51 protein-coding genes and 1 other annotated feature (2 of these 52 cut by a window edge) are annotated in these 57671 nt (G+C 32.9%); of the genes, 38 read left to right on the top strand and 13 right to left on the bottom strand.

The features are described 5' to 3' along the window. The 4 genes in view from ribD to ribH are tightly spaced (at most 19 nt apart) and all read left to right on the top strand, a layout consistent with a single transcriptional unit that may run on beyond the window. Positions 1–100 carry the end of a bifunctional diaminohydroxyphosphoribosylaminopyrimidine deaminase/5-amino-6-(5-phosphoribosylamino)uracil reductase RibD gene (gene ribD / locus E2558_RS05360; RefSeq protein ID WP_126566140.1) on the top strand. The gene continues 944 nt to the left of window position 1, outside the view, so the window shows 100 of its 1044 coding nt (coding positions 945–1044); its start codon lies off the left edge, out of view; it ends in the stop codon at positions 98–100. Between the two features lie 7 nt (positions 101–107). After that, positions 108–740 carry a riboflavin synthase gene (locus E2558_RS05355; RefSeq protein ID WP_126566138.1) on the top strand — a complete coding sequence of 211 codons (633 nt, stop codon included), beginning with the start codon at positions 108–110 and terminating at the stop codon, positions 738–740. A 19-nt stretch (positions 741–759) separates the two neighbouring features. Beyond that, entirely contained in the window at positions 760–1941 is a 1182-nt protein-coding gene (gene ribB / locus E2558_RS05350) for a 3,4-dihydroxy-2-butanone-4-phosphate synthase (RefSeq protein ID WP_126566136.1), read from the top strand. A 13-nt stretch (positions 1942–1954) separates the two neighbouring features. Beyond that, positions 1955–2413 carry a 6,7-dimethyl-8-ribityllumazine synthase gene (ribH, locus tag E2558_RS05345; RefSeq protein ID WP_103366468.1) on the top strand — a complete coding sequence of 153 codons (459 nt, stop codon included), beginning with the start codon at positions 1955–1957 and terminating at the stop codon, positions 2411–2413. 303 nt (positions 2414–2716) lie between these two features. On the opposite strand, the gene E2558_RS05340 is transcribed toward ribH, so the two are convergent. After that, positions 2717–3718, bottom strand: a complete 1002-nt coding sequence (locus E2558_RS05340) for a proline dehydrogenase family protein (RefSeq protein WP_126566134.1) — start codon at positions 3716–3718, stop codon at positions 2717–2719. A gap of 241 nt (positions 3719–3959) precedes the next feature. On the opposite strand from E2558_RS05340, the gene E2558_RS05335 reads away from it, so the two are divergent. Together E2558_RS05335 and E2558_RS05330 are read left to right on the top strand one after the other, a co-directional pair. Then, positions 3960–4787, top strand: a complete 828-nt coding sequence (locus E2558_RS05335; protein ID WP_126566132.1) for an alpha/beta fold hydrolase — start codon at positions 3960–3962, stop codon at positions 4785–4787. Positions 4788–5137: 350 nt separating this feature from the next. Further along, positions 5138–5539, top strand: coding sequence for a transcriptional regulator, SarA/Rot family (locus tag E2558_RS05330; RefSeq protein ID WP_229716351.1), 402 nt, complete (start codon positions 5138–5140; stop codon positions 5537–5539). Positions 5540–5609: 70 nt separating this feature from the next. Here E2558_RS05330 and mnmM read toward each other — a convergent pair whose 3' ends face one another. Both mnmM and mnmL read right to left on the bottom strand, forming a co-directional pair. After that, positions 5610–6170 carry a tRNA 5-(aminomethyl)-2-thiouridylate-methyltransferase MnmM gene (mnmM, locus tag E2558_RS05325; RefSeq protein WP_126566129.1) on the bottom strand — a complete coding sequence of 187 codons (561 nt, stop codon included), beginning with the start codon at positions 6168–6170 and terminating at the stop codon, positions 5610–5612. Continuing rightward, complete coding sequence (mnmL, locus tag E2558_RS05320; RefSeq protein WP_103366463.1) at positions 6167–7126, bottom strand: tRNA modification radical SAM protein MnmL/YtqA; 960 nt, start codon at positions 7124–7126, stop codon at positions 6167–6169. Before mnmL ends, mnmM begins: the two co-directional genes overlap by 4 nt. A 109-nt stretch (positions 7127–7235) precedes the next feature. Here mnmL and E2558_RS05315 point away from each other — a divergent pair, with 109 nt between their 5' ends. From E2558_RS05315 to E2558_RS05305, 3 genes are all read left to right on the top strand, one after another. Next, on the top strand, positions 7236–8426 hold the full coding sequence (locus tag E2558_RS05315; RefSeq protein WP_126566126.1) for an MDR family MFS transporter: 1191 nt from the start codon (positions 7236–7238) through the stop codon (positions 8424–8426). 65 nt (positions 8427–8491) lie between these two features. Further along, positions 8492–8679 (top strand) — a binding site (T-box leader). 48 nt (positions 8680–8727) lie between these two features. Beyond that, positions 8728–11142: a leucine--tRNA ligase gene (gene leuS, locus E2558_RS05310; RefSeq protein WP_126566123.1), complete on the top strand. Its 2415-nt coding sequence runs from the start codon at positions 8728–8730 to the stop codon at positions 11140–11142. Between the two features lie 20 nt (positions 11143–11162). Beyond that, positions 11163–11474: a rhodanese-like domain-containing protein gene (locus E2558_RS05305; RefSeq protein WP_126566120.1), complete on the top strand. Its 312-nt coding sequence runs from the start codon at positions 11163–11165 to the stop codon at positions 11472–11474. Positions 11475–11598: 124 nt separating this feature from the next. Here the strand turns inward: E2558_RS05305 and E2558_RS05300 are convergent, their stop codons facing one another. Beyond that, a complete protein-coding gene (locus E2558_RS05300; protein ID WP_126566118.1) occupies positions 11599–12867 on the bottom strand; it encodes a BaiN/RdsA family NAD(P)/FAD-dependent oxidoreductase in 1269 nt (422 codons plus the stop codon). A 310-nt stretch (positions 12868–13177) separates the two neighbouring features. Between E2558_RS05300 and E2558_RS05295 the strand changes: the two genes are divergently transcribed. The 8 genes from E2558_RS05295 to E2558_RS05260 all read left to right on the top strand — a co-directional run bounded on the left by E2558_RS05295 (position 13178) and on the right by E2558_RS05260 (position 21429). Then, the gene (locus E2558_RS05295) at positions 13178–14815 is read left to right on the top strand and encodes a putative polysaccharide biosynthesis protein (RefSeq protein WP_126566115.1); all 1638 of its coding nucleotides are present in this window, start codon (positions 13178–13180) and stop codon (positions 14813–14815) included. Then, the gene (locus tag E2558_RS05290; protein WP_126566113.1) at positions 14812–15504 is read left to right on the top strand and encodes a pseudouridine synthase; all 693 of its coding nucleotides are present in this window, start codon (positions 14812–14814) and stop codon (positions 15502–15504) included. Before E2558_RS05295 ends, E2558_RS05290 begins: the two co-directional genes overlap by 4 nt. A gap of 21 nt (positions 15505–15525) precedes the next feature. Next, positions 15526–15951: a YtxH domain-containing protein gene (locus E2558_RS05285; protein ID WP_126566110.1), complete on the top strand. Its 426-nt coding sequence runs from the start codon at positions 15526–15528 to the stop codon at positions 15949–15951. A gap of 173 nt (positions 15952–16124) precedes the next feature. Continuing rightward, the gene (locus E2558_RS05280) at positions 16125–17534 is read left to right on the top strand and encodes a Cys-Gly-3M3SH dipeptidase (RefSeq protein WP_126566108.1); all 1410 of its coding nucleotides are present in this window, start codon (positions 16125–16127) and stop codon (positions 17532–17534) included. A gap of 3 nt (positions 17535–17537) precedes the next feature. Continuing rightward, complete coding sequence (gene dat / locus E2558_RS05275) at positions 17538–18386, top strand: D-amino-acid transaminase (RefSeq protein ID WP_126566105.1); 849 nt, start codon at positions 17538–17540, stop codon at positions 18384–18386. A 604-nt stretch (positions 18387–18990) separates the two neighbouring features. Further along, on the top strand, positions 18991–19782 hold the full coding sequence (locus E2558_RS05270) for a phosphotransferase family protein (protein ID WP_126566103.1): 792 nt from the start codon (positions 18991–18993) through the stop codon (positions 19780–19782). 13 nt (positions 19783–19795) lie between these two features. Continuing rightward, complete coding sequence (trmB, locus tag E2558_RS05265) at positions 19796–20440, top strand: tRNA (guanosine(46)-N7)-methyltransferase TrmB (protein ID WP_126566100.1); 645 nt, start codon at positions 19796–19798, stop codon at positions 20438–20440. A 167-nt stretch (positions 20441–20607) separates the two neighbouring features. Beyond that, positions 20608–21429: a YtnP family quorum-quenching lactonase gene (locus tag E2558_RS05260; RefSeq protein ID WP_126566098.1), complete on the top strand. Its 822-nt coding sequence runs from the start codon at positions 20608–20610 to the stop codon at positions 21427–21429. Positions 21430–21559: 130 nt separating this feature from the next. Here the strand turns inward: E2558_RS05260 and E2558_RS05255 are convergent, their stop codons facing one another. Then, positions 21560–21877 carry a PepSY domain-containing protein gene (locus E2558_RS05255; protein WP_126566095.1) on the bottom strand — a complete coding sequence of 106 codons (318 nt, stop codon included), beginning with the start codon at positions 21875–21877 and terminating at the stop codon, positions 21560–21562. Between the two features lie 85 nt (positions 21878–21962). On the opposite strand from E2558_RS05255, the gene E2558_RS05250 reads away from it, so the two are divergent. From E2558_RS05250 to ccpA, 10 genes are all read left to right on the top strand, one after another. Continuing rightward, the gene (locus E2558_RS05250; protein ID WP_126566093.1) at positions 21963–23036 is read left to right on the top strand and encodes a M42 family metallopeptidase; all 1074 of its coding nucleotides are present in this window, start codon (positions 21963–21965) and stop codon (positions 23034–23036) included. Next, complete coding sequence (locus tag E2558_RS05245; RefSeq protein WP_371869264.1) at positions 22999–23364, top strand: thioredoxin family protein; 366 nt, start codon at positions 22999–23001, stop codon at positions 23362–23364. The genes E2558_RS05250 and E2558_RS05245 overlap by 38 nt, the downstream gene beginning before the upstream one ends. A gap of 135 nt (positions 23365–23499) precedes the next feature. Beyond that, positions 23500–24360: a DUF1444 domain-containing protein gene (locus E2558_RS05240; protein ID WP_126566090.1), complete on the top strand. Its 861-nt coding sequence runs from the start codon at positions 23500–23502 to the stop codon at positions 24358–24360. Positions 24361–24372: 12 nt separating this feature from the next. Then, positions 24373–24969 carry a YtpR family tRNA-binding protein gene (ytpR, locus tag E2558_RS05235; RefSeq protein WP_126566088.1) on the top strand — a complete coding sequence of 199 codons (597 nt, stop codon included), beginning with the start codon at positions 24373–24375 and terminating at the stop codon, positions 24967–24969. Positions 24970–24989: 20 nt separating this feature from the next. Next, positions 24990–28904, top strand: a complete 3915-nt coding sequence (locus tag E2558_RS05230) for a DNA translocase FtsK (protein ID WP_126566085.1) — start codon at positions 24990–24992, stop codon at positions 28902–28904. Between the two features lie 21 nt (positions 28905–28925). Continuing rightward, positions 28926–30239, top strand: coding sequence for a UDP-N-acetylmuramate--L-alanine ligase (murC, locus tag E2558_RS05225; protein ID WP_126566083.1), 1314 nt, complete (start codon positions 28926–28928; stop codon positions 30237–30239). Positions 30240–30314: 75 nt separating this feature from the next. Beyond that, positions 30315–30830 (top strand): DUF948 domain-containing protein, encoded by a 516-nt coding sequence (locus E2558_RS05220; RefSeq protein WP_126566080.1) that lies wholly within the window; start codon positions 30315–30317, stop codon positions 30828–30830. Positions 30831–30905: 75 nt separating this feature from the next. Beyond that, positions 30906–32318 (top strand): YtxH domain-containing protein, encoded by a 1413-nt coding sequence (locus E2558_RS05215; RefSeq protein ID WP_242490300.1) that lies wholly within the window; start codon positions 30906–30908, stop codon positions 32316–32318. 231 nt (positions 32319–32549) lie between these two features. Beyond that, complete coding sequence (locus tag E2558_RS05210) at positions 32550–33641, top strand: bifunctional 3-deoxy-7-phosphoheptulonate synthase/chorismate mutase (protein ID WP_126567124.1); 1092 nt, start codon at positions 32550–32552, stop codon at positions 33639–33641. A gap of 335 nt (positions 33642–33976) precedes the next feature. After that, positions 33977–34966, top strand: a complete 990-nt coding sequence (gene ccpA, locus E2558_RS05205) for a catabolite control protein A (RefSeq protein ID WP_126567123.1) — start codon at positions 33977–33979, stop codon at positions 34964–34966. Between the two features lie 53 nt (positions 34967–35019). Here ccpA and E2558_RS05200 read toward each other — a convergent pair whose 3' ends face one another. Beyond that, positions 35020–36174 carry an acetoin utilization protein AcuC gene (locus E2558_RS05200; RefSeq protein WP_126567122.1) on the bottom strand — a complete coding sequence of 385 codons (1155 nt, stop codon included), beginning with the start codon at positions 36172–36174 and terminating at the stop codon, positions 35020–35022. 28 nt (positions 36175–36202) lie between these two features. Then, positions 36203–36835, bottom strand: coding sequence for a GNAT family N-acetyltransferase (locus tag E2558_RS05195; RefSeq protein ID WP_126567131.1), 633 nt, complete (start codon positions 36833–36835; stop codon positions 36203–36205). A 163-nt stretch (positions 36836–36998) separates the two neighbouring features. Here E2558_RS05195 and acsA point away from each other — a divergent pair, with 163 nt between their 5' ends. Both acsA and E2558_RS05185 read left to right on the top strand, forming a co-directional pair. Further along, the gene (gene acsA, locus E2558_RS05190) at positions 36999–38708 is read left to right on the top strand and encodes an acetate--CoA ligase (RefSeq protein WP_126567121.1); all 1710 of its coding nucleotides are present in this window, start codon (positions 36999–37001) and stop codon (positions 38706–38708) included. Between the two features lie 285 nt (positions 38709–38993). Next, complete coding sequence (locus E2558_RS05185; RefSeq protein ID WP_126567120.1) at positions 38994–40661, top strand: formate--tetrahydrofolate ligase; 1668 nt, start codon at positions 38994–38996, stop codon at positions 40659–40661. Between the two features lie 91 nt (positions 40662–40752). On the opposite strand, the gene E2558_RS05180 is transcribed toward E2558_RS05185, so the two are convergent. After that, positions 40753–41682 (bottom strand): transglycosylase domain-containing protein, encoded by a 930-nt coding sequence (locus tag E2558_RS05180; protein WP_126567119.1) that lies wholly within the window; start codon positions 41680–41682, stop codon positions 40753–40755. Positions 41683–42102: 420 nt separating this feature from the next. Here E2558_RS05180 and tyrS point away from each other — a divergent pair, with 420 nt between their 5' ends. The 3 genes from tyrS to E2558_RS05165 all read left to right on the top strand — a co-directional run bounded on the left by tyrS (position 42103) and on the right by E2558_RS05165 (position 45482). Beyond that, complete coding sequence (gene tyrS, locus E2558_RS05175; protein WP_126567118.1) at positions 42103–43365, top strand: tyrosine--tRNA ligase; 1263 nt, start codon at positions 42103–42105, stop codon at positions 43363–43365. Positions 43366–43486: 121 nt separating this feature from the next. Then, a complete protein-coding gene (locus tag E2558_RS05170; RefSeq protein ID WP_126567117.1) occupies positions 43487–43957 on the top strand; it encodes a MarR family winged helix-turn-helix transcriptional regulator in 471 nt (156 codons plus the stop codon). A 115-nt stretch (positions 43958–44072) separates the two neighbouring features. Then, complete coding sequence (locus tag E2558_RS05165; protein ID WP_126567116.1) at positions 44073–45482, top strand: MDR family MFS transporter; 1410 nt, start codon at positions 44073–44075, stop codon at positions 45480–45482. 70 nt (positions 45483–45552) lie between these two features. Here the strand turns inward: E2558_RS05165 and E2558_RS05160 are convergent, their stop codons facing one another. Further along, complete coding sequence (locus E2558_RS05160; RefSeq protein ID WP_126567115.1) at positions 45553–46815, bottom strand: S1C family serine protease; 1263 nt, start codon at positions 46813–46815, stop codon at positions 45553–45555. A gap of 165 nt (positions 46816–46980) precedes the next feature. On the opposite strand from E2558_RS05160, the gene E2558_RS05155 reads away from it, so the two are divergent. From E2558_RS05155 to E2558_RS05135, 5 genes are all read left to right on the top strand, one after another. Beyond that, entirely contained in the window at positions 46981–47607 is a 627-nt protein-coding gene (locus E2558_RS05155) for a lysophospholipid acyltransferase family protein (RefSeq protein WP_126567114.1), read from the top strand. 116 nt (positions 47608–47723) lie between these two features. Beyond that, positions 47724–49349 carry a PDDEXK family nuclease gene (locus E2558_RS05150; protein WP_126567113.1) on the top strand — a complete coding sequence of 542 codons (1626 nt, stop codon included), beginning with the start codon at positions 47724–47726 and terminating at the stop codon, positions 49347–49349. Between the two features lie 201 nt (positions 49350–49550). Continuing rightward, a complete protein-coding gene (locus E2558_RS05145; RefSeq protein WP_126567112.1) occupies positions 49551–49739 on the top strand; it encodes a hypothetical protein in 189 nt (62 codons plus the stop codon). 308 nt (positions 49740–50047) lie between these two features. Next, positions 50048–51520 (top strand): N-acetylglucosamine-specific PTS transporter subunit IIBC, encoded by a 1473-nt coding sequence (nagE, locus tag E2558_RS05140; RefSeq protein ID WP_126567111.1) that lies wholly within the window; start codon positions 50048–50050, stop codon positions 51518–51520. Between the two features lie 208 nt (positions 51521–51728). Next, a complete protein-coding gene (locus E2558_RS05135) occupies positions 51729–52853 on the top strand; it encodes an HAD family hydrolase (RefSeq protein ID WP_126567110.1) in 1125 nt (374 codons plus the stop codon). A 51-nt stretch (positions 52854–52904) separates the two neighbouring features. On the opposite strand, the gene serA is transcribed toward E2558_RS05135, so the two are convergent. The 3 genes from serA to E2558_RS05120 all read right to left on the bottom strand — a co-directional run bounded on the left by serA (position 52905) and on the right by E2558_RS05120 (position 56204). Next, a complete protein-coding gene (gene serA, locus E2558_RS05130) occupies positions 52905–54503 on the bottom strand; it encodes a phosphoglycerate dehydrogenase (RefSeq protein WP_126567109.1) in 1599 nt (532 codons plus the stop codon). Next, a complete protein-coding gene (locus E2558_RS05125; protein WP_126567108.1) occupies positions 54493–55653 on the bottom strand; it encodes a pyridoxal-phosphate-dependent aminotransferase family protein in 1161 nt (386 codons plus the stop codon). Before E2558_RS05125 ends, serA begins: the two co-directional genes overlap by 11 nt. Positions 55654–55763: 110 nt before the next feature. After that, entirely contained in the window at positions 55764–56204 is a 441-nt protein-coding gene (locus E2558_RS05120) for an OsmC family protein (protein ID WP_126567107.1), read from the bottom strand. A gap of 79 nt (positions 56205–56283) precedes the next feature. Here E2558_RS05120 and E2558_RS05115 point away from each other — a divergent pair, with 79 nt between their 5' ends. Continuing rightward, the gene (locus E2558_RS05115) at positions 56284–57030 is read left to right on the top strand and encodes a glycerophosphodiester phosphodiesterase (RefSeq protein WP_126567106.1); all 747 of its coding nucleotides are present in this window, start codon (positions 56284–56286) and stop codon (positions 57028–57030) included. 54 nt (positions 57031–57084) lie between these two features. Here the strand turns inward: E2558_RS05115 and rpsD are convergent, their stop codons facing one another. Beyond that, positions 57085–57671: the 3' portion of a 30S ribosomal protein S4 gene (rpsD, locus tag E2558_RS05110; protein WP_126567105.1), read on the bottom strand. Its footprint extends 16 nt past the window's final position; 587 of the gene's 603 nt are visible here — the last part of the coding sequence; its start codon lies off the right edge, out of view; the stop codon is at positions 57085–57087.

Below are 57671 nucleotides of genomic sequence, written 5' to 3'. Positions count from 1 at the left end.
AACAGAGAAAGTAATTGATTTAAACGAAGCCACTCAATTTGAAATCATTTCTACAGAGTTAATTCACCAAAATATTAAAATGACATTGCGAAAGAAGTGAAATAAATATGTTTACAGGTATCGTTGAAGAAATAGGTACTATAAAAAACATTCGTACGCAACAGTCTGTTAAAACGTTAGATATCGCGTGTCAACGCATTTTAGAGGATATGCACATCGGCGACTCAATTAGTGTCAATGGCGCATGTTTAACAGTTATTGACTTCCACAGTAATTATTTTTCTGTGCAAGTTATTAAAGGCACTGAAAATAAAACCTACTTATCAAATATAAAATTAAATGATGAAGTGAATTTAGAACGTGCTATGGCAGGAAATGGGCGTTTTGGTGGACATTTTGTTTTAGGCCACGTGGATGAAGTAGGTACAATTTCACAAGTGAATGAAACACCAAATTCACGTATTGTGACGATTAAAGCACCGTCACATACAATGAGTCAAATGGTGAAACAAGGATCCATAACGGTAGACGGTGTCAGTCTTACTGTCTTTGACCTGCGTAGCAACAGTTTCGATATACATTTAATTCCTGAAACAAGACGTTCTACTATTCTTTCCTCTAAAAAGATTGGCGATAATGTCCATTTAGAAACAGACGTACTTTTTAAATATGTAGAGAATATTGTAAAAGCAAAAGATTCAGATTTAACAATTGATAAATTAAAAGCATTTGGTTTTTAGGAGTTTAGGAGGGCATAATATGAAGTTTGATGACATCAATGTAGCGCTTGAAGCTTTGAAACAAGGCGAAAGTATTATCGTAGTAGACGATGAAGATCGTGAAAATGAAGGCGACTTAATTGCAGTAACAGAATGGATGAAAGATGACACGATTAATTTTATGGCACAACATGCACGAGGATTAATTTGCGCACCTATCAGTAATGAAATTGCAAATCGATTAAATCTTGTATCAATGGTGAATAGAAATACAGATGATTATGGTACGAACTTTACTGTAAGTATTGACCATGTATCGACCTCAACAGGGATTAGCGCATTTGATCGTATGGCTACTGCGCGCGCTCTAATTAATCCAGAATCTACGCCAGAGAGCTTTAATAGACCTGGGCATCTATTCCCTTTAATTGCCAAAGATAATGGTGTATTAGAAAGAATGGGTCATACAGAAGCAGCAATTGATTTAGCTATTTTAACTGGTGCACAACCCGCAGGTGTCATTTGTGAAATTATGAATGATGATGGGTCAATGGCGAAAGGTCAAGATTTAGTAGCGTTTAAGGAAAAGCATCAGTTAAAAATGATTACTATTGAAAGTTTAGTTGAATATCGTAAAAAAAAAGCGAATGATGTTGAATTAAAAGCACGTGTCAATATGCCAACAGATAATGGCGACTTCGAGATGTATGGTTTTCAATCTTCATTAACAGATGAAGAAATCGTTGTTCTTGCAAAAGGAGAACCACGTAGTACTGAAAATGTAAGAATTCATTCTGCTTGTTTAACAGGAGATATCTTCCATAGTCAACGATGCGACTGTGGTGCACAATTAGATGCAGCTATGAATTACATTAATGAGCATGGTGGTTTAATTATTTATCTTCCTCAAGAAGGAAGAGGAATTGGCTTAATCAATAAATTGCGCGCTTACGAGTTGATTGAACAAGGGCACGATACAGTAACTGCCAATTTAGCATTAGGCTTCGATGAAGATTTACGTGATTATCACATTGCAGCTCGTATTCTTAATTACTTTAATGTGCAACAAGTTAATTTATTAAGCAATAATCCTAAGAAGTTTGAGGGATTAGTAGAGTATGGTATTAAAGTAGTTGATCGTACGGAAATTATAGTTCCAGAAACAGCACATAACCATGACTATATGACAACAAAAAAATTAAAAATGGGACATTTAATTTAGGAGGAGATTTAAAATGAATTTTGAAGGTAAATTAGTAGGTACAGATTTAAAAATTGCGGTAGTAGTGAGTAGGTTTAATGATTTTATTACAGGTCGTCTTTTAGATGGTGCGCAAGATACATTAATTAGACATGGTGTTGATGAAAATAATATCGATGTAGCTTATGTACCAGGTGCATTTGAAATTCCTTTAGTAGCGAAAAAGTTAGCTCAAAAAGGTGAATATGATGCCGTTATTACACTTGGATGTGTCATTAGAGGCGCTACATCACACTATGATTATGTATGTAACGAAGTGGCTAAAGGAGTATCTAAAGCTAACGATGTAACTGATACGCCAGTCATTTTCGGTGTTTTAACAACTGAAAGTATTGAACAAGCTGTTGAACGTGCAGGCACTAAAGCGGGTAACAAAGGTGCTGAAGCAGCGGTTAGTGCGATTGAAATGGCTAACTTACTAAAACAATTTTAATTACTTGTACATTGACTCATTTTGTTGCGACGCTTGCTTATTGGAAGTCTCGAACCTGTACTAACTCGACACTTTCCTTTCCACTAGGCGTCTTCGCAAATACACTTCATAATTTACGTTAGAACTATTTGCGTAAATGTGTGCACACTTTTGTTCATTTATTTTTATAATTAAATACTTAAAAAAGGGCACTTCGTTTGATTTAATGTCTATCATTAAATAACGAAGTGCCTTATGTATAAGAATTAAAACTTTATCTATATTTATAATCTTGATTTAATTCTTAATCTACATTTAACTATTTTATTTTCTAAATAATTTTACAGCTCCTGATAAAATGGTTAAGCTACCAATACCAACTGCGCTAGCAAGTCCCACTTTTTTCAACGTCTCTGTTGATACAAATTCTTGATAAGCTAATGCTAAGTTTTGTGGACGCTCTGCAAGTCGTCTCATGAAATAAGCGAACCAATCGTTACCATATGGTACATATATCGTAAAATGATAGCCTTCTCTAGCAATTTGTTCAGCTAGTTCACTACGGAAACCATATAACATTTGGAACTCAAAATTATCTTTATCAATGTGATGATCTTTTGCAAATTGTTTAACATGATTAATTATTCTATCGTCATGCGTTGCAATAGAAGTGAAGTTTCTAGCATTAAGCAATCGTTTTTCAATAAGTCTAATGTAATTCTCATCAATTTCCTCTTTAGTTTGATATGCTATATTTGCTTCTTCTTTATATGCACCTTTAACTAAACGTAGGCGTAAGTCAGAATATTTATCTAGTAAATCATCAGCATCGTATAAGTATGCTTGAATCACTGTACCTACATTTTTAAATTCGCCTTTTAATTTATCAAGGACTTCAATAATTTGTTGTAAACTTTGATATTTTTCTGTATCAATATTAATATGCATTTTATCAAATTCGTCTGCTTTTAGAAGGATTTCTCTTAAATTTTCGTAAGCTAAATTTAAATCGAATTCTGCCCCTAAAGAGCTTAATTTAACAGACATGTGAGCATCAACATTATAGTCTTTAACTGCTTGCATAACTTCAAGAATTTCATTTTTAGCTTGATTAGCTTCAGCTTCTGTACCCACAAATTCTCCTAAGTTATCTACAGTAACTTCGATGTTTTTGTCATTTAATCTTTCAATCGTTTCTATAAGTTGTTCAATTGTATTGCCTGCAACGACTTTATCAGCACCCATGCGTGGTCCAATTCTTTTTGCTGTTTCATTTAAATATGTACTATTAGATAAAGCGATAAAAAAATCTCTGAAAAGTGACATTTTTAATTCCTCCATTACCCACAAATCGTTTATTTATATATAGTTTAGCATGAAAATCACTATCAAGAAAGCGTTTTCAATTATCTGAAAAGTATTTATAATGTATAATTACACATATAGTTATTTCATAACTAAAATATTTAAATTAAGATACTTCAAAGATGGATGACATACACCAATCATAGTGTATTATCTGATATAATATTGTTGTTGGAATTTAAGTATGAAGGGATTAATAGATATGTGGAAGTGGGAAACAGAACAAGATGCTAAAGGCGTAGTAGTCATAGTACATAATATTTTAGAACATACAGGACGTTATGCCTATGTCATTACAATGTTAAGACGTAATGGCTATCATGTAATTATGGGAGATTTACCAGGACAAGGACAAACTTCACGCATTAATAAAGGTCATTTGAAAAGTTTCAATGTATATCATGAAAGCGTCTTAGAATGGGTTAAAATTGCGAATGAATATAAATTACCTACATTTGTGATGGGTGTAGGTTTAGGTGGACTTATTGTATTAAATCTTTTGGAAAAAAATGACGTGCCAATTGAAGGAATGTTATTATTGTCTCCAATGCTTGAATTACAAAAAAATAATAAGACTCGCAAAAACATGTTCATTTCTAATATAGGCAAAGCTTCTAAGGATGCTCGCTTTAAATTAGGTATTAATTATAGTGACTTAACTCGTAATGATGAAGTTATCGAAGAGACTAAACAAGATGGGTTAATACTTAAAAAAGTGACTTACAAATGGTACAACATCATTATTGAAACAATGAAAGACACTTTGCAACATATTCAAGATGTAAAACCACTTCCAACCTTATTAATGTATGGTACTGAAGATAAATTATTAGATACACATTCAATTGCTGAATTAAAACAACAACTTGCTACGACGGAATTTTATTATAAAGCGTGGGAAGGACTATATCATGAAATACATAATGAGCCTGAACGTGATCAAGTGATGCGTTATGTCTTAACGTTTTTAAATAACAGTGTGAATACTATGGGATTTATTGTAAAGGAGGAAGAAATTGAAGACATTTAAATCATAGTAAAGAATCAGGATTATCAACCTTTGTAAAACAAAGAGGGGGGCAATCCTGATTTTTTAATAAACATATCTTTAGTTTATAAAATTAAAACTACATATTGAAAGTTGAATAAAATTAGGAGAATTGGTATATTTTAATTGAATAAATTTATAAAATTTTATTGATATTGCATGTTTAAAAGTTTGTAGTTTTATATAAAAAACAAACATTTTTACATATAGATTTTAAGTGAATTATTAATCATAATTCAAGAGTATTATGATTATTTACAAGGGTTAGAAGTGTCAAAATCATATCATAAATTGATAGGGATAGGATTATTTACATGAAGGAGGGGATTGCCTTGAGTAATCAAGCTAATGAAAATATAACGATGATATTAAAATTAGAGGAATTATGTAAAGAAATTAATTCTGTATTCAAGGTAATTTATGAAAATTACGACTTATCAAAAGAAGAAGTTTTAATTTTGTTAACGTTATGGGATAAGGGACCTATGACGTTAAAAGAAATGGATAGTTACGTTTGTATTAAATCATATAAAAGAACACGGACTTATAATAATTTAGTTCAATCTGAATGGATATATAAAGAACGTCCTTTAGATGATGAGCGCACAGTAATTATTCACTTTAATGAAAATAAAAAAGAAGATAAATTTGAATTACTTAATTTTATTACTAATAACATTAAAAAAAGGTATCAATTATTTGAAGAAAGCCTAAAATCATTAATGGAAGTTTAATTAAATAAACGAGCTTAACACATGGGATGATAATGTGTTAAGCTCGTTTTAAATTTCTTTGTTTATTGAATTATCGTTTTTCAATTGCGCAAATAAAGGGCGCATTATTAATTTGATTAATATATTGATATTGCAAAACATGTGCTTTAGTTTGATCCATCGATGTTAAATATTTCATCACTTCATCACGTTCAACTTTACCTTCTTCGTGACCATGATAAATCACTAACACGATAATCCCTTCAACACTTAATAATTCAAATATATCTTCAATTGCTTTAATAGTGGTGTCGGGTTGCGTAACAATGGCCTTATCACCTTTTGGAAGATATCCTAAATTAAAAATAGCAGCGTCAATCGGCTTTGAAATCTTCCCGTGCAAATGGTTCAAGACATGTTCGTGACCATCTTGTATCAATGTTACATTATCATAGTCTTTAACTTTTTCAGCAGTGTTTTGGATGGCTGTAGCTTGAATGTCAAAGCCATAAACTTCACCGTTAGGTACTTGTTGAGCTAGAAATAAAGTATCGTTACCATTGCCACACGTTGCATCAATGACAATGCTATCTTCTGTAACGTGGCTTTGTATGAGTGTTTTTGAAAAGGGGAGAATACGTTCTAATTTCATGATTTGATTTTTGACTCAGCTTTGTAATGTTTACCTTGATACGAATCACGGCGTGCAAGTTCGTTATCAATTTCATTTAAAACTTCCCATTTATTAACACTCCACATAGGACCTACCATTAAGTCAATCGGTCCATCTCCAGTGATACGATGTATAATCATTTCTGGAGGTAAAATTTCTAGTTGATCGCACACTAGGTTGGTATAATCCTCTTGTGACATAAATTCGAGCATACCTTTTTCATATTGTTTCACCATAGGCGTCCCTTTTAATAAATGAAGTAAGTGGATTTTAATACCTTGTACATCCATTTGAGCTACTTCACGTGCTGTTTCCATCATCATATTGTAATCTTCACCAGGTAAACCATTAATAATATGTGTACATACATTAATGTTATGTTTTCTTAATTTAGCTACGCCTTCATAATAAGTTTGCATATCATGTGCACGATTGATTAAATCAGATGTTTCTTGATGGACAGTTTGTAATCCTAGTTCTACCCAAAGGTAAGTACGTTCATTTAATTCAGCTAAATATTCGACTACATCATCTGGTAAACAATCAGGACGTGTAGCAATTGATAAGCCAACTACACCTTCTTCTTTTAAGACAGGTTCATATTTTTCTTTTAATACTTCGACAGGGGCATGTGTATTAGTAAAAGCTTGGAAATAAGCAATATATTTACCTTCGCTCCATTTTTCATGCATTCTATCTTTAATTTGTTGGAATTGAACTTCAATAGGATCTGCTCTATTACCAGCAAAGTCACCACTACCTGCAGCAGAACAGAACGTACATCCACCGTGCGCAACTGTGCCATCACGGTTTGGACAGTCAAATCCACCGTCTAACGCGACTTTAAAAATCTTTTGGCCAAATTTATTTTTTAAATGGTAATTCCATGTATGATATCGTTTATTTTCAAAGGCATACGGGAAATAGTTACCCATAATACATTATCCTTTCTATCTAACTTAGTTCTAAGTAAAGATTTTAACATATTTTAATGTTATAGTGTTTAATGTGGTTCTACAAATATATAAAGAGGGGACTAGAAATATGAATATACCTAAATCAGTATGGTGGCTAGTTATTGGCATGGCGCTAAATATAACTGGTGCCAGCTTTTTATGGCCTTTAAACACAATTTATATGAAAGAAGAACTTGGTAAGAGTTTAACAACAGCTACGCTCGTTCTAATGGTGAACTCATTCGGCATGGTAGTTGGTAACTTACTAGGCGGTTCATTATTTGATAAATTGGGTGGTTATCGCACAATTATGATAGGTGCCTTTACATGTTTGACTAGTACTACTTTATTAAACTTCTTCCATGGGTGGCCATGGTATGCGGTTTGGTTAGTCTTACTAGGATTTGGTGGTGGAATGATAGTTCCCACAATATTTGCGATGGCAGGTGCCGTTTGGCCTAACGGAGGTAGAACGACTTTTAATGCTATCTATTTAGCACAAAATATGGGCGTTGCGCTTGGCGCTGCTTTAGGTGGTTTCGTAGCAGAATTGAGTTTTAATTATATCTTTATAGCAAACTTAATTATGTATGTTCTATTTACATTAATAGCAGTGACTCAATTCAATCTTGAATATCATGCTAAGATGAAAGCCCCTGACAGTATTGATATTAAAAGTAAAGAAAATAAAAAACGTTTCATGGCTTTACTTGCTTTATGTGGAATGTTTGCTATTTGTTGGATTGCCTACATTCAATGGGAAACAACTATTGCATCATACACACAAGAACTAAACATTTCATTATCTCAATACAGTATTCTTTGGACTGTTAACGGTATCATGATTTTAGTTGCGCAACCATTAATTAGACCTGTTATTGTACTATTAAAAGGTAATTTAAAAGCACAAATGTTCGTTGGAATTTTAATCTTTATGCTTGCATTCTTTGTTACAAGCTTTGCGCAACAATTTACTGTATTCTTAATCGGTATGATTATTCTAACGTTTGGTGAAATGTTTGTATGGCCAGCAGTTCCTACTATTGCTAATTATCTTGCGCCTGAAGGTAAACAAGGTCAATATCAAGGTGTTGTTAATTCAGCCTCTACAGTAGGTAAAGCGTTCGGCCCATTCATCGGTGGTGTGTTGGTAGATACCTTTAATATGAGTGCAATGTTCATAGGAATTATGCTTCTTTTAATTGTTGCTATGATTTTCCTTGCTGTTTTTGATAAAGGTTTACCAAAAGGCAAACATCCAAGAAATACTCGTCAATAATTTTAAGAGTAAATCACTTTTAATAAAATTAGTTTAACCACTTGCAAATAAGGCGCGAATCTCATAATATTAAATTGTATTGGAGTAGTAGCTTAAAGACTTTTCAACAGAGAGCTAGTGGTGGTGTAAACTAGTGTTAAGAATTAAGTGAACTTACCGTTAAATAATTAAATTTAAAACATCTCTTACTATTATAAAGTGCACATAGTTATGTGAATTAGGGTGGTACCGCGGCTTATAAGTCGTCCCTTTAAAATGTAATAGTTAGAGGTGTTTTTTATTTGTCTTAGGAGGAGAAACTTTGGGTTACAATCACAAAGAAATCGAAAAGAAATGGCAAAATTATTGGGCTGATAATAAAACTTTTAAAGCTAGTGATAATTTAGGTCAGAAGAAATTTTATGCATTAGATATGTTCCCATATCCATCAGGCGCAGGACTTCACGTAGGTCATCCAGAGGGATATACCGCAACAGACATCATTTCACGTTATAAACGTATGCAAGGCTACAATGTATTACATCCAATGGGATGGGATGCGTTTGGTCTACCAGCTGAACAATATGCTTTAGATACAGGTAATGACCCAAGAGAATTTACAAAACAAAATGTTCAAACGTTTAAACGTCAAATTCAAGAGTTAGGTTTCAGTTACGACTGGGATAGAGAAGTGAATACGACTGACCCAGAATATTATAAATGGACACAATGGATTTTCATTCAACTTTATAATAAAGGTCTAGCTTATGTAGATGAAGTAGCAGTTAACTGGTGTCCAGCTTTAGGTACTGTTCTATCAAATGAAGAAGTTGTTGATGGTGTATCTGAACGTGGTGGACATCCAGTATACCGTCGTCCAATGAAACAATGGGTATTAAAAATTACTGAATATGCTGACCGTTTATTAGAAGACTTAAATGAATTAGACTGGCCTGAATCTATTAAAGATATGCAACGTAACTGGATTGGTCGTTCTGAAGGGGCTCGTGTTTCGTTTGAAGTTGAAGATAATGATGCTTCAATCGATGTCTTCACAACACGTCCAGATACGATCTACGGTACTACATTCTTAGTGTTAAGTCCTGAACACGCGTTAGTAAATGACATTACTTCAGAAGATAAAAAAGAAGAAGTTAAACGTTATCAAGAAGAAGCTTCTAAAAAATCTGACTTAGAACGTACGGACTTAGCAAAAGATAAATCAGGTGTATTTACAGGAGCTTATGCAATTAATCCTTTATCAGGTGAGAAATTACCAATTTGGATTGCTGATTACGTATTATCAAGTTATGGCACAGGTGCAGTAATGGCGGTACCAGCACATGACGAACGTGACCACGAATTTGCTGTTAAATTTGACTTACCAATCATCGAAGTCATTGAAGGTGGCGACGTTCAAAAAGAAGCTTACACTGGCGTAGGAGCACATGTTAACTCTGGTGACTTAGATGGATTAGATAACGAAGCGGCTATCAAAAAAGCAATTGAATTACTTGAAGCTAAAGGCGCTGGAGAAAAGAAAGTTAATTATAAATTAAGAGACTGGTTATTCAGTAGACAACGTTATTGGGGTGAACCTATTCCGATTATTCATTGGGAAGATGGTTCAATGACAACTGTTCCAGAAGATGAACTACCATTGTTACTTCCAGAAACAGACGAAATTAAACCATCAGGTACAGGTGAATCTCCATTAGCTAATATCGATGAGTTTGTAAATGTAGTAGATGAAAAAACAGGTATGAAAGGCCGTCGTGAAACAAATACAATGCCACAATGGGCAGGTAGTTGCTGGTACTATTTACGTTACATCGACCCTCATAATGATAAAATGTTAGCTGACCCTGAAAAACTAAAACATTGGTTACCAGTTGATTTATACATCGGCGGGGTAGAACATGCAGTGCTTCACTTATTATATGCTCGTTTCTGGCATAAAGTGTTATATGATTTAGGCGTTGTACCAACTAAAGAACCTTTCCAAAAATTATTTAACCAAGGTATGATTCTTGGGGAAGGTAATGAAAAAATGAGTAAATCTAAAGGTAATGTAGTTAACCCTGATGATATCGTAGCCTCACATGGTGCTGACACATTACGTCTTTATGAAATGTTCATGGGACCTTTAGATGCTGCTATTGCGTGGAGTGAAAATGGATTAGATGGATCTAGACGTTTCTTAGATAGAGTATGGCGATTATTTATCAATGAAGATGGTTCACTTTCTGATAAAATTGTAGAAAATAACGATAATTCATTAGATAAAGTTTATAACCAAACTGTTAAAAAAGTGACAGAAGACTTTAATACACTTAACTTCAATACTGCTATCAGTCAATTAATGGTATTTATTAACGATTGCTATAAAGTGAATGAAATTTACAAACCTTACGCAGAAGGATTTGTTAAAATGTTAGCTCCAATTGCTCCGCACATCGGTGAAGAGTTATGGAATCGTTTAGGTAATGCTGATACAATTACGTATCAACCATGGCCTACTTACGATGAATCATTACTTGTAGATGCAGAAGTAGAAATTGTTGTACAAGTTAACGGAAAAGTTAGAGCTAAATTAAATATCCCTAAAGATTTATCTAAAGAAGAAATGCAAGATTTAGCATTACAAGATGAAAATGTTAAACTATCAATTGAAGGTAAAGATATTAAAAAAATCATTGCTGTACCTCAAAAATTAGTTAACATTGTTGCTAAATAAATTTAAAGGAGTTTTAAAAAATGGAATCAATTAGTGTAGATCAATTAAAAGAGAAAGTATTAGATTCTAATCCAGTGAATATAGTGGATGTAAGAAATGATGAAGAAACTGCATTAGGAATTATTCCTGGAGCTACAACAATTCCAATGGATCAAATTCCTGACAACTTAAATCAATTTAATAAAGATGAAACATACTACATTATCTGTGCTGCCGGTATGCGTAGTGCTAAAGTAGTTAAATATTTAGAAGATCAAGGTATTCACGCTGTTAACGTTGAAGGCGGTATGAATGAGTGGGGTTCTGAAGGAACAGATATTCAAAGTATCTAAGTAGAATTGAAATCTTGATACAAAATATAAAGATAGCTCGAAAGATTTGAATTATTCTTTCGAGCTATCTTTTTTAGTATTAAATTAAGTAAATATTAAGATTTGATATAAAATTAGGTGAGTTTTATTGCTCTGTTTCTGGTTCGAATCGTACAGCTTCATGTCCAGCAACATGACCAGTTACTAAGGCACTCGTAATATTATATCCACCTGTATAACCATGTATATCTAGAACTTCTCCACATAAAAATAAGCCAGGTTGTAACTTAGACATCATTGTTTTCGGCCAAATTTCTTTCAAACTCACGCCACCACCTGTGACAAATGCTTTATCTATTGGCAAGGTACCGTTAACTGTAAAGGTAAAACCTTTTAAACATTCAACAAATCGAGTGAGTTGTTGATTAGATAAGTGATGATAAGTCGTTTCATCATCAATTCCTGCTTGTTCTAACATGAAGCGTAAATAGCGTTCTTCAATTAAACCTCTTAAACTATTTTTTACATATTTATCAGGCTCTTCGTTAAGTATTTTTTTGATTTTTTGTTCTAACTCATTTTTTTTAATATCTGGAAAGACATCAAGTTGCATCATAATATCTTGTTTCTTCTGATTTTTTTGCTCTTTATATACAAATTGACTACAGCGTAAGGCAGCTGGACCACTTACCCCAAAATGCGTGAATATCATATCCATCTGATGACTTATATGTTTCTTGCCGTTCTTTTTCAATACAGATAGTTCTACATCTTTAAGACTTAAACCTTTTAATTGTTTAGATTTAATAAACGGTTCCGCAGAAGTAATCGGCACTTCAGTAGGGAAGAGTTCAGTAATCGTATGGCCTAAATGTTCGGCAAATTTATAACCGTCTCCAGTTGAACCAGTTTGAGGTACACTTGTACCACCAGTTGCAATAATGACAGTTTTAGAGAAGAATTCACCATTATGAGTAGTGACTTTGAAATGATTATCCTCTGTTAATGTAATACTATTAACAATTGTTTCTTCTTTAATTTCAACGTGACGATCTTTAATGGTATTTACCAAAGTGTCAACTACATCTTGAGCTTTATTTGATACGGGGAACATACGACCGTGATCTTCTTCTTTAAGTTTAACGCCACGGCTTTCAAAAAATTCAATAATAGATTCATTGTCAAAAATTGAAAAAGGACTATAAAGAAACTTGCCGTTCCCAGGTATATTTTTTATGATTTCTGCGTAGGGAAGGCGATTGGTAACATTACAACGCCCGCCACCAGAAATTTTCAATTTGCGTCCTAAACCTTTCTTTTTCTCTAATAAAAGAATTTGGTTATTAGACTCACTAGCAGCGACTGCCGCCATTAGTCCACTTGGACCGCCACCAATAATAATCGTTTGGTACATGATTTAACCTCCATTATGACTCGTTAATATTTTATCTAGAAATATCATTTTTTACTATGGGTACAATAGAATTTACAAAAGATTGATGAGAAGTTACGCTATACAAAGCATTTGTACATTTAAATTTTATAAGTATGTTTTATTAACAAACTATTGATTATAAGAATAATTCTTGAAAACTTAAAAAGATACAGGAAACAATAAGTATTTTGTGATATATTTTATAGTAATGCAAGTCTAGAAAACATGCAGAAGTAAAAAAGTAAATCAATCAAATCTATGATTAATTTTAAAGGTAGGAAGATTAAATATGAGTGAAAATAAGGAAATGGTACGAGGCACCTTCCTAATAACCTTAAGTATTTTAATTACTAAAGTATTAGGTGTGCTTTTTGTAATTCCATTTTATGCAATCATGGGTGCGAATGCTGAAGAAAAATTAGCACCTTTCAACTATGCTTATGTTCCTTATAACATCGCTATTGCTGTGGCAACAGCTGGTGTACCTTTAGCTGCCTCTAAATTTGTAGCAAAATATAATGCACTAGGCGCCTATAGGGTAGGACAAAAGTTATACAAATCTAGCTTTATAGTAATGACGATTTCGGGAATTATAGGATTTTTAATTTTATTCTTCTTAGCTCCTGAAATTGCAAGTATTACCCTTGGTCAAAAAGAAGGGAAAATTGGTTGGACAGTAGCCGATATTACTTGGATTATACGAATTATTAGTATGGTAGTAGTATTTATTCCATTACTTGCTACGTGGCGCGGTGTCTTCCAAGGTTACGAATCAATGGGACCTACTGCTGTATCAGAAGTTACTGAACAAATCGCTAGAATTATCTTTATCTTAATTGGTAGTTATTTAGTTCTTAATGTGTTCCATGGTACATATTTACAAGCAAATGGTGTTGCGACTTTTGCTGCCGCAATTGGAGCAATCGCTGGTCTATTTACTCTATGGTACTACTGGCGTAAACGTAAACCATTTATTGAAGAAATGGTGGCTTCTGATAAAACTGGATTAGAAGTATCTTATACTAAAATGTATAAGGAAATTATTTCTTATAGTATTCCATTTGTTATCGTGAGTCTTAACTTCCCATTATTTAACTTAGTAGACCAATTCACGCATAACAATGCATTAGATGCTGCTGGAATGCATGCAAATAAAGACTATTTCTTCACAATTTTAAACTTTACGACAAATAAAATCGTAATGATACCAACATCATTAGCAGCAGGATTTGCAGTGAGTTTAATTCCTTACATTACTAAGACCTTTGCTGAAGGACGTTTAACAGAAATGCACCGTCAGATTAAAACATCGATTGGCGTGTTAATGTATATCACAGTTCCAGCAAGTTTAGGTATTATGGCATTGTCATCACCATTATACACAGTGTTTTATCAGTATAACCCTGATGGTAATAAGATTTTATTCTACTATGCGCCAGTTGCAATATTAATTTCTTTATTAAGTGTAACTGCTTCAATGTTACAAGGTATTAATAAACAGAAATTAACAGTTTTTGTTATTTTAGGTTCAGTACTTTTAAAATTAATTTTAAACTTCCCACTCATCATGTTATTCCATACTGCTGGGGCAGTGTTAAGTACAGCTATTGCATTATTAGTTGCGAATATAGCAAACTTAATGATTTTAAAAGTTTATGCAAAATATCACTTTACTGATACATTTGTTCAAGTGGCAAAAATCTTTATCTATAGCTTAATTATGATGATAGGAGTAGAGGTTGTGTACTTTATTTTAAGTCTCTTTATTCCTGTTGATCGTAAAATCGGCGCACTAATTATCTTAATTGTAGGTGTGATTGTGGGTGCATTAATTTATGGCACAATTACTATTAAAAATCGCTTAGCTGATGAGTTCTTGGGAGATTTACCTGGCAAAATTCGTCGTAAAGTTGGTTTCTTAAGATGAGATTAGATAAATTTTTAGCCAATATGGGCGTAGGTACAAGAACTGAAGTAAAACAGTTATTGAAAAAAGGAAATATAGAAGTTAATCAAAAAGTTGAAAAGTCTCCTAAAATTCAAATTAATCCTAATCAAGATGAAATTTCAGTTAATGGAGAAAAAATTGACTACATTGATAACATTTATATAATGTTAAACAAGCCTAAAGGCTATATCTCAGCAACTCACGATGATTCAGCTCAGACAGTGATAGATTTGGTACCAGAGTATCAACACCTTTCTATCTTTCCAGTAGGTAGACTTGATAAAGATACAGAAGGATTGCTTCTTATTACCAACGACGGACAATTTAATCATAATCTTATGAGTCCTGCTAAACATGTGTCTAAGACATATGAAGTAGTCTCGAAATTTCCTATTAAAGAAAGCGACATTTTAGCTTTTGAAAAGGGAATAGAATTATCCGACGGGCCAGTTAAACCAGCTCAATTAATTAAAGTTAGCGATACGACTTCACATGTAACAATTTACGAAGGAAAATATCATCAAGTAAAAAGGATGTTTCATGCCATCGAAAATGAGGTATTAGAATTAAAACGTCTTAAAATCGCTAATTTAGCGATAGATGGTAATCTTCAATCAGGAGAGTATCGATTACTAACTGATGAAGAACTACAACTTTTACAACAATAACTAAAGGAGAAGGTGTTAACTATGGCTAAAAGAGCAGGTTTATTTAGAATTCTAGCTGGAGTTGGTGCTGCAACTGCAGCAGTTGTATTATCTCGTAAAGAAAGCAGAGATAGATTAAAAGAAGAATACAGTAAATATAAACAAGATCCAGAAGGTTATAAAGAAAATGCAAAAGATTTAGCTAACCAATTTGGTGCTAAAGCAAATGAAAAAATTCAAGACGTAAGAAATAATCCTCAAGACTATGCTAATCGTTTAAAAAATGATCCTAAAGCATTTCTTGAAGAAGAAAAATCTAAATTCACAGGCCAAAATTCAAATGAAGAAGATTCTTTACAAGAAGGAAAATTTGATGATGAAGGTGGCGCAACAGTAAATAATAATTTACGTGTTGTTAGTGAAGATGATTTAAAAAATAATAAAAATGCTTTAGAAGACAAAGACTAATATAATTTTTTATAAGATGTTTTAGGAGTGAAACGATGAAATCATATTGATTTGATTTCGGAGTTTCACTCCTTTTTTATTGAATTTATAAATTTTCTGACATCTTACTGTAATTTGAAGTCAGAATTATGTAAAATAATAGGTATATCTATTGAAAAGGAAGTTGATCTCGAATGTGGAAAGAAAAAGTTCAAGAATATGAAAGTCAGATTATAGATGACTTAAAAGGTCTGCTTTCAATTGAGAGTGTTAGAGATGATGCTCAAGCTTCAACAGATGCGCCAGTTGGCCCTGGCCCTAGAAAAGCGCTTGATTACATGTATGAAATTGCTAAAAGAGACGGTTTTTCTACACACGATGTAGATCACATTGCAGGACGTATTGAAGCGGGTAATGGCGACGATGTATTAGGTATATTATGTCACGTCGATGTTGTACCTGCTGGTGATGGTTGGGATTCTAATCCTTTCGATCCTGTTGTAACTGACGATGCTATCATTGCTCGTGGTACTTTAGATGATAAAGGACCGACAATCGCAGCATACTACGCAGTTAAAATTTTAAATGAAATGAACGTGGATTGGAAAAAACGTATCCATATCATTATCGGCACTGATGAAGAATCAGACTGGAAATGTACAGAAAGATATTTCCAAACTGAAGAAATGCCAACATTAGGTTTTGCACCTGATGCAGAATTCCCTGCTATTCATGGTGAAAAAGGGATTACAACATTTGATTTAGTACAAACAAACACTGCCGATGATTCAGATGAACCAGATTACGAGTTATTATCTTTCGAATCAGGTCAACGTTATAATATGGTACCTGATTTTGCTAAAGCACGTGTCTTAGTTAAAGAGAATATGACAGACGTAGTCCAACACTTTGAACATTATTTAGACCAACATCGTTTACAAGGTGAAAGTGTTGTGGATAGTGGCGAATTAGTATTAACAGTAGAAGGTAAGGCTGTACACGGCATGGACCCTTCATTAGGTGTTAATGCAGGATTATATCTTTTAGACTTTTTATCAACGCTTAACCTTAACCAAACTGCGAAAGCGTTTGTTGAATTTAGTAATCGTTATTTACATGAATCTCACTTTGGTGAAAAAATGGGAATGAAATTCCATACTGATATTATGGGCGATGTAACTACAAATGTAGGTATCATCACTTATGATAAAGATAAAGCTGGTAGATTCGGTGTAAACTTGCGATACCCACAAGGTTTTGAATTTGAAGAAGCAATTGAACGTTTCACTAACGAAATTAAAGCACTAGGTTTTGAAGTCGAACTAGGTAAAGTTCAACAACCACATTATGTAGATAAAAATGATCCATTTGTACAAAAGCTTGTCACTGCTTACAGAAACCAAACTGGCGATATGACAGAACCTTATACAATTGGTGGAGGCACATATGCTAGAAACCTTGATAAAGGTGTAGCATTTGGCGCTATGTTCGAGGATTCAGAAGATTTAATGCATCAAAAGAATGAATATATTACTAAAAAGCAATTATTCAACGCAACAAGTATCTATTTAGAAGCAATTTATTCACTATGTGTGGAGGGATAAACTATGACAAAAGTATTTATTAACGGTGAATTTGTAAACCAAGAAGACGCTAAAGTATCATATGAAGACCGAGGCTATGTGTTTGGTGATGGTATCTATGAATATATCAGAGCTTATGATGGTAAATTATTTACAGTCGATGAACACTTTGAACGCTTTGTTAGAAGTGCTGGCGAAATTCAAATCGATTTAGGTTATTCAGTTGAAGAGCTAATTGATATTGTAAGGGAACTATTAAAGATCAATGATATTAAAAATGGTGGTATCTACATTCAAGCAACTAGAGGCGTAGCGCCACGTAATCATTCATTCCCAACGCCAGAAGTTAAACCTGTATTAATGGCTTTTGCTAAAAGTTATGACCGTCCATATGAAGACTTAGAAAGTGGTATTAATGCCGCTACAGTTGAAGATATAAGATGGTTGCGCTGTGATATCAAAAGTTTGAATTTATTAGGTAATGTTCTTGCCAAAGAATATGCTGTAAAATACAATGCCAGCGAAGCAATTCAACATAGAGGCGATACTGTCACTGAAGGTGCTTCAAGTAACGTCTATGCAATAAAAGATGGCGCGATTTACACTCATCCCGTTAATAATTACATTTTGAATGGTATAACCCGCAGAGTTATTAAATGGATCGCTGAAGATTACGATATTCCATTTAAAGAGGAAACTTTTACAGTTGATTTCTTGAAAAATGCAGACGAAGTCATTGTATCAAGTACATCAGCTGAAGTGACACCAGTCGTAAAAATTGATGGCGAAACAGTTGGCGATGGTAAAGTAGGACCTGTCACTCGTAAATTACAAGAAGGGTTCAATAAGTATATTGAATCTAAAAGTAAGTAGTAGATAGCTTATATTGAACCTAAATTTTGTGAAAATATGAAACAAGCCTGTTACATTTTTAAATGTGACAGGCTTGTTTGAGTTCTTGGTATTGGATAACTAAATACAAATGCGTTAATATTAAACATTGTTGAATACTAGTGACATTTTTGAGCAGTAGCTTATTATAGAGTCTTTTAAACTGAATGTCTACGACCTATAAAAGTTAGAGCAGGACGATGAAATAATTTTAGTCCAACTTTAGCTTTATATTATTTACATAAAAATTATTCAGCTATTGGCCTTAAATTATGTTATAATATGACTTAAAGATTAATCGAAATTGAGCTTTAATTTAACTAGTAAAATGTATCTTTTTGTTTCTCATTTTCAGTTGAAAAAGCAAGCTAAAAATTATAAAATCTTCAGTGAGTGATTAAAGAAATAGAAAGTTTATTAAACCATTTTTACATAATAAACTAAATGAATAGTTGAAAATAATAAAGTTCAAAATATAAATAAATAATCGTGAAAATCCAGTTTACGATTATAATAAATTAGAATATATGGCTCTTGAAAACTATATTTCTCGAGCCATTTTCTAATTGAAAGTGAGGTGAACGAGTTGGAGCAATTTTATCAGTTAGGATGGACGCTTGATTCAGCAGGTGGTGCATCGGGCGAAGCATATATGGCTGAACAAGATGGTCAAAAATTATTCTTAAAACGTAATTCAAATCCATTTATTGCAGCCTTATCAGCAGAAGGCATTGTACCGAAATTAGTTTGGACAAAGCGTATTGAGACAGGTGAAGTCGTTACTGCACAACATTGGAAGAATGGTCGTGAATTAGAACCTTCTGAAATGTATCAAACGCGAGTAGCGGAACTATTGAAAAAAATACATGGTTCAAAGCCATTATTAAATATGCTCAAACGCATGGAAATGGAACCTATTACGCCGACAATTATGCTAAATAAAATTAATGCTTCATTATCAAGAGAAGTATTAACCCATCATGTTGTTCGTAAAGCCCTTACTTATTTAGAAGAGCACATTCCTAACTTAGATTCTCGTTTCTTCACGGTTGTTCATGGCGATGTTAATCATAATAATTGGTTATTATCTGATCGTGATGAATTATTTTTAGTAGACTGGGAAGGGGCTATGATAGCAGATCCCGCTATCGACATTGGTATGTTGCTTTACAACTACGTTCCTGAACATAAATGGTCTCAATGGTTTAAAACCTATGGAGTAGAAGAAAACATTGATTTAAATAAGCGTATGAAATGGTACACTGTGATTCAATCTATTGGTATGGTGCAATGGTATGAAGAACAGAAAAGATTCAAAGATATGAATACTTGGTTAAAATTTTTAAATGAAGTTATGAATAGTAACTTATTTATATAAGGAGATTTCTTGTATGAGAGTTCGTTATAAACCATGGGCGGAAGATTATTTAAAAGAACATCCAGATTTAGTAGATATGGATGGCGCACATGCAGGCAAAATGACTGATTGGTTTGATAAAACTCAACCTATTTACATTGAAATTGGTTCAGGTATGGGTCAATTTATTACTACATTGGCAGCAAAACATCCAGAGATTAACTTTGTGTCAATGGAACGTGAAAAAAGTGTAATGTATAAAGTGTTAGATAAAGTTAAAGAACTTGAACTCACCAATTTAAAAATGATTTGTAATGATGCAATCGAGTTGAATGAATACTTTAAAGATGGTGAAGTATCTCGCATATATCTAAATTTTTCAGATCCTTGGCCTAAGAAACGACATGCGAAAAGAAGACTCACTTATCATACTTTTTTAGCATTGTATGAACAAATTCTTAAAGATGACGGTGAAATTCATTTCAAAACAGATAATCGTGGATTGTTTGCGTTTAGTTTAGAAAGCATGTCTCAGTATGGTATGTATTTCACTAAATTGAACTTAAATCTTCATGAGGAAGATAATGAGGATAATATCCTTACTGAATATGAGAAGAAATTCTCTGATAAAGGCTCACGTATTTATCGTATGGAAGCTAAATTTCATAAAAATAAATAATACACTTAACGTATCGCGCGATTATTATAATTGTGCGATATTTTTGTGTTCAATGATTGAAATGGCGTTGAAAAGGTTAAACATATAAATAAAAATAGATGTTTAATAATGCTTTTTACAAAAGGTATAAGTATTTTATTTTCAAAAAAGAGAAGGGGAAATGAAATATGAAAATAGGGAAATTCGAAGTTAATGCTTTGAATGGTGGCACAACTAAAATGGACGGAGGCGCTATATTTGGCGTTGTACCGAAACCATTATGGTCCAAAAAGTATGATGTTAATGATAAGAATCAAGTACCTAATCTCACTTATCCTATATTAATAGAAACTGGTGATAAAAATATTCTAGTGGATACTGGAATAGGTAATGGTAAATTAAATGATAAGCAACTCAGAAATTATGCGGTTGATTATGAAAGTAAAATAGAAGAGGAACTCAAACGTCATGGGTTAAGTGTGGATGATATTGATATCGTATTAATGACGCATATGCACTTTGATCATGCTACTGGTCTAACTGACGTTGAAGGGAAGGCCATCTTCAAAAACGCACTACATTATATCCAACAGGATGAGTGGCACGAGTTTATCAGTCCAAATATTCGTAGCCAGGCCACATATTGGAAGAAAAATCGTGGCACTTATGAAGAGAATATGTTGCTATTTGATAAAGAAATCGAGGTATATCCTGGCGTTAAAATGAAGCATACCGGTGGACATAGTTATGGTCAATCCATTGTGATGATTGAAAGTGATGAAGATAAAGCTGTGCATATGTCAGACATCTTTCCAACACATGCGCATAACAATCCATTATGGGTATGTGCATATGATGATTATCCGATGCAATCTATTCGTGAAAAAGAGAGATTAATTCCTTACTTTATAAGAAATGATTATTGGTTTTTATATTATCATGATAATAAATATTTCGCTGTAAAATATGAAAATGATGGAAAAACAATAAAAGAGAAAATTGAAAGATAAAATAGAGTAAAAGATGGGATATCAGAAGGTTAAATAAGAAGTATTAAATCAATGCTCGTATAAAAATTAAGTAGCATAGACCTCTCTATATAAAGGGGAACTATGCTACTTATTTTATATATGCAGTTATCTACAACTCTTCGATAGTTAATATTTCACCAGTGTAAGCATCTGCATAGAAGATATATTCTATAATTTTATTGTGCTTATCTTGAGTGATTCCGCCTTGATAAATTAAACGATTAGGATACTTATCATTGTCTACATATGCCTCATGAAGAATGTAGGAGCCTCTTATATTCATGAAATAAGATTTAGCTTCGTCTAACACTTTATTTGGCTGTTTGACTTTTTTATTGTCAAGAAGATAATAAAACAAAATTGCTGTAGAAACGCCAACTGTTAGTACTACAGGAATTGTGATGAATTTAATTGTTTGACGTGTCATAACCTCTTACCTCTCTTAATGAATTCGTATCATTAGTTTACCATATTCAAAATGATATAATACATTTGAGGAGCGTGTTATTTAAATGCAAAACGACAAAACATTGAAAAGAATTCAAACATTAACTGAACTGCATGGCGCGCCAGGCTTTGAAGACAACGTGCGTGCATATATGAAACAAGAAATGAAATCATATGTAGATGAATTTATAACTAATCATATGGGTGGTTTCTATGGCGTAAAGAAATCTAAAAAAGAAAATGCTAAACGTGTGATGATTGCTGCTCACATGGATGAGATTGGCTTTATGATTACGAATATTACTTCTAATGGAATGATTCAATTTACAAATCTTGGGGGCGTGGCAAATGATATATGGCAAGGTCAACGCTTACAAGTTAAAAATAGAGATGGCGAACACGTTATTGGGGTAGTTTCAAACATCCCAAAACATTTTAGAACAGGTAACGAAGCGGTGCCTGAGATTAAAGATTTAATGTTAGATATTGGTTCAGAAAGTGCAGAGGAAGTACGTGAGCGTGGAATTGAAATAGGGGACACGATTGTACCTTATACTCCTTTCACTCAATTATCAGAGCATCGATTTAGTGCGAAAGCATGGGATAATCGATATGGTTGTGTCATTGCTATTGAGATATTAGAATTGTTAAAAGATGTCGAGTTGGATGTTGATTTATATGTTGGTGCCAATGTCCAAGAAGAAGTAGGTTTAAGAGGAGCGAAAGCAGCGACAGAAATGATTCAACCTGATATCGCATTTGTAGTAGATTGTTCTCCGGCGAACGATATTAAAGGAGTACAACAGTTATCTGGAGAATTAGGCGGAGGTACACTCATCCGTATTAAAGATGGTACGATGATTCTTCAGCCTAACTTTAAAAACTATTTATTAGATTTAACTAAAGAACATAATATTAAGCATCAATATTATATTTCGCCAGGCGGCACTGATGGGGGAGAAATCCACAAAGCAAATCAAGGTGTGCCAACTGCTGTAATAGGCGTATGTGCAAGGTATATTCATAGCACTGATGCTGTATTTGATATTAGAGATTATTATGCGGCACGTGAATTATTGCAATACGCTATTTTAAATTTAGATGATCAAACAATTAAACAATTACAATATCAAGACTAATATTAGGAGAGATAAAATGATTAAATTAGAATCTGAACAACAATTTAATGAATTAAAACAAGAAAATACTGTATTTGAATTTACTGCAGGATGGTGTCCAGACTGTCGAGTGATTGAACCAGATTTACCAAAACTAGAAGAAAAATATAAAGATTTTAAATTCGTATCAGTAGATAGAGACGAATTTATCGATTTAGCTATTGAAAATGATATTATGGGTATTCCAAGCTTTTTAGTCTTTAAACAAGGTGAATTAGTAGGTAGCTATATTGGAAAAGAACGTAAATCAATTGAACAAATTGACGAATTTTTAAATCAGTACAAGTAATATTTTATAATAATGATTTTGTACCTCATTTTAAGTAGAAAAATAGAATTCTATTTAAGTAATACTTTGATTTCTCTGTAATTAGGTACTTATTTATTGTAAAATATTATAAGGTGCGAAATAGGAGTGTTAAAAATGAATGTCTTTCAAATGAGAGATAAAATTAAACAACGTTTAAGTAGCTTAGATGTCGATTTTAAGTTCGACCGCGAAGAAGAAACGTTACGTATTTATAGACAAGACAATCATAAAGGCGTCACAATCAAATTAAATGCGATTGTTGCCAAGTATGAAGAACAAAAAGAAAAAATAGTGGATGAAATTGTTTATTATGTCGAAGAAGCAATTGCTCAAATGAATGATGATAGTCTAAATAAAATGCAAGATATCCAAATTATGCCTGTTATTCGTTCAGCAAGTTTTGATAAAAAAACTAAAGAAGGTCATCCATTTATTATTGAAAAGCATACTGCAGAAACTAACATTTACTACGCACTGGATTTAGGTAAATCTTACCGTTTGATTGACGAAAGTATGCTTAAACAATTAGGTATAACTGAACAACAAGTTAAAGAAATGTCTTTATTTAATATTCGTAAATTACAGAATAAATATAAAACTGACGAAGTAAAAGGAAATATTTTTTATTTCGTGAATTCTAATGATGGATATGATGCAAGTCGTATTCTAAATACTAAATTTTTAGATGAGATTTATAGTCAGTGCGAAGGCGAAATGTTAGTAGCCGTTCCGCATCAAGATGTATTAATTATCGCAGATATTCGTAATAAAACAGGTTATGATGTGATGGCACATTTAACTATGGAATTTTTCACTAAAGGATTAGTTCCTATTACATCATTATCTTTTGGTTATGAAAAAGGACATTTTGAACCTATATTTATTCTAGGTAAAAATAATAAACAGAAACGCGATCCTAATGTTATTCAGCGTTTGGAAGCGAATCGTAAAAAGTTTAATAATAAAGATAAATAGAGGAGAGTTACAATGAATTTATTTTATAATAATGCAGGGGTAGGGGACGTAGCATTCCTACAAATCGAACCTACAAATGGTCCGTTCGAATATGATAAACAAAATGATATCGTTGTTATCAAAGACGGAGATAAAGTAGTTGGATTTAATATTTTTGGATTCTCTAACTACTTCAAAATTCAAGAAAATGGTCATATCAAATTAACGCCAGAATTGGTTGACGCATTGCAACAAGCAATCGATAAATCTAGTATAGATTACAAATTAGATGCAGATTTATCACCTAAATTTGTCGTAGGATATGTTGAAACTAAAGATAAACATCCTAATGCAGATAAATTAAGTATTTTAAAAGTTAACGTAGGTAATGAAAACTTGCAAATTGTGTGTGGTGCACCAAATGTTGAAGCCGGACAAAAAGTAGTTGTTGCTAAAGTAGGTGCTGTTATGCCAAGTGGTATGGTTATTAAAGACGCTGAATTACGTGGTGTTGCTTCAAGTGGTATGGTTTGTTCCATGAAAGAATTAAACTTGCCAAATGCGCCTCAAGAAAAAGGTATCATGGTACTATCTGACGATTATCAAGTCGGTCAAGCATTTTTTGATTAAAAAAGGAAGGATGTGAGTGTATGAGTTGGTTTGATGAATTATTTGGCAATGATAATAATTCGAATGAAGAATTATTAAGACGTAAAAACAAACGTCGTCAGGACTCAAAAACACAAATGAATGATGATAATGCATTACTTCCTGAAAATGATGATATTTATGACCGACCAAAAGGTAAATTTCGTTTCCCAATAGACGTTGGTAGAGATACGGATGAGGCTGAAGATGCTATTTATCAAGAGAATAGCAATGAAGATGAAACCTATCATAACGATACTTCATACAATAACGAAGATTTATACGACTACGGTTCATATCATTATGACGACTTTAATCAAGCTTCTGAACAAACTCAAGCTTATGATAGCGCTCAAGATACGAGAAGACGTCGTAGAAGAAAATATACCAATCATGATGACACTGGTATCCCTTCAATTAAAGAAAGACCTTCACATAGACGTGAAAATGTTTCTACTCAGTCAAGTTCTAATCACGTAAATTCACAAAGAAGTAAATACTCTACTTCTCAACGAAATTTTAATGATTATGAGCGTGTGAAATTGCAATCAGAGCGTTTTAAATCAAGTTATAATACGCGTCCTCATTCTACATATCATAAGTCGAGCTTTAAAACTTCTGAAGTTCCTTCTGCTATTTTTGGTACTAAAAAACGTCGTCCTATAAGAAATGGCGTGATACCGCCTGCCAAAGATTCAGAGGATAATAAAGCAGATTCAACTAAAGGTTATGCTAATACGGCAGAACGTGTTACTCATAATGAAGAAAAACCTGCAGAAACATTTTCAAAAAATAATAATATTAGTGTGTCAAAAGATGAAGATAAACATTCTTCAGTGAATGAAGTGTCTGATAATGCAATAGATAATACAGAAACTAACGAGACTCTCTCTTCAAATGAAAAAACACCTAATTATTCTCAAAGAGATAATACAATTAATATTGAAAATATCTATGCTTCACAAATTGTTGAAGAAATTAGAAAAGAAAGAGAACGTAAAGCGCAACAAAAACGTAAGTTTAAAGAAGCTTTACAAAATAAGCGTCAGCAAGCAAATAATGAAGATGATGATATTCAAAAAGCAATTGACGAAATGTATGCGCAACAAGCTAAGCAATATACAGGAGAAAGTTCACTTGACGATGAATCATTCGGTAAAAAGACAGATCAATCATCTACAACAAATGAGAATGATACAGACAATGTAATTGAAGCGAAACCTCATGATATTACTCAGGCGTCTCGTGAATCACAATCAACAAATGTAAACACTGATGATATAGAGCAACAACAAGTTGAGGACTTAAATGAAGCATCACCGTATAATTATGAAGAAATTGATTTAAATCAAGTGCCGAGCGTTCAACAAGTGAAAGATGAAGATGTGAAGGTTGAAAATGCTCAAGAAGATAAAAAGCAATTTGAATCAGAAGATTCTTCAGTACAACACTTAGATGACACTACTCAACTAATTTCTAATCAAGAATCAACATTAGTTGATAAAGATAGTGAAGGACAAATTGAGGATGTTTCAAATGAACACACCAAGGTTCATGACAATAACGAAGATGATGCACCTTATAATTCAAGTAAAAGTGATGAGACGACTATAGATGAAGCGAATTATCGCGAACTTGATAAAGCTCAAGATGGCTCTTATAAAGCGCAAGAGGAAGATAATTCAGCTGAAGAATCATCAAACAGTACTTTATCTCAAGATGATTCGACCATGAATGAAAATCAATCAAATTCATCTCAAACTCAACATGAAACTAATGATTTTGTTCAAAATGCAGTAGAGTCAGAAACGGAATATGCAACAAAACCTCATGAAGATACAGACAAAAAAGAAAATGAGATGAGAAATTCATACAATGATTATTCAGCTGACAATTCTCAAGCTAAAACACATGATTTAGAAGGAAATAATTCTTCTAATATTGATGATACTGTAACTAACAAAGCAACAACAGATGAGCATCATAACAACAATGAAAATCAGCTTGAGCAACCTAAAAAATCGCTTAAACAATCAATTAAGCCAGGTAGCAAACCATTTAATGTAGTTATGACGCCGTCTGATAAAAAGCGTATGATGGATGCATTTAAAAAGAAATCACGTAAAGTAGCAGTGCCTGAATTGAAACCAGAAACGAAAGTTAAAAAAGAAGATAATGACAACTCTTCTACACTGGTAAATAATGGCAGAAAAGTAGAAACGTCTATCTCTAATGGTAAACAAGTTGCTAACCAACAAACTAATTCTGAAGCAGATCATTCAAATCATAGTAAACTAAACCAGTCTGAGAACTCATCTAATGATACGCAGGAAGTAATTAGTGACCGTAATAACGACAACACTGCTGAAAAGTCATTATCAACAGAAATTGTTACTAAACAAGAAACAAAAGCTCCAATAGAAAGCAATTCAGTACCTTCAAATGAAGCTAGTGGTGCAACTAAAGAAGGTAATCAAGCAAACAATGCTGAAACTGAAGTGTCTAAACCTGCGATTCGAAAAGGGCCAAACATTAAATTACCAAGCTTAGATTTACTTGAGAACCCTGAAACTCATGAAATTGATGAAGCTTGGATTGAAGAGAAAAAGCAAGAGTTAAATGATGCATTCTATTATTTTAATGTGCCTGCTGAAGTTCAAAATGTTACTGAAGGTCCAAGTGTTACTCGATTTGAATTAGCAGTTGAAAAAGGGGTTAAAGTTTCAAGAATTACAGCACTGCAGGATGATATAAAAATGGCGCTAGCTGCAAAAGATATTAGAATTGAAGCGCCAATTCCTGGAACAAGTTTAGTCGGTATTGAGGTTCCTAACCAAAATCCAACTAAAGTTAACTTAAAATCCATTTTAGAAACAGATAAATTTAAAAATGCTGAATCTAAATTAACTGTAGCAATGGGTAATCGTATTAATAATGATCCATTGCTTATGGATATTGCTAAGACGCCTCATGCACTTATTGCAGGTGCGACAGGTTCTGGTAAGTCTGTTTGTATCAATAGTATCTTAATGTCATTACTCTATAAGAATCACCCTGAAGAATTAAGATTATTATTAATTGATCCGAAAATGGTTGAATTGGCTCCATACAATGATTTACCACATCTCGTGTCACCAGTTATTACAGATGTAAAAGCAGCCACTCAAAGTTTAAAATGGGCTGTAGAGGAAATGGAACGCCGTTATAAATTATTTGCGCAATACCATGTGAGAAATATTACTGCTTTCAATAAAAAAGCGTCATATGAGCAAAGAATGCCAAAAATTGTTATTGTTATTGATGAGTTAGCTGATTTAATGATGATGGCTCCACAAGAAGTGGAACAATCTATCGCAAGAATTGCTCAGAAAGCACGTGCATGTGGAATCCATATGCTTGTCGCAACTCAAAGACCATCAGTAAATGTCATTACAGGATTAATTAAAGCTAACATTCCTACACGTATTGCGTTTATGGTGTCATCAAGCGTAGATTCACGTACTATTTTAGATAGTGGTGGCGCAGAACGATTATTAGGTTATGGCGATATGCTTTACTTAGGCAGCGGTATGAATAAACCTATACGTGTACAAGGTACATTTGTGTCAGATGATGAAATCGATGAAGTCGTTGATTTCATTAAAGCGCAAAGAGAGCCCAATTATTTATTTGAAGAAAAAGAATTACTGAAAAAGAATCAAACACAAGCTCAAGATGAACTATTTGATGATGTATGTGAATTTATGGTTAAAGAAGGACATATTTCTACTTCTTCAATTCAAAGACATTTTCAAATTGGATACAATCGTGCAGCTAGAATCGTAGACCAATTAGAACAGTTAAATTATATTTCTGGCGCTAATGGTTCGAAACCAAGAGATGTATATATAACAGAAGAAGATTTAAAGAAAGATTAATTTAAAAGGAGTTTTATGGTTATGACGCATTATCATTTTGTTGGTATTAAAGGCTCAGGAATGAGCTCTTTAGCACAAATCATGCATGATTTAGGACATGAAGTGCAAGGCTCAGATATTGAAAATTATGTATTTACAGAAGTAGCATTAAAAAATAAAGGAATTAAAATTCTTCCTTTTAGTGCTGATAACATTAAAGAAGGCATGGTAGTAATACAAGGTAATGCGTTTCCAGATACACATGAAGAAATCGTTAAAGCCCATGATTTAAAATTAGATGTTATTAAATATCATGACTTTTTAGGTCAAGTGATTAGTCAATATACATCTGTAGCTGTAACTGGAGCACACGGTAAAACATCTACTACAGGTTTATTGTCTCATGTTATGAATGGTGACAAAAAGACATCATTCTTAATTGGTGATGGTACTGGTATGGGATTACCGGCAAGTGATTATTTTGCATTTGAAGCATGTGAATACCGTCGCCACTTCTTAAGTTACCACCCGGATTATGCTATTATGACTAATATTGATTTTGATCATCCAGACTATTTTAAAGATATAGATGATGTAGCTGATGCTTTCCAAAACATGGCACATAATGTCAAAAAAGCCATTATTGCTTGGGGAGACGATGAACATTTAAGAAAATTAGAAGCGGATGTTCCAATTTATTATTATGGTTTAAGTAAAAACGATGACGTTTATGCAGATAATATTCAAATTACTGATAAAGGAACGCAATTTGATGTTTATATCAATGGTGAATATTATGATCAATTCTTAACGCCTCAATATGGTGACCATAACATCCAAAATGCACTCTCAGTTATCACTATTAGTTATTTAGAAAAAATGAACGTAAATAATATTAAAGAGGCTTTAGAAACATTTGGTGGTGTAAAACGTCGCTTTAATGAAACAAATGTTGCTAAACAAGTATTAGTAGACGATTATGCTCACCATCCTAGAGAAATTAGTGCTACAATTGAAACAGCACGAAAAAAATATCCTAACAAAGAAATCGTAGCAGTATTTCAGCCTCACACATTTTCTAGAACACAAGCTTTCTTAAATGAATTCGCTGAATCCTTAAGCAAAGCTGATCATGTATTTTTATGTGAAATATTTGGTTCTATTCGAGAAAATACTGGAGAATTAACTATCCAAGATTTAATAAACCGTATTGACGGATCTGCATTAATCGATGAAAATAATATTGACGTATTAAAAGAATTTAAAGATGCAGTTATTTTATTCATGGGCGCAGGGGACATTCAAAAACTTCAACGCGCTTATGAAGAAAAAATTGGCATTACAAATGAATTTTAATATGTTTATATATAATTATGTTGGGTATTAATAATTAATGACTTTTATTTTAAAAGTAATTAGGAGGCGTTTTTAATGGATTGGATTTTACCAATTGCTGGAATTATCGCTGCAATTGCATTCTTACTTTTATGTATTGGAATCTTTGTAGTTTTAATCTCAGTTAAAAAGAATTTAGATCATGTGGCTAAAACACTAGATGGTGTTGAAGGTCAAGTTCAAGGTATCACTCGTGAATCAACTGACTTACTTCACAAAGCAAATCGCTTAACTGAAGATATTCAAGGTAAAGTTGAACGTTTAAACTCTGTTGTTGATGGCGTAAAAGGCATTGGCGATTCAGTTCAAACTTTAAATAGTTCAGTTGATCGTGTAACTAACTCAATTACACATAACATTTCTCAAAATGAAGATAAAATTTCTCAAGTAGTTCAATGGTCAAATGTGGCAATGGAAATTGCTGACAAATGGCAAAATAGACACTACCGCAGAGGAAGTGCAAACTACAGAACAAATTCTGTAGCTGATGATGCAAAATATGCAAATCATTCAAATCAAAATTACACTACAAACGTTGAGAAAAACTTTTAATTAATATGATTCAATCAAATGCACTTAAATGAGGTTTGTACTTGTTTAAGTGCATTTCTTATAGGAGGAATTAGCATGAGTAAGAAATATAATCGCGATGCGTTTGAAAAACATAACTCAGGCAATGACTTACATGGTCAAGGTGCTAACCAACAAAGTGATGTAGCACAAACAAATGCGACAAAACATTACGATAGAGATGCATTCGAGACAAACAACACTGGTAATGACTTACATGGTCAAGGCGCTAACCAACAAGATGGTTCAGCACAGACAAATGCGACAAGACATTATAATCGTGATGCGTTTGAATCTTACAATACAGGTAATGATTTACGTAACCAAGGTGCAAATCAACGTGAAAACGCACAATATACAAATGCGACAAGACATTATGATAGAGATGCATTTGAAACAAACAACACTGGTGAAGACTTGCACAATAGAGGAAGCAATCAAAATAGTCAAGTTACTACAAATTCTCGTCATCAGTATACTTACAATACTAAGAATTCAAGAAAAGACTTTGTAGTAAGCTTTATTACAGGCGCTTTAATCGGTTCTGCTATTGGCTTACTTACTAAAACAAAAGCTCAAGATAAAATTGATCAAGCTAAAGCTAAAGAGCAAGAGTTTAAAGATAACTATCATCATATTAGACGTCAAGCTGAAGAAAATATTGAAAATGTAAAACAAAAAATTGATGACTTCAAAAATAGAAAAAATTCAAATATTACTTCAGATGAGTTGAAAGCACAACAAAATGCGATAAAAGCAGAGACATCAAACAACTTAGCAGATCAGTCACCACAAGCACATGAAATTCAGGATGCTAAAGTTGAAGCTATGAATAATGACTATCATCAAAGAAATAATGAAAATAATAGTGCAGAAGAAATTGTTGCACAACAAAACGCAATTAAAGCAGAGACATCAAATAACTTAGCAGACCAATCACCACAAGCCCAAGAAATTCAAGAAGCGAAAGCAGAAGCTAAATCAGATAAATCTCAAGAAAAAGTAACTGCTAAAGAACTTGCTGCTCAACAAAGTGCTGTTAAAGCAGAGGCTGCGGAAAATAATTTAGCTAACCCTTCAGTTACAAACACACACAATACAAATAACTTACCATTAGCTAAAAGAATAGCTAAAGCTGCGAACGCTAAAAAAGATAAATTAACTAAAGATGAAAATGTTGCGAAAAAGACAGAAGAGTTATTAGCTGAAAAACCAATTGCTAAATCTAAAAGCAATAAAATTCCTATGTTAGTAACTAAAAAGTTCAATAGAGATGAAGCACATTTGAAAAATAACCAAAGTCATGCTTCAGCTAAATTTGATAAAGGTGTTATTACGCACGATACAAATGAAAATTCTAACGGTGTAAAAAAACAATCAAACAAAAAGCAAGGTAACAAAACACCTAAACAACAACAAAGAACTGAAAAAGCTAAAAGTAAAATAGATAAACGTACTTTTAATGATTAATTATTAAAGTATATTGCAAAAGAGTAATGCAAATGCAATTTGCATTGCTCTTTTTATTCTGCATTAGTAAAATAAACAACTTAAATGTTAGACAATTCACAAATTTTAGATAATTTATTTATCAATACGGTTGAACAACAGCCATCTAATTGTTAGAATACTATTTAAATACTATTATTTTATCGCTTTAAAGTAATATATAAGTAAGGAATTTTATTGAGGTGAGTAAGAATGTCAACTAAGTTAGAACAATACAGAGAAGAGATTGTTTCGATTAACTATCAGATTTTAGATTTATTATCTAAAAGAGGCGAATTAGCACAAAAAATCGGTGAGGAAAAAATTAAGCAAGGAACAAAAGTATATGACCCTCAACGTGAAAAAGAAATGATTAATCAATTGATGGACCGTAACCAAGGACCTTTCAATGATAATGTTATCAAACAGTTATTTAAAGAAATCTTTAAAGCATCAACAGATTTACAAAAATCTGAAAATGAAAAACATTTATATGTTTCACGTAAGTTAAAACCAGAGGATACTGTAGTTAAATTCGATAATGGCGGTATTATTGGTGATGGTAATAAATCTTTTGTTTTTGGTCCATGTTCAGTAGAATCTCAAGAACAAGTAGATGCAGTTGCAAAAGACTTACAAGCTAAAGGCGAGAAATTTATTAGAGGTGGCGCATTCAAACCTCGTACTTCTCCATATGACTTCCAAGGATTAGGGGTAGAAGGACTTAAAATATTAAAAAATGTCAAAGATAAATTTGGTCTCAATGTAGTAAGTGAAATTGTTAATCCTGCTGATTTTGAAATTGCTGATGAATATTTAGATGTTTTCCAAATTGGTGCACGTAATATGCAAAACTTTGAACTCTTAAAAGAAGCTGGAAAAACGAATAAACCAATCTTATTAAAACGTGGATTATCAGCTACAATTGAAGAATTTACATTTGCTGCTGAATACATTGCTTCACAAGGTAACAAAAATATTATCTTATGTGAACGTGGTATTCGCACATATGAGAAAGCAACACGTAATACACTTGATATCTCTGCAGTACCAATCTTAAAACAAGGTACTCATTTACCAGTTATGGTTGACGTTACACATAGTACTGGACGTAAAGATATCATGTTACCTACAGCAAAAGCTGCTTTAGCAGTAGGGGCAGATGGTGTTATGGCAGAAGTTCATCCTGATCCATCAGTAGCACTTAGTGATAGTGGTCAACAAATGGATTTAAATGAATTCGATAAATTCTATAATGAATTAAAACCACTTGCTGAAATGTATAATTCTAAACAACTTAAATAAAGTTAAGTTAGTAAAATAAAAAACTTTTAATCATTTAAGCTATTCATTTTACTAAGAAAAGTAAGTATTTTATAATACTATTTTCTAGTTAAAAATGAATAGCTTATTTATTATTCCTCCAGAATATAAGATATTAAATAGCGGGATATTAAATACTTTACGAAAAAAATATGTTTTGAATGAATTAATTTGACTTAAATAACTTAATTAATATTAAATTATGACATAAATGTGAATAAATAATTTATTTGACACAAATAATTTTTGTGATAAACTTTGAAAATGTAATGAAAACACGTTATAATAGTAAATAAAACGCTTACAAGGAGGATATTATGACAGTAACGATATATGATGTTGCGAGAGAAGCTCGAGTATCAATGGCGACAGTTTCACGCGTAGTAAATGGTAATCAAAATGTAAAACCTGAGACTCGTAAAAAAGTGAATGAGGTTATTAAACGTTTAAATTATAGACCAAATGCTGTTGCAAGAGGATTGGCTAGTAAACGTACGACAACTGTAGGCGTTATTATCCCAGATATCTCAAATATTTATTACTCTCAATTAGCACGTGGTATTGAAGATATTGCGATTATGTATAAATATCACTCAATTATTTCTAACTCTGATAATGATCCTGAGAAAGAGAAAGAAATTTTCAATAATTTACTAAGTAAACAAGTAGATGGCATTATTTTCTTAGGTGGAACGATTTCAGAAGAAATTAAAGATTTAATTAATCAATCTTCAGTTCCTGTTGTAGTTTCAGGTACTAATGGTAAAGATGATAACATTGCTTCAGTTAATATTGATTTTAAAGAAGCAGCGAAGGAAATTACAGAACATCTCATTGAGTCAGGAGCTAAAGAATTTGCTTTAGTTAGTGGAGATTATTCTAAAAAAGCGCAAGAAGACGTTCTTGACGGCTTAAGAGAAGCACTTGAAAAACATGATTTAAAATTAAATGAGACTTTACAATTATCTGGCTCTGAAAGTTATAAAGATGGTATTCGCGTCTTTGATGAAATTAAGGACAATTTACCTGATGCTATTTTATCAATTAGTGATGAACAAGCAATTGGTATTTTACACAGTGCTTTAGATGCCGGTATAAATGTTCCTGAAGACCTACAAATTGTTAGCTTTAATAATACTCGTTTAGTTGAAATGGTTAGACCTAGATTATCAAGTATTATTCAGCCATTATATGATATTGGTGCGGTAGGCATGCGCTTATTAACTAAGTATATGAATGAAGAAGAAATTGAAGAGCCTAATGTGGTTTTACCTCATCGAATTGAATATCGTGGTACAACGAAATAGTTGTATAAAATTGCGAGTTACAACAATGTAACTCGCAATTTTTTTTATGAATTTTAACTATACCAGTCAATAATTCGTTGAGCGCGTTCTAAGTTTTTTTCAGAAATTGCCTTAGACCTTAACACAGGCTGATAATCTCGATAATCTTCAGTCCATTGTTTCGCTAATTTAACAGGTGAATAGCTACTCCATTTTGTTAACCACTTTTCAGGAAGAGGACCATTGCGAATAGGCTCATTTAAAAGGGCTAAAAATATATGGCTCCAAGCACGTGGCACGACTTGCCAAATGTTATAGCCACCACCTCCGAACATAATTACTTTACTATTCGTATACTCATCAGCTAATTGTTTAATAATATATGGGATTTCATATAATGTTTCTAAAGAACAGCTAAGGTGCGTTAAAGGGTCTAAATAATGAATATCGACGCCATGGACACTCAAAATAATATCTGGTTTAAAAGATTCAATTACGCTCTTAACGGTAGTTCTTAGGATATTTAAATAATTATCATGTTCGGTATAAGGTTCTAATGGTAAATTAACGGTATAGCCAAATCCTAAATCTTCGCCTCTTTCGGTATAATGTCCTGAGCCAGGAAATAGAAATTTACCGGTTTCATGAATGGAATAACACATAATTTCATTACTTGTATAGAAACTCCACTGTGTTCCATCTCCATGATGTGCATCTGTATCGATGATCATTACACGTTGATGATAATATGTAGACAAATATTGCGCTGTTACTGCTACATCATTATAAATACAAAATCCATTAGCACGCCCGGGTAAACTGTGATGCAAACCACCACCTAAATGACAGCCATTTTGTAATGTGCCCTCCATAATAGCATCCGCTAAATTGAGTGCGCCACCCACGATTCTGGCACTATGACGATGCATATGTCTAAATTGAAATGTATCTTCAGAATTTAGACCATATTTTTGAGCTTCAGTTTCACTTAGGATACCGTGCGAGGCATGTTTAATCGCTTGAATATAATCATACTGATGAACTAAAGCCAATTCTTCTTCAGTTGCAATTCTAGGGCTAATGATATGTTCTTCTGTTAAAACGTTTATGTTCTGAAGTAGTTCAGTTGTTAATTTTAACCTCATTTGGTTAAAAGGGTGGTCGTTGTTAAAACGATAGTTTAACAGTTCCTCTGAATAGACAAAGCCTGTTTTATTTGTAGGTAACATTTATGCTACACTCCTTTCACTTATCTTTTTAAAAGAGAAAGCGGTTTTTATACCTTAAATCATCAAACGCTTGTTGTTGGTCAAGAGATATTCTGTTACCTATTCTAGCCATTAAACAATTGGCAGGATGACTTGTAATTTCAGGATCATCTGTAGCAAAAACTTCTAAACCACCTTTAGCCATTAATTTTTGCATCATTTTCTTGTAATCGTAAACATTTAATTTGGCTTGAGCTAAATCCCAATGCCAGTAATATTCAGTGGTTAAAACAATGTAATCTTCAAACTCATCTTGCGAAAGACTTTGAGAAATGAGTTCGCCACCAATGTGATATTGTCTATAATCTTTATGAACTTCAATGGCTCCTAATTCAATGAGATAAGGTAAGTTGCCTTCAGACCATCGCTCAAACTCATCGGGGTAGTGATAGGTTACATAGCCTATAATATGTTGATTTATTCTCGATATATAAATACGACCTTCAGGTAATTGTGTAATTTCTAGTAATGCTTCAAATTGGTCTTGTGAAGGGCGAAAGGCGTTTAAGGCTTCATCAAAAGTTAATTGTTTCAAATCGTCGTGTGCGATTGGACCTTCAATAACTATATTGAATTGATCAAATTTCATTTGTTTAGTGATGTATGTTTTTTTGTGTTTCAATTTATTCACATCCATTTCACCTAATGATTAATCATATTATATAATTTTTAGTTTAATAAACAACTTAAATTGTAATAATTATCTAAAAATTTTGAATAACACAAAAATTGAGGTATAATACTTTTTAAGAAAGCGTTTTCACTATAACAAGGGGGAGTTTATGATGAAAATAGAAGTTTATGAAGCACAGAAAGGTAATTATAACTTAAGAAATTACGAAGACACATATGCGAATTTTAACTGGGAGGAGGTAAAAAAAGCATTTTCATGGTATGAAACTGGGAAAATGAATATGGCTTATGAATGTATTGATCGTCATGTAGACGAAGGTAAGGGGGATAAAATTGCTTTAAATTATAGAGATGAACGCAGAAAAGAACAATATACATTTAAGCAATTGAAAACATTATCAAATCAAGCTGCAAATGTATTAGTTGAGAAAGCAAATGTACAAAAGGGTGATAGAGTATTTATCTTTATGCCTCGTACACCTGAACTTTATTTTGCATTCTTAGGTATTTTAAAAATAGGCGCTATCGTTGGCCCGTTGTTTGAAGCTTTTATGGAAAAAGCAGTAACAGATCGTCTTGAAAATAGTGAAGCCAAAGTAGTCATTACAACAAATAGTTTATTAGGCAGAATTCCTAAAGATAAATTGTCGCATCTTGAAACTATCATTGTTGTAGACGAAGATGTTGAAGAGGGGTATGTTGATTTTAATAAAGAACTTAAGCAAGCAAGTGCAGACTTTGACATCGAATGGTTACAAGAAGATGATGGCTTAATCTTGCATTATACTTCAGGTTCAACTGGACAACCTAAAGGGGTATTACATGTTCAAAAAGCAATGTTATTACATTATATTTCTGGTAAATATGTATTAGATTTACAAGAAAATGATATTTATTGGTGCACAGCTGATCCAGGTTGGGTTACAGGTACGTCTTATGGGGTATTTGCGCCATGGCTAAACGGAGTGACGAATTGTATTGCCGGTGGAAGATTCTCGCCAGAACAGTGGTATAACATGATTGAAGAATTTAAAGTAACAATTTGGTATACTGCTCCAACTGCTTTAAGAATGTTAATGAGTGCAGGAGATGACATCGTTGAAAAATACAATCTATCATCACTACGTTCAATTTTATCAGTGGGTGAACCACTCAACCCTGAAGTAATTAAATGGTCTAAAGAAGTATACGATAAAAGAGTACTTGATACATGGTGGATGACAGAAACTGGAGGTCATATGATTGTCAATTATCCATCAATGAACGTTAAGCTAGGCTCAATGGGTAAACCGTTACCTGGTATTGAGGCAGCTATCATTGATGATTCTGGAAATGAATTGCCACCCAACCGTATGGGTAATTTAGCAATTAAAAAAGGTTGGCCATCAATGATGTATGCAATTTGGAAAAATCCTGAAAAGTATGACTCTTACTTTATTGGTGATTGGTATGTATCAGGAGATTCAGCTTATAAAGATGAGGATGGTTACTATTGGTTCCAAGGCCGTGTAGACGATGTCATTATGACAGCAGGGGAACGTGTCGGTCCATTTGAAGTTGAATCTAAATTAGTAGAACACGAAGCGGTAGCTGAAGCAGGGGTTATTGGTAAACCTGACCCAGTAAGAGGAGAAATTATTAAAGCATTTATTTCGTTAAGACAAGGATATGAGCCATCTGACGAGCTCAAAGAAGAAATTCGTAAATTTGTTAAAGAAGGTCTGTCAGGACATGCTGCACCGCGTGAAATTGAATTTAAAGATAAATTACCTAAAACACGTTCAGGTAAAATTATGAGACGTGTGCTCAAAGCATGGGAATTGAATTTAGATGCTGGTGACTTAAGTACGATGGAAGATTAATTTGTTTTTGAAAATGAGCGTCCACTTTAATAGTGGAGTCTTTTAATCATTTAAAACGACTATATTTTTATTATGTAAACTATATACATATTAAATCTTTATAAAAATTAAAAATTACCTAAACTTTCAGTTAAATTTTACACAAATGCTTGGAAACGCTAACAAAAATTCGACATCGCTTATATAGTTAGTTATTATTAATATGTAAGATTTAAAGAAACCTTCTATCAAGTAAAGGTCTTCTTACATAAAAATATTTTAATTATCATAAGGGGTTGAAATAAGTTGGCACATTTATCAGATTTAGATATTGCTAATCAATCAGAATTAAAACCTATTGGAGAAATTGCTAAAAAAGCAGGTATTCCTGAAGCTGCTTTAGAACAATATGGTCATTACAAAGCGAAGATTGATATCAATCAAATTAAACCTAAAGATAACAAAGGGAAAGTTGTATTAGTAACTGCAATGAGTCCTACTCCAGCAGGGGAAGGTAAATCAACAGTTACAGTAGGTTTATCTGATGCATTTAATGAGTTAAATAAAAACGTTATGGTTGCTTTACGTGAACCAGCGTTAGGTCCAACTTTCGGTATTAAAGGTGGTGCCACTGGTGGTGGTTATGCACAAGTATTACCAATGGAAGACATTAACTTACACTTTAACGGGGACTTCCACGCAATTACAACAGCAAACAATGCTTTATCAGCATTCATCGATAACCACATCCATCAAGGTAACGATTTAGGTATCGACGTTCGTCGTATCGAATGGAAACGTGTTTTAGACATGAATGACCGTGCATTACGTAATGTGATAGTTGGTTTAGGTGGACCTACAAATGGTGTACCTCGTGAAGATGGCTTCAACATTACAGTTGCATCTGAAATCATGGCTATTTTATGTTTAGCTCGTAACATCAACGACTTAAAAGATAAAATTAGCCGTATTACAATTGGTTACACTCGCGAACGTAAACCAATCACTGTTGCAGATCTTAAAGTTGAAGGCGCTTTAGCAATGATCTTAAAAGACGCTATCAAACCAAACTTAGTACAAACTATCGAAGGTACACCTGCATTAGTACACGGTGGACCATTTGCTAACATCGCTCATGGTTGTAACTCAATCTTAGCTACAGAAACTGCACGTGACTTAGCTGATATCGTAGTTACAGAAGCAGGTTTCGGTTCAGACTTAGGTGCTGAAAAATTCATCGACATCAAAGCTCGTGAAGCAGGTTTCGAACCATCAGCAGTAGTATTAGTAGCAACAGTTCGTGCGCTTAAAATGCATGGCGGCGTAGCTAAAGACGACTTAAAAGAAGAAAATGTTGAAGCACTTAAAGCTGGTATTGTTAACTTAGAACGTCACGTTAACAACATCCGTAAATTCGGTGTAGAACCAGTTATCGCATTAAACGCATTTATCCACGATACTGAAGCTGAAACTGAAGCAGTAAAAGCTTGGGCTAAAGAAAACAACGTACGTATCGCTTTAACTGAAGTTTGGGAAAAAGGCGGTAAAGGTGGCGTAGACCTTGCTAACCAAGTACTTGAAGTAATCGAACAACCTAACGAATTCAAATTCTTATATGATTTAGATCAATCATTAGAAGAAAAAATTGAAACAATCGTTAAAGATATCTACGGTGGTTCTTCAGTTACATTTAGTAAAAAAGCTAAAAAACAATTAAAAGAATTCACTGACAATGGTTGGGGTAAATATCCAATCTGTATGGCTAAAACACAATACTCATTCAGTGATGACGCAACTGCATTAGGTGCGCCAACTGATTTTGATATTACAATCAGAGAATTAGAAGCTAAAACAGGTGCTGGCTTCATCGTTGCATTAACAGGTGCAATCATGACAATGCCTGGTTTACCTAAGAAACCAGCTGCATTAAACATGGACGTTACAGAAGACGGACATGCAGTAGGTTTATTCTAATTAGAACTTAATGATTAACAAAGAGTGGTAGAGATTATCTCTACTGCTCTTTTTCTTTTTTGAAAAGACAGAACCCAGTACGCGAACTAATTTACGCAGACGTTTGCTTCGTACTATGTAACTTAGGGTTAGTAAGTAAATGATGATAAATATTATACTTCTTAGCGTGCACATACTCTTCTTTGCTAATCACACCTTCAACCAACATTCTCTTTAATACATAATGTTGTCTATGAATACTAAATTCAACTTCACTTGGCGATTTTAAACTGCCATCTGTATCATAAGGCGTATACATATAGGGACTTTGTAATAGGCCTACTAAATAAGCAGATTGCGCAATGTTTAGTTCAAAAGGTGGCACGCCAAATAAACTATATGACGCTGAAGCAATGCCAGTAATGTTAGCCCCTTCATAATCACGACCAAAAGGCACAATATTTAAATATGTATAAATAATCTCATTTTTAGATAAAATTTTTTCCAAACGCATCGCTAATATGATTTCATTCGCTTTACGACTATAAGTTTTTTTATTAGTAAGCACTTGGTTTTTCACCAATTGTTGAGTAATCGTACTTCCACCTGTACTTTGCTTTAAATTAAATACATCTTGTACCATAGCTCGTACTAATGCTTTAGGTAAAACACCCCTATGATTATAGAATAAAGTATCTTCAGATGAAGTTAATGCTTTGATAACATTTGGACTAACATGTGCAGGACCTACAATTAACGAGTTTTGAGAGCGATCATATTCTTGTAAAATATTTTTATTATCATGATTTAAAAGATCGTCACCAGCAAAGTGGAGTACTCTTTTTCTAAGTTCAGTATTACTTATTTGTGAGGCTTCATGTGTTAAGTGATGAAAATACAATACAGTACCAATAAAACCGATAACAGTGAATAATAAAGCAACACTAAAAAGTCCTACACAAATATGTTTTAACTTTTTGTAGGTTTTTTCAAAAGTATTTAATTTTTCACTTCTATATGCTTGAGTTAAACGTACTTTCATCTCGAACCTCCTAAAATTTAAATATAGTATACCACATTCATGAAGTTGACTTTTAAACATCTCTTACCTATAATTAAAAGCAATTCAATATATATTGGATAAAAGGAGAAGTAGTATTTTAGTAAGATTCCCAGAGAGTTAGTGGGTGCTGTGAACTAACACTTACTTTTGTATGAATACACCTTATTAAGAATTATCCTACGTTTTATTAATGAACGTATCATTAAGAGAGTGAACAGCTATGCTTGAATATCATTTATAAAGCTATTTGTGAGTGGTATTATAGTATTGGTTTGTTTTAAGTATGGTGGTAACGTGCAACCAAGCGCCCTTACATTTTTTAATGTAGGGGCGCTTTTATTTATGAAAATGCTAAATCTTTATTCAATATTATAATTACATTTAGAGGAGGACGTCATCGTGACAAACGCATTAATTGAAGAATTACAGTGGAGAGGGTTAATTTACCAACAAACTGACGAACTAGGTATTGAAGAGCTTTTAAATAAAGAGCAAGTAACTTTATATTGTGGCGCAGACCCAACAGCAGATAGCTTGCACATCGGTCATTTATTACCATTCATGACTTTACGTCGTTTCCAAGAACACGGACACCGTCCAATTGTACTGATTGGTGGAGGTACAGGTATGATTGGCGACCCTTCTGGTAAATCAGAAGAACGTGTGTTACAAACAGAAGATCAAGTTGAAGTAAATGTTCAAGCTTTAAGTAAACAAATGCATAAATTATTTGAATTTGGCACTGAAAAAGGCGCAGTTTTAGTTAACAATAAAGATTGGTTAAGCCAAATCTCATTAATTAGCTTCTTACGTGATTATGGTAAACATGTAGGGGTTAACTATATGTTAGGTAAAGATTCAATTCAATCACGTTTAGAAAATGGTATTTCATACACTGAATTCACATACACTATTTTACAAGCGATTGACTTTGGTCATTTAAATCGTGAATTAAATTGTAAAATTCAAGTAGGTGGATCAGACCAATGGGGTAACATTACAAGTGGTATTGAATTAATGCGTCGTATGTATGGTCAAACGGAAGCATACGGTTTAACAATTCCATTAGTAACAAAATCTGACGGTAAAAAATTCGGTAAATCAGAATCTGGTGCGGTATGGTTAGATGCAGATAAAACAAGTCCTTACGAATTCTATCAATTCTGGATTAACCAATCAGATGAAGATGTAATCAAATTCTTAAAATATTTCACATTCTTAGATAAAGAAGAAATTGAACGTTTAGAACAATCAAGAGATGAAGCACCTCATTTACGTGAAGCTCAAAAAGCTTTAGCTGAAAATGTAACTAAATTTATCCACGGTCAAGAAGCTTTAGATGACGCGATTCGTATTTCTCAAGCATTATTTAGTGGTGATTTAAAATCATTATCTGGTAAAGAATTAAAAGAAGGTTTCAAAGATGTACCACAAGTTGAATTATCAGCTGATACTACAAACATTATTGAAGCATTAATTGAAACTGGTATTGCTTCGTCTAAACGTCAAGCACGTGAGGACGTTAATAATGGTGCAATTTATATTAATGGCGAAAGACAGCAATCTGTGGATTACGAATTAAGTAGTGAAGATAAAATTGATGATGAATTTACAATTATTCGTCGTGGTAAGAAAAAATACTTCATGGTAAATTATAAATAAATAATTAAAGTAAAGTCACATAGGAGATAAACACTTCTATGTGACTTTTTTATACTGAAATATAGGATACATGTAAGCTATAATGTGTATAATATTAATTTTCTAAAAAGAGTGATATAACATGCAAAAAAATAAAGAAGAAATCTTAATGAATAGCTTTAGAGATTTATTCAATAAAATAGGTTGGTTAAATAAAGATAAAATGGAAGCTGCATTAAAAGGCTATAAACCGAGTGAAGTTCATTGTATTGAAGCGATTAAAGAATATTCACAACCTAATGTGCGTTATCTAGCTGATACGTTATATATGACGCGAGGTGCCATTAGTAAACTTACAAAACGTTTACAACAAAAAGGTTTAATTGAAAACTATAGAAACCCAAACAATAAAAAAGAGATTTATTTTAAATTAACGCCTGAAGGTGAACACGTTTATCAAATTCACTCAGAATTACATCAAGAATTTCAAGAGAGAGATGAAAAAGTGTTTGAAACGATGACTAATGAAGAATTTAAAAATATGATGGCTTTTATTCATCGATATAATCAGCATTTGGATGAAGAAATTATTAAACAAGATCGGAGACCATAAATTAGAAATTGTTAAAGCATGGTTAAGAAAAAATTTTATTCTCATATTGTTGACACGGAAACAAAAAGAGCGTATATTTTTGTTGACAAAGAAACAATATTAAAGGAGAGAATTCATGTCTAATCAAGGGACGAATCAAGTTTCCAAAGAGACAATGACTGCCGCATGGGCAATCGCTTTAGGCGCTATTGCGCCAATGCTTGATTCAACAATGATCAATATCGCAATTAAACAACTTAACCAAACTTTCAAGACTACCCTAGATACTGTACAGTGGGGGATTACGGGCTATACTTTAGCGTTAGCCATGATTATTCCTGTGGCAGGTTGGTTAATTAACCAATTTAATGGTAAGCATGTATTTATAGGGGCTTCATTACTATTTGGATTAACCTCTGTCTTAGCTGGTATAAGTTGGAATGTTGAAAGTTTCATTATATTCCGTATTATTCAAGGCTTGAGTGCTGGGGTCATCACCACATTGATGTTTACGTTGCTAATTAAAACGACAGGCCAAGAACATATTGGTAAAATCATGGCTGTAGTGAGTACGCCGATGATATTTGGCCCAATTTTAGGACCAGTGCTTGGGGGATTCATCGTCCACTTTGCTTCCTGGCGTTGGATGTTCTTTATTAATATCGTCGTCGTTATTGTCGCCGTAACATTACAGATGAAATATTTACCAAACTTTAAGCCATTTAATAAAGCTAAATCCATGGATTTCATAGGTGTTTTTCTTTTAGCTTTAATCAGTTTAGTATTTATTTATGGTTTAACTAAAGCAGCAGATTATCACAGTTTCAGTAATTCTGTGACATTAATTTATGTCATTATAGGTGTAGTTTTATTAATAGGCTATTATTTCTATAATCGATATAAACATAATGACACTATTTTACCTTTATCTATTTTCAAAAGAAGAAATTATAGTGCTTCATTTATAGGATTATTTCTATCAAATATAGGAATTATGGGGCCGATGGTCATTATTCCGCTATATTTCCAAACATTCAAACACTATACGGCAATTGAAGCGGCTTTAGCTTTAATCCCGCAAGGTTTAGGTATGTTAATTACGCGTCCATATATAGGCAAAGCCATTGATAAATATGGGTCGAAATGGATCGTAATTATTAGTGTGATAATCGCTATGTTTGGCTCAGTACCGTTATTGTTTATCACACAACATACCAGCATTGTATGGCTTTCAATTATTTTATTTATCAGAGGTTGTAGCGTAGGTGGCATCAATCTTGGTATGACCACTGATGCTTACATGGGTCTTAACGAAGATGAAATCGCTGAAGCAGGTGTTGGTATTAATATGATTGAAAATGTGGGTGCAAGCTTCGGTACTGCCTTCATTGCTACGACACTTGCAATGGTATTAAATCGTTTAGGTAATTCAATAACTGATAGTCTTACTGCTTATCATGCAGGTTTCTTAGTATCAGTAGTTACTTTACTTATCATTATTATTCCTGCGTTATTCTTAACACATAAGAATCAACCGGTTGCATAAAATAAAACACACATTTTGCTTAATACAATGGATGTATTATTAGCAAAATGTGTGTTTTTATATTTGATAATTATCTTATAAATTGACTATTATTTTCAGATTCTGAAGATGATGATTCAGATGCTGTTGATTTTTGACTTTTTAACGTAACAGTCACTTCTTTTGATTTACCATCGCGAATAACTGTTAATTTAGCAGTTTCACCAGGTTTTTTATTTTGATATAAGTAAGTTCTTAAATCTGTATCTTCTTTAACTTCTTTATCATCAATTTTCGTGATAATATCTCCAACTTTCAAGTCACTACCATGGCTTACTTTAGCAACATAGATACCGTCATCACGATCAGTTTTTAATTCTTTTTTATAAGAATCAGGAATATCACTTAAGTTTAATAATCCAATACCAATAGAAGGGCGTTCAATTTTACCATTTTTCACGAGTTGTTCAATGGTAACTTTAACTTCATTACTAGGAATAGCAAAGCCGATGCCTTCGACTTGTTCAGCAGCAATTTTCATTGAGTTAATACCAACTAAATTACCATTAACATCTACTAGCGCACCACCTGAGTTACCTGGGTTAATCGCCGCATCCGTTTGTAATACATTAACTTTAGTACCACCAGATGTTGTATTAGATTCGATTGTACGTTCATTAGCAGAAATGATTCCTGAAGTTACTGAGTTAGCAAATTCTAGGCCAAGCGGGTTACCCATAGCAAATACGCTATCACCAGTTTGAACTTTAGAAGAATTAGCGAATTTCATTGATTTAATACCGTCAACTTTATCAATTTTTAATACTGCAATATCAGAAACAGCATCTTTACCAATCAATTTCGCTTCTACTTGCTTACCGCTGTGTAGTTGAACTTTAATTTCTGAGGCCCCACTAATAACATGATTATTTGTTACGATGTAAGCTGAATTATTATTGATTTGATAAATAACACCAGAACCAACACCCGCTTCTTGTGCTTTCGTAGATTTACCTTGTAATAAATCATTTAAGCTTGTCGCCTTTTGCATATTAATGACACCAACAATAGATGGAGACACGTCCTTAATCATAGCGTTGACTGATTTATATTTATCACTTTTACCATCAAGAACATTGCCACCTTTACTATTACTTACTTCTTGAACTTGACCACCATTGTCATTGAAGCCACTATTACCCATAAGCTTACTTACACCTAACACAAGTAATGCTCCTATAATACCTGCAATTAAAGCAACCAAGATAGTTTTAAACCATGGAAATTTCGGTTTTCTAGGTTGTGAATAATAATTTGGATTTTCCGAATAATTATCTTGATTATAATTTGACATATTAAACCTCCATTTTAAATTAGTCGATATGTCAATTATGCTTATTTTTTTGAAAATTTGCCAGTAAACTACTATCAGACTTTAGATGTATCTTTGTGAAATGTTGTTCAAAAATAAGTATAATGATAAAATCGTAAAGTGTATAAAAAAGAAGCAGGTGACAAAATGTATAAAATTATTAGTAGAATTTTAGATGTTTTCTTAGTGAAAATGGCTAAATCTTTATTTGTTTTAGGAAAAGAAAATATTCCAAAAGATAATAAATATGTCGTAACATGTACTCATGAAAGTTATAATGAAGTGATTATGTTAGGGATAGCACTTGTACCTAATGAAATTCATTATATGGCTAAGAAAGAATTATTCAGTAATAAATGGGGCGGTAAGTTTTTAACTTCATTAAATGCGTTTCCAGTAGACCGTGAAAATCCTGGTCCAAGTACGTTAAAACGCCCAGTTAATTTATTAAAAGAAAACAAAACAGTAGGAATCTTCCCAACAGGTCACCGTACTTCAGTAGAAGGTGCACCTTTAAAACGCGGTGCCTCAACAATCGCAATGTTAGGTAAAGCGCCAATTTTACCAGCTGCATACGTGGGTCCTACAAAATTACATGGCTTAATTACAGGACAAGCATTAATTAAATTTGGGAAACCTATTTATCAATCAGATATTCCAAAAGACTTAAAACGAAATGAAAAAATCGACTTTTTAACTAAAGAAATTGAAAAACGTACTTCAGAGCTTCAAAAAGAATTACATCAAATTCAAGACAAATTAAAAGAAAAATAAGTTGATTACAGATAAAGATTGAGACGATTCATGTTCTCAATCTTTATTTTTGTGTCATAATATAATGATTAATAAGTGCATATTACATATAAATAAGAATGATGGGTGAATAGATATTGGATTATAGAAAAAGTATGGAAGCCAATGATCAATATATTAAAGATACATACGAAGATACAGCAATTTTTTATAAAACGGAATGTGATTTTTACTATAACTACAATGATTTTGGACAAAGTATTTATAGTTCATTTTATCTTGGACTGAATGAATTATTTATAGTTAATCTTACAAATCACTTAACATTACACATACCCTTTTCAAGAATTAAAGAGGTGAGCTTCGATGGTGAGGAAAGAGATAGGTGCTTAAGACTGCATTTTACAAATAATGATGAAGTAGTTACACATTTCTTAATCTTCAAAACGTTAAATGAAGCGAAAGAAATTCAAGATATTTTAGAAAATGGTAGCCAATATGCAGGAACAATAGAAACATCAATTAATAGTGAAGGAAATCATCGTCTTGAATTACATCCATTTAATAGCCGCTCTATGGAGAAGGAAATTAACGGTAAGAAGGTGATGCACCTGGATGGATTGGCGCTAAATCATCCTAATGCTTATAAACATACTCAAGAAGAAATTGCGCCATTATATGAAAATAGAGCTATTTTAAAAATCATTCTAAAACCAAGCAAATCTAAAAATTTCCAAAAAGTGATTGCACTTTTGCAACAGTTAACATCTTTTAGAGATAATGATGGACAATTTAGCATAGAAGTATGTGATGATATGGAGTATCTCGAACATAAATTAATTATCGAAGAAATTATTAATTTAATAAAAAATTGGAAAGACAAAGAAGTATATATAGAAGGTAAATTAGTTACAAAAATATTAACTGAATTCAAAACGTTTCAACATAATATGAATAATAAAATAAAATGGTTTCTTAATTATAGCCATAACCAAAAAATAGATTTTTCTATTAATGAAAATGTAGACGCATATATTACTTATTATCCTATGAATTACAACACTATCTTTTTCGCATTTAGAGAGAACTTTAAAACAGTACCTTTTATGTGTAGTTGCACCCAAACTGCTATTGCTAAATTAATCGATAAGAAAGAAGACATAAGAAAATATATACATCCAGTAGTAAATGCACATTTAGAGAATCAAGAAATCACAATGAGTGATATTAATTTTAAAGATAATATTTGTTTCAGATGTAATCAAACTACGCCTAGGTACACATTCGATAAGTTTGGTAGTCGTTTTAGAGAAAAGTATGGTTGGTATTTTAAACAAATTGAAATAGAAGAAGACTTGAAAAATAATTACTATTTTAAACAATCTGAGAATATATTACGCCAAGAATATGGTGTCGCAAAAATAGGAGAAAAGTGGACTTCTGAGACCACAATGTTCAAAATTATTGAAGATATTTTCCATAAGTATCAGTGTAAACGTCATTTCCGTCCCGATTGGCTACAAGGATTAGAAATTGATATTTATATACCACAATTAAAATTGGGATTTGAATATAATGGAATTCAACACTACGAAGCGGTTGAACATTGGGGCGGCGAAGCACAACTTTTAAAACAACAACGCTACGATCAAATTAAACAAGATTTGTGCGAAGAAAATGATGTTAAATTAATTACTATTAAATATGATGAACCACTTTCTAAAGAGTATATTTTAACAAAATTACCGAGCGCATATTTATAATAATGAGATAGTTAAAAGGTATTATTGAGAGCTTAATCTTATTAGAAAAGTTTAGTTGCGTGACATTCAAGGATAAGAGTCGGACATCTACGAAATATATTACTTATCACAAAATTTATAAGTTGCTATAATACTATAATTAAATTTTTTAAAAGCAGTTAAAGTCTAAGTAAATTAAACATCAGATGATAGGTGGTAAAAATGAATCCTTTTATTGTTATGATTTTTGCAGTGTTAGTAACGAACATTGTATTACTTACTATTAAACAATTGAGAACTAAGAACATTATAAAGGGAATTGGATTAGAATTAACTGTAAGTATATTTTTAAGTGCCATCCTAATGTTGGTATTTTATTTAATATATATGTTGATTATGAGATGGAAATAACTTTTAAATATTTATTTCTTGATACATTTCTAATATATTTCACACTTAACTTAAATATTGCGAACATAATTTAGGTTCAAGAGTTTTTTAATCTCAACTCAAAAGATGCTCCTAAATAAGCCTTTTATCTAACTTTATATTATTCATCATAATCAATTTATCTAAGTCCACAAATTTGATGATTTTTACTGAAAATACCATCACAAAAACGCTTTCAAATATGATAAATTATTATAGGTGTATAACATACATAAATTTCAATTACTTTTTTGAATTAATATTTAGTAATTTGGGAGGAAATATTATAGATGTTTAAGTTTTTTCAAAATTTAGGGCGATCGTTAATGTTACCAGTCGCTGTGTTACCAGCTGGTGCAATAATTGTTGGAATTGGTAACTTGCTTAAAGCATTAGACGTCTTGCCAACTGTAGCGCTGTTCTTTTCAACGGTAGGGACAGCTATACTAGGCCAACTAGGGCTTATCTTTGCAATTGGTGTTGCGATTGGCATGGCTAAGAAAAATGACGGCGCAGTTGCCTTAGCAGGTGCTTTAGGCTACGCAATGGTGACTAAAGTGCTTAATCCAGAGAATGTAGCACTCATGTTTCACATTAATCAAAAAGCCGTTAATCTAGGTTTCACTAAAATGGATAATTCCAATGTATTTTTAGGAATGATTATCGGTTTAATTGCCGCATATTCATATAACAAATTTAGTGAAGTTGAATTACCTATGGCTTTATCATTCTTTAGTGGTAAACGTTTAGTACCAATTATGACTGTATTCTTCTGTACGATTTTAGCCGTTATTTTATTATTTGCATGGCCACTAGTATTCTCAGGCATTGTAGCATTTGGTAAATGGCTTGTAGGCTTTGGCTCATTTGGTGCTTTCTTGTATGGTTTCTTTAACCGTTTACTTATTCCAACAGGCCTTCATCATGCATTGAACGCAGTATTCTGGTTTGATACAGCGGGTATTAATGACATCGGTAAATTCCAAACTGGCCAAGGTGCAGTTAAAGGTTTAACAGGCCGTTATCAAGCGGGATTCTTCCCGATTATGATGTTTGGTATCCCAGCTGCAGCTTTAGCAATGTATCATAGTGCCGATACTAAACAACAGAAGCAAGTATGGGGTTGGTTCTTAGCCAGTGCTGTCTCAGCCTTCGTCGTAGGTGTTACCGAACCGATTGAATTCGCGTTCATGTTTGTAGCACCAGTATTATTTGTAATCCATGCATTCTTAACAGGCTTATCTTTATTTATCGCTTCGTTCTTCCACTGGACAGCAGGATTCTCATTTAGTGCAGGATTAATTGATTACGTTTTATCTTTAATCAACCCTGTAGCTAATCATCCATTAATGTTGTTAGTTCAAGGCGTAGTTTTCTTTATTTTATATTATGTAATTTTCAGAGTAGTCATTCGCGTATTTAATTTAAATACCATTGGTAGAGGAAGTAACTTACTTACAGATCCAACTGATGACACTACCGATGATTCTACTGATCAAGCTGTCGCTTCTGGAAAAGGCAGATACCATAAAACTGCAAGTCAAATTCTAGAAGGCTTAGGTGGTAGTGAAAACATCGATACATTAACAAATTGCGCAACACGTTTACGAATGGAATTAAAAGACAATTCTATTATTGATGAACAAAAAATTAGAAATGCAGGCGCTGTGGGTGTAACAAAAAATGGTAAACACTCTGCACAAGTTATTATTGGCACACATGTCCAACAAGTAGCCGATGAAATTGAAAAACAAATGCATTAATTTTCAAGAATTAATTAAACAGACAATATATGTCTTAGTAGTCTGATAAGATAAAACCATATTGATAAATATATGTTGTTCAGATAACCGGTATGATATGTAATCATTTATATATCATGCTGGTTTCTTTTTTTAGTATATTGACTTTAATCATAGGTTAGTTATGATTAAAAGTATCAGAATATTTAAAATTAGGGGGAGCGGTGAAATGAAGTCAATATTATTTGATGTAGATGGGGTATTTTTAAGTGAGGAACGCTGTTTTGATGTTTCAGCGCTAACTGTAGAAGAATTGCTTAAGAGTGGAACTTTTCTTGGTTTAGATAAATCAATTAATTTTGAGAATATGAATGATGAACTGATTGAAGAAGTAAGAAATAGAGTGTTTCAAGATGATCACATTTTAAAACAATTAAAATCAATGGGTCTTAATTCCAATTGGGATATGTTATTTGTCGTGTTTAGTATTCATTTTATACATATATTAAAAGAGTTAGGTGCGCAAGTTGTTAATCCATTTTTACAACTAAAATCTATGTCTCAAGATGATCTACAGCATTTACAAACTTTCATTAACAAAGACATAGAAATTCAATATGAAGCGCCTCTATCTTTTATTAAAAATATTGAAAGTGGCAAGGCAAATGTATATGCAGCTTTAGAACACTATGCTCAATTGCAACTAAATTTAGATGATACCAGCATATTTAAACTTAAGGGTCCTCTATGGCAATTATCTAGAGAAGTTTATCAAAATTGGTATTTAGGCGGAAAGTTGTTCAAAGAAGTTGAAAATAAAACACCTATTAACAATCAAAAAGAAGGATTCATTTATGATGAAATTATTTTAAGACCTGTGGAGGAAGTCAAAACCTTATTACATGATTTACAAGAAGCGGGTTATCAATTAGCCATTGCAACAGGGCGTCCTAAAACAGAAACGATAGTACCATTTGAAGCACTTGGTCTTTTAAAATATTTCGATAAAAGTAACATTGTAACTGCTAGTGATGTGCTTGAAGCTGAAAGAGAATACCCACAATATATTCCTTTAGGTAAACCTAATCCGTTTTGTTATATTGCAACCCTCAATGGTAACCATAAACCGGATTATAAAACGTATATCACTGAGCAAGAAAATATTGTTAATAAAGAAGAGGTATATATCGTGGGTGACTCTTTAGCAGATTTATTATGTGCGAAAAAAATAGATGCTACGTTCATAGGCACATTAACAGGCTTAAAAGGGAAAGAAGCTCGTGAAGAATTAGAGCAATATCATGCAGACTATATCGTAGATCACGTTGGAAAAATTCGTGATATTTTATTATAAGTTTAGCTCGTAGATGAATATTTATTTCATCTACGAGCTTTTATAATGTATTTATTTTACTGATAAAGTAGTACCATAAATTTTATCAAAACCACCAGATTTATATAATTCATTAATAACTTCTTGAGTTACAGGTTGGTCAACTGAAAGCACCATCATCGCTTGGCCACCTTCGCTATGACGTCCTAGAGACATTGATGCGATATTAATATCATGTTTACCTAATAATTGGCCTGTTAATCCGACCATACCAGGTTTATCTGCATGGTATGAAATGAATTGATAAGCGTTAGGTTTAAAATCAACTGAGAAATCATTAATACGTACAATACGTGGGCCAAAGCCTGAAATAACTGTCGCCCCGATTTTAACTTCTTCTTTATCTCCAATTAAGTGAACTTGGATATAGTTACTAAACGTTCCTTGAGAAGCACGGTCTTCAATATGATGTGTTACGCCTTGTTCTTTTAATAAAGCCATAGCATTAATTAAGTTCACACGTTCACCTAAATCTTGTTGTAAAATACGAGTAACTATAGAACGAATAATTAAATCTGTTTCTTTTTTACTCACTTCTCCGTTGAAGGTAATCTTAACTTCTCTAGGCGCATCTTCTAATAATTGGATAGCCAATTCGCCAGACAATTCTCCAACTTCAATCCATTGTTGAGTCGCTTTATCAATATTATTTAAATTTAATCTTGGTGCATTAACTGCATTTGTAACGTTTCCGTTTTCTAAAATATCAATCATTTCATTTGCTACTGAGATTGCTACTTTTTCTTGAGCTTCTACAGTTGAAGCGCCTAAATGAGGTGTAACAATCACTTTATCATGATCTAATAAAGGTGAAGAGGTAGAAGGTTCGTGTTCGAACACATCTAAAGCTGCATGTGCAATTTGATTATTATTCAATGCGTTAAGTAAATCCTGCTCATCAATAATGCCACCTCTAGCTACATTAATAATTTGTAGTGAAGGTTTTGCTTTAGCAAAGAAATCCGCATTGATAATACCACGCGTTTTAGGTGTTAGAGGTGTATGTACAGTAACGAAATCAGCATTAGTAGCGATTTCATCTACTGTAGCTAATTGAATGTCTAATTGTTGCGCTTTTTCTTCAGTTAAGTAGGGATCAAATGCTAAAACTTTCATGCCGAAGCTTTGAAGTCTTTTAGCTACACCTAATCCTATTCGTCCTGCACCGATGACACCTAATGTTTTTTGATATAGTTCTACACCTTTGAAAGCTTTACGGTTCCATTCCTTACTTTTCAAAGAAGCATGGGCTTGAGGGATATTACGCGCCATTGCTAAAATCATAGCCACTGAATGTTCAGTAGCTGAAATCGTATTTCCGTCAGGTGCGTTAACGACTAAAATTCCTTTCAATGTAGCTGCTTCAATATCAATATTATCTACACCTACACCTGCACGAGCGATAACTTTTAACTGTTGGGCTTGATTAATGACTTCAGCAGTAACTTGTGTTTGACTACGCACGATTAAACCTTCATATTGTGGGATGATATCAACTAATTGTTCGGGTGTTAAATCTGTATTTATCTCGACTTCAAAATCAGGGTGAGAGAGTAAACTATGTAAACCTTCTTCAGAAATAGGGTCTGAAACTAAAATTTTATGCGTCATGTTGGATGACCTCCGTATATTTAGTAGTTGCTTTACCAATATAATTGACTTTGCGATAGTCTGTCAGAATAAGTTCTAATGCAGTTACTACAGATAAAATATCAAATGGAGACACTTTACCCATATGACCAATACGCAATATTTTACCTTTTAACTTTCCTTGTCCACCGGCAATAGTGATATTAAATTGAGATTTTAAAGTATTTTTAATGTGTTTAACTTCCGCTTCGTCTTTAGGTACGAAAGACGTAACAGTAGGAGAAGCATAAGCATCTTCCACTAATAAGCCTAAATCAAGTTTTTTCAACGCAGCTCTCAACGCATTTTTAATCGTGTTATGTCTTGCTATCGTATTATTAAATCCTTCTTTCTTAACTAAAGCTGCATAAGCATTAATAGCTCTAAATAGTCCTACATTCGGAGTGAAAGGTGTTGAATGTTGTTGAAGTGAATCAAAGTATTTATTTAAATTTAAATAGAATCGTGGGGTAGTAACGTCACTAAATCGTTGCTGAGCACGTTGATTATAAGCGACAAAAGCAAGTCCAGGAGGTAGCATTAGAGCTTTTTGACTGCCTGATACGAGGACATCAATATCATCTCTTTCAAGATTTACATCAACTGCGCCAATACAGCTTACGCCATCTACTACATAATAAATTTCACTATCAAACGCTTTGATAGCTTTCCCTAATTCTCCAACTGGATGAAGTACAGCAGTAGAAGTTTCGCAATATTGAGTAAAGACTGCAGTTATCTTGTGGTTAATTGAAGAAAGGAATTGAATAAATTCGTCGACATTGACTGCTTTACCCCATTCAACATTATAAATATGCACATTTTTATAATATGTTTCCGCAATTTGTTTAAAGCGATTGCCAAATGCACCAGAAACGATGACTACAAAATGGTCTTCTGGATTCACGATATTTAACATACTAGCTTCAAGCACACTTGTCCCGCTTGAAGTTAATATCATGACTTCATTTTGTGTACCAAAGATAGGTTTCAAATTATTAAAAGCTTCTTTAGCAATTGCTTCAAAATCTGGAGAACGGTGACCTACCATTGGTAAATTCATCGCGTGATTAATTTCTGGAGGGACTGGCGTTGGTCCTGGTGTAAGTAATAAAGGTTCATAATAATACATAGTTAAATTTCCTCCCACATGAATAAGATTTAATTATTTTAACAAATATTCTGACAATTTAAAAGAGGATTAAATAATCTCACTATAAAACATAGTGAGATCAAGGTTTTTTATTCAATAGTAGGTTGAATATCGATAGTTACATTATTGCGAATAGAATTTGAAATCATACAGTTATTATCCGCAATTGTTAATAATTTAGGTAAACGTTTTTCTAAAGTTGATTTTTCATCACTTGAAACAGTAATAGAAGGATAGTGAGTAATCTTATCCATTTTGAATTTTCCATTTTCAAAAAGAGCAGTACCAATGGTCTTAATCGTTAAATCTATATTTGTAAATTTAGCTCTTTCAAGCGTAGCGGCTAGGGAGATAATATAGCAAGAAGAAGCGGCAGCTACTAATAATTCATCTGGATTTGTACCAGTGCCATTACCACCTAAAGGAGCAGGAATTGAAATGTGTTCAGAAATGACATCGCCATTCACTGAACCTACTTCTTCGCGACCACCTCGCCATTTAGTTTGAACTTCGAAATCATGTTTCACCATATCAGTTTGACCTCCGTAAATTGTGTGTTAACTTAAGTTTAGTTGAAAGAGGTGCAAGATGAAAGAAAGGTGTCTTTATATGAAAATAATTAAAACCAATGCTGCGTTTCAAATTGTAGCGCATCGTGGATTGTCTCATCGCTATCCTGAAAATACCATTGAAGGATTTAAAGCGGCATTAATGCAACACATTGACATGTTAGAAATAGATGTGCATTTTACTAAAGATAAAGAATTAGTAGTGATTCATGATGATACGATTGATCGTACGTCTAATGGAAAAGGGAAAGTAATGGACTATACGCTTGAAGAACTTAGAAACTTTGACTTTGGTGTTAAACATAGCAAAGCCTTTTCAAATACAAAAATATCTACGTTTGATGAAGTGTTAGAAGTATTTAATCATTACTCCAAAAAATTATTAATAGAGTTAAAGGTGCCAAGTCAATATCCTGGCATTGAGGAAGCAGTTCTACAGCGATTAAAAGCACATCAAGTGCCATCACATAAAGCGATTCTTCAATCATTTGATGCTGGGAGCGTTAAACGTCTTTCTACATTACAGAGTAGTTATCAATTAGGAGTATTGGTTAGTAAAAAGAAATATTGGTATAAATTACCTAACTTTGAAGAGATTGCTGAATATGCGACGTTTGTGAATCCTAATTATAAGTTGGTAAATAAAAAATTTATGACTCACGCACATGAGAATGGTTTAAACGTTATTCCTTATACAGTTAATAAAGCGAAGGATGTTAAAAAATTGATTAACTTAGGGGTAGACGGTATTATTTCTGATATTCCAGATGAATTATTTAAATTATGAAGATATAAAAAACCACCCAATCCAAAAGGAAAGGGTGGTTTAATACTACGCAACTTATCTTGAGTAGTACTCAACGATTAATTGTTCGTTGATTTCAGCTGGTAATTCGCTACGTTCAGGTAAACGTACGAAAGTACCTTTTAAGCTGTCTGCATCGAAGTCTAAGTATTCAGGTACGAAATTATTAATTTCAACTGATTCTTTGATGATGTCTAAGTTTTGAGATTTTTCACGTACAGTGATAACTTGACCAGGTTTTAATGAGTATGATGGGATGTCAACGCGACGACCATCAACTTCAACGTGACCGTGACCAACTAATTGACGAGCTTGACGGCGAGTACGAGCTAAACCTAATGCATAAACAACTGCATCTAAACGACTAGCTAATAAGATCATGAAGTTTTCACCGTGTACACCGTGTTGTTTACCAGCGATGTCGAATGTGTTACGGAATTGTCTTTCAGTCATTCCATATAAGTAACGTAATTTTTGTTTTTCACGTAATTGTAAACCATACTCTGATAATTTTTTACGTTGGTTTGGACCATGTTGTCCTGGTGCGTAAGGACGTTTTTCTAATTCTTTACCAGTACCACTTAAAGAGATACCTAAACGACGAGATTTTTTCCAGTTTGAAC

It is taken from the genome of Staphylococcus pragensis, assembly GCF_004785665.1.
In the GTDB taxonomy this organism is placed as follows: domain Bacteria; phylum Bacillota; class Bacilli; order Staphylococcales; family Staphylococcaceae; genus Staphylococcus; species Staphylococcus pragensis.
This window is presented reverse-complemented; position numbering and strand designations above follow the sequence as displayed.

Excerpts from the sequence above, each read along its gene's own strand:
- E2558_RS05240 (WP_126566090.1), top strand. The coding sequence starts at position 23,500 with ATGAATGTCTTTCAAATGAGAGATAAAATTAAACAACGTTTAAGTAGC.
- E2558_RS05180 (WP_126567119.1), bottom strand. The coding sequence starts at position 41,682 with ATGAAAGTACGTTTAACTCAAGCATATAGAAGTGAAAAATTAAATACT.
- nagE (WP_126567111.1), top strand. The coding sequence starts at position 50,048 with ATGTTTAAGTTTTTTCAAAATTTAGGGCGATCGTTAATGTTACCAGTC.
- E2558_RS05260 (WP_126566098.1), top strand. The coding sequence starts at position 20,608 with ATGAAAATAGGGAAATTCGAAGTTAATGCTTTGAATGGTGGCACAACT.
- E2558_RS05115 (WP_126567106.1), top strand. The coding sequence starts at position 56,284 with ATGAAAATAATTAAAACCAATGCTGCGTTTCAAATTGTAGCGCATCGT.
- E2558_RS05315 (WP_126566126.1), top strand. The coding sequence starts at position 7,236 with ATGAATATACCTAAATCAGTATGGTGGCTAGTTATTGGCATGGCGCTA.
- E2558_RS05355 (WP_126566138.1), top strand. The coding sequence starts at position 108 with ATGTTTACAGGTATCGTTGAAGAAATAGGTACTATAAAAAACATTCGT.
- E2558_RS05155 (WP_126567114.1), top strand. The coding sequence starts at position 46,981 with ATGTATAAAATTATTAGTAGAATTTTAGATGTTTTCTTAGTGAAAATG.
- E2558_RS05290 (WP_126566113.1), top strand. The coding sequence starts at position 14,812 with ATGAGATTAGATAAATTTTTAGCCAATATGGGCGTAGGTACAAGAACT.
- E2558_RS05285 (WP_126566110.1), top strand. The coding sequence starts at position 15,526 with ATGGCTAAAAGAGCAGGTTTATTTAGAATTCTAGCTGGAGTTGGTGCT.
- mnmM (WP_126566129.1), bottom strand. The coding sequence starts at position 6,170 with ATGAAATTAGAACGTATTCTCCCCTTTTCAAAAACACTCATACAAAGC.
- E2558_RS05215 (WP_242490300.1), top strand. The coding sequence starts at position 30,906 with ATGAGTAAGAAATATAATCGCGATGCGTTTGAAAAACATAACTCAGGC.
- E2558_RS05125 (WP_126567108.1), bottom strand. The coding sequence starts at position 55,653 with ATGTATTATTATGAACCTTTATTACTTACACCAGGACCAACGCCAGTC.
- E2558_RS05230 (WP_126566085.1), top strand. The coding sequence starts at position 24,990 with ATGAGTTGGTTTGATGAATTATTTGGCAATGATAATAATTCGAATGAA.
- E2558_RS05200 (WP_126567122.1), bottom strand. The coding sequence starts at position 36,174 with ATGTTACCTACAAATAAAACAGGCTTTGTCTATTCAGAGGAACTGTTA.
- dat (WP_126566105.1), top strand. The coding sequence starts at position 17,538 with ATGACAAAAGTATTTATTAACGGTGAATTTGTAAACCAAGAAGACGCT.
- E2558_RS05335 (WP_126566132.1), top strand. The coding sequence starts at position 3,960 with ATGTGGAAGTGGGAAACAGAACAAGATGCTAAAGGCGTAGTAGTCATA.
- murC (WP_126566083.1), top strand. The coding sequence starts at position 28,926 with ATGACGCATTATCATTTTGTTGGTATTAAAGGCTCAGGAATGAGCTCT.
- ccpA (WP_126567123.1), top strand. The coding sequence starts at position 33,977 with ATGACAGTAACGATATATGATGTTGCGAGAGAAGCTCGAGTATCAATG.
- E2558_RS05145 (WP_126567112.1), top strand. The coding sequence starts at position 49,551 with ATGAATCCTTTTATTGTTATGATTTTTGCAGTGTTAGTAACGAACATT.
- E2558_RS05295 (WP_126566115.1), top strand. The coding sequence starts at position 13,178 with ATGAGTGAAAATAAGGAAATGGTACGAGGCACCTTCCTAATAACCTTA.
- E2558_RS05250 (WP_126566093.1), top strand. The coding sequence starts at position 21,963 with ATGCAAAACGACAAAACATTGAAAAGAATTCAAACATTAACTGAACTG.
- E2558_RS05220 (WP_126566080.1), top strand. The coding sequence starts at position 30,315 with ATGGATTGGATTTTACCAATTGCTGGAATTATCGCTGCAATTGCATTC.
- ytpR (WP_126566088.1), top strand. The coding sequence starts at position 24,373 with ATGAATTTATTTTATAATAATGCAGGGGTAGGGGACGTAGCATTCCTA.
- E2558_RS05245 (WP_371869264.1), top strand. The coding sequence starts at position 22,999 with ATGATCAAACAATTAAACAATTACAATATCAAGACTAATATTAGGAGA.
- E2558_RS05160 (WP_126567115.1), bottom strand. The coding sequence starts at position 46,815 with ATGTCAAATTATAATCAAGATAATTATTCGGAAAATCCAAATTATTAT.
- E2558_RS05120 (WP_126567107.1), bottom strand. The coding sequence starts at position 56,204 with ATGGTGAAACATGATTTCGAAGTTCAAACTAAATGGCGAGGTGGTCGC.
- E2558_RS05280 (WP_126566108.1), top strand. The coding sequence starts at position 16,125 with ATGTGGAAAGAAAAAGTTCAAGAATATGAAAGTCAGATTATAGATGAC.
- mnmL (WP_103366463.1), bottom strand. The coding sequence starts at position 7,126 with ATGGGTAACTATTTCCCGTATGCCTTTGAAAATAAACGATATCATACA.
- E2558_RS05340 (WP_126566134.1), bottom strand. The coding sequence starts at position 3,718 with ATGTCACTTTTCAGAGATTTTTTTATCGCTTTATCTAATAGTACATAT.
- E2558_RS05135 (WP_126567110.1), top strand. The coding sequence starts at position 51,729 with ATGAAGTCAATATTATTTGATGTAGATGGGGTATTTTTAAGTGAGGAA.
- ribH (WP_103366468.1), top strand. The coding sequence starts at position 1,955 with ATGAATTTTGAAGGTAAATTAGTAGGTACAGATTTAAAAATTGCGGTA.
- E2558_RS05165 (WP_126567116.1), top strand. The coding sequence starts at position 44,073 with ATGTCTAATCAAGGGACGAATCAAGTTTCCAAAGAGACAATGACTGCC.
- E2558_RS05305 (WP_126566120.1), top strand. The coding sequence starts at position 11,163 with ATGGAATCAATTAGTGTAGATCAATTAAAAGAGAAAGTATTAGATTCT.
- E2558_RS05255 (WP_126566095.1), bottom strand. The coding sequence starts at position 21,877 with ATGACACGTCAAACAATTAAATTCATCACAATTCCTGTAGTACTAACA.
- serA (WP_126567109.1), bottom strand. The coding sequence starts at position 54,503 with ATGACGCATAAAATTTTAGTTTCAGACCCTATTTCTGAAGAAGGTTTA.
- ribB (WP_126566136.1), top strand. The coding sequence starts at position 760 with ATGAAGTTTGATGACATCAATGTAGCGCTTGAAGCTTTGAAACAAGGC.
- E2558_RS05170 (WP_126567117.1), top strand. The coding sequence starts at position 43,487 with ATGCAAAAAAATAAAGAAGAAATCTTAATGAATAGCTTTAGAGATTTA.
- trmB (WP_126566100.1), top strand. The coding sequence starts at position 19,796 with ATGAGAGTTCGTTATAAACCATGGGCGGAAGATTATTTAAAAGAACAT.
- E2558_RS05300 (WP_126566118.1), bottom strand. The coding sequence starts at position 12,867 with ATGTACCAAACGATTATTATTGGTGGCGGTCCAAGTGGACTAATGGCG.
- E2558_RS05210 (WP_126567124.1), top strand. The coding sequence starts at position 32,550 with ATGTCAACTAAGTTAGAACAATACAGAGAAGAGATTGTTTCGATTAAC.
- acsA (WP_126567121.1), top strand. The coding sequence starts at position 36,999 with ATGAAAATAGAAGTTTATGAAGCACAGAAAGGTAATTATAACTTAAGA.